Here is a 57,671-nt window from a genome sequence, read left to right as displayed (position 1 = left end):
GCAGCCGCATGCCAGACGATGACCCTGCATGACGACGCGTAACCCGTTCATGATGTTTTTTGAATCGCCTTCGATGAAAGCAAAGACACCCCCGTGCAGCGGGCATGTGGCCTTGTCCCCTACTACCGCAAAGGTCTGCCCTTCAACGACGGAAGGGCCGCTCAATTGACACTCGATCACTTTGCCGCCGCTGCTGGTGGCGTCTCCCAGGCATATAGGGTGATTCATGAGGCACCTCCAGGAGCGCCAAATTTGAAAGGGTCGGCCCAGCGGGTTTTGGCGTTTTCCGCTTTGGTTACCTCGCTGGGTGGGCGGATCATCTGGATCGAGACGCTGCCATCGGTGCCGGAATAAACCACGGCACTGACGCCGCCCTCGAAGTAGCTGGCGATGGTCGCGAGGTTGATTTCCACCAGCGCGCTGCTGACGCCGGTGTTGCCCAGACGGCGGCCGATGTCGTAGCCCTCGTCGACATTGCCCACCTCAATACCGGTGCCGTCGACATTCAGGGCGTGCAGTGCCTGGGTCAGGGTGATTTCGCCTTCGACGTTGTCGGTGCTGTCATAGAACACGCGGACCGGTTTCTCACCATTTGGCAGCGTGTTCAGCGCCGCTTGCCAGCCCGTTTGCAGGGCCTTGGCGCGTAGAGCGGGTTTGAGCGGCGTGCCGTTTTCGTCGGCCATCGAGACTTTGACAGGCCGGTGCAGATAGCCGAGCGTCGGCGTCTCGTCGTACTCGTCGATCTGGTGCTGCGCCCAGCGTATCGGCAACCATTTGCTCGGGCGGAAATGGCCCGGGCCATGGTTGGTGATGGTTTTCCAGAATTCGGGGAGTTGGGCATGCCAGTAGGTGCTGGACATGGTGCCGGGACTGATTGGATGAGGTACGCCTTCGGCTTTTTTCGCCTGAACGTAGACTTCATCAAATTTACGATCACGGTCCCAATAGAAGAACCACAGCTTGCTCAGGTCAGTGGACCTGTTTTGGTTGTCTTCCTGCTGATGAACAGCGTAAGGGCGCAAGTACCGATCCACTCGGTCAGTTCGCGCCACGAGTAACCCAGTCATGCTCTCGAAGACGGTGGGTACGTAATAGCCGTTGGGCAGCCCGCGTGTGCCTGGGACCCGGTAACCAGTACGTGTTTGATCGCCATCGCGGCTGAGCATTAGGGCTTCGGGGACTTCGGAGTTGTCGTCAAAAAACTGAAAGAGCTTTTCGATCATGTGCTGGCTATGGGTCGTATTCTCTGAGTCTTGCCAGAGAAAAAGCGTGACGCCAAGGGTCGCCGCATTTCGCGCCGAAAGAATGTCTCCTCCCGCACCTTCGTCCTTGTCATCCGGTTGCCTCGGGGGCGCTATTGCGAAGGTAGGCAGAGGCCAGTAAGCGACAGCGTCACGGGCAGAATGCCGAGCCGCGGCACGTACATTAATCCTAGCTCCGTTATATCTGCTATCAGCGGTGGCCGGATAGTCTTGGGGATTATTTGAGTGAATGGACTCAAAGTTATTATTTTTCTTTCTGATCATTTTCCAGATCGTTGATTGTTGATTCTCGTCGATCGCCAGTCCTGCGGCTTTGATTTCCAATGAGAAGGCTTGATGAGCCTTATTTTGCTGCGCTGCTAGCAAGCCATTTGTGTACTCCTGCTCTGCCTGCTTTTCAGCGCGATCTTGAGCGATGGCTTTTCCTGCCCAATGGACGATGAAAGCCAGCACTATGAAGGCGACGATCCCTGTTACCCCTTGGCGTATTCCCTGTGCCATATCCGTTATCTCCATGCCATCGGCGATTGATTGTCCATAGACGTGCCACACAAACCCCAGCCAGAGCGCGATAAGCAGGAGCAGGCACAAGAGGTAGGCTTTGATATTAGGAAGCGAACTTTTGAGCGTTCTCATCAGCGCTTGTCCTCCTGTCGCTGGCAATGGACCAGCGCCGGAGGTTTCATGGGGATCAGTTCCTCACATGGAAACTGACCTTTGTCGTAATAGATGTACGTAGCCTCTGCCAGCGTCCGGGCAGCCGGACTAAGCTTTTGCCAGCCAGGCATCTTTAACAGTGTTTCTGTGTAGAATTCTTTTTCGATCCGCCAATCCGCAATCGCAATCAGCACCTCGCGCATGTCCCGATCATCCAGACACCTAGCCTGCCCGATCGCCACATCCATGGCCGTGACCCAGCGATGGTTCTCCGGGCTGCGCAGGATCGCCGAGTGGTAACTGTTGTTATCCCATTCCGGATTGGCTTCGCCATCCTCCCACCGGGACATTCGCGCCCGAATTTCGTTGGGCGTTTCTTCGCGCTTGATCATGTAATACGCCACACGCCTGTCGTGAATGTTCATCACCGCCCTTTGGCGCAACGCGCGGGTCTGATCGTCCGGTTCCTTGCCTCTGTTCCAGCCATCGCGGGCGGCGAGCAGATCGATCTGCGCGCTGCGTTTGTCGACGTATCGCCACTCGAAGCGGGCGCGGGATTTACCGAGCGCAGTGTTCTGCGCCACGGCGTCGGGTTTGTCTTTGCCGGGCGTGTCGGGTGTACCGGTGACCGCTTCGCCGCCGAACATGTCGGGTGCGTGGCGCGGTGTCAGCGCTTCGGCGTTGATCAAGCGCAGCTCACCTTGGTCCATGCCCGCTTCGGTGGCGAGCGAAATGGCGGCGTTGTGACCGGCACTGCGGCGTTCCTGGGCGGTGCGCAGCTCAACGTTGCCAGGCTCATCGCCGACCCAGACCGGCTGGTCGTCACGCAGCCGTTTGCTCCACAGGCGCTGATGGAAGCGCAGGGTTTTGAGGCGGTCCATGGCAGGCGTGCCGTCGGGCAAGGTGTCGGGCACACCGAAGGTGCCGATGCCGCTGACATCGCGCAGCGCGACGGTGGTGTCATCGTGACTGAAATACAGGTAGACCTTGCCGCGGTTGTCACGCTCGGGGAATACCACGGTGGACTGGTCTGGCCCCAGCCGCTGGCCTTGCTCCGCCGTCCATTTCGAACCCGTGCGACCGCCGTAACCGGGAGCCGTGGCCTGTATGTCGCCGAGCGGCGGCTGGGCATGGGGTTGGGCTGTGACGGCGGTGACGATGTTGATCAGCGTGTCGAGGGTCTTCGAGTGTTTGGGTGTTTTGTCCGGCAGCAGCGAATACGGCGACGCGACCATGATTGCGCAGTCGGCACAGCGCTCGCCGCGATCCACCAGCAGTGCCTGAGCCAGAAGCGTAATCAACGTGCCTTGACTGTGGCCCATGACGGTGACGGTTTCATCCGGCGAAACGCGGCGAATTTCACTGATGAGCATCGCCAGACGATGGGCCGCCAGCACGAAGTAACGACGGTGCGGGCTTTTGCCCATGTACAGCGTATTCGGCAACGCCAGGTTCGCAGCATGCCGTACGCCCTTGTCAAAGCCTGGGCCGTACATCTCGGGCAGGCTGTTGGTGGCGTTGTCGAAGAAGCCGCCACCCTTGCCGAAATGCCGGTCCAGCCGATTGCCGAAAACGTCCTGATACTGGGTGCGCAGTTTGGTGGGCTCGCCATTCTTATCGCGCCGGATCTCTTCTGGCGCCGCCCTGTAGCCCCAGTAGAAAGGGATGAATACGCTTCGTGGTTTTTCTCCTCCGGTGCTGCGCTTGTAGAGGTAGGTATCAGGATCGTCGCAATAGTCTCTCTGCTGTTCGCTGCGATCTTTGGCTAGCGTCTCATTGGCCTTGGCATAATCAACGCCATACGCCTCCGCCGCCATATCGGGTCGGCTCAATCGCTCGTTCAGGCCCTGACACAACCCCTTCTCCACCGACTCATAGGCCGCGCCGGGATCGTTGACGCCGTGCAGGAAAATCACCACACCCGGCATGTCGCGGGGAATTTCGACCGGAGTGTTGCCCGGACGGTTGGGGATCAGGCGGGTCTGGTGAGTGGCGATCACACCCGGTTCCATGTTGTTCATGATTTCACTTCCATTTGAATCGTGTGTGTCGGCTGTTGCCAGCGCGCTGATGTCGCGTCACTCGGTGACATCGCGATGGGCCGACACTTCAACTTTTTGCATGGTCTGTTTTTCGACAACCTGGGTAAGGCCCTCGGCGTCGGTCAGACCGCCGAGCAACGACCCGTCCTCCAGTTTCAGGCGGTAGGCGTTGCCTGCGGCAAGCGCCGGCTCCTGCGCGGAATGGCCCGGGTAATGGAGCTGCAGGCGCTGGCTTGCGGGGTCCCGCCCGAACGCAGGAACGTTCGTGCTGTCGCTGCTGGCAGGCGCCCAGACTCTCTTGCTGCTGTACATGCTCATCGTGCCGGGTGTACCGAGCTCGACGCCGTTGCCGATTTTGATGTAGCTGCCGTCGCTGGCGATCAGGCGAATCGTCGGGGCAGTAAGTACGATTTCGCCCTCGGTGGCTGAAGCGTGGAGATTGTGCTGGGCGTTGAGGGCAATGTCGTCTTCCTGCGCCTGCACCAGCACCTTGCCCCGGTTGGCGATGGCGGTGATGCCGTCATCCTGGGCAAACGCGGAAATGCCTTTGCCAGCGTGCAGGTGCATGCCCGCGCCGCTGGTGAGGTGCAGATGATCCTGAGCCGTCGTGTCGTGATTCGCTCCTGCGTAATGCGCCTGTGACCCCGGTGTGGCGCTGACCAGTCCCGCCTCGCCGGTCAGGGCAATCATCGGCTCACCCTTTGCGTTGCTGGCAGGGGCGGGCCATTGCTCAAGCGCCTGTCGCAAGCCGTCTATCCCGCTTTGATCAAGGGGCTGGGCGCCCCGCGCGCTCGCGGTTTGCCCCAGCGAAGCAAAAAGCCCGGCGCACTCGCTGAGCAATTTGAGCAGGTCGTCGCGCTCGAGCTGGTTGTCTTTGGCGCGATGTTTTGCGTTGGCCGTTAGCAACAGACCCTGCGCAGCACGCACGGCAATCGCGGCATCGGTGCGCAGTTCCGCGCCATTGCCCAACGGCTGTGCCTTGCCGTTTTCACGTGGCGTGACAAGTCGTCCCAGGTTCAACGCACTGGCCTGATGCGAGGTGGCAAGCCGGGCGCGGGGCGAGCCGCTGGTGTCATCGAGCAGCAGCTCGTTGTGACCGACGCCTTTGTGTTCGCGGGTCTTGATACCGGACAGCGCCTTGTTGCCCGGCAACCCGTGCACCGCGCTGAAGCTTGGCGTCGGCTGAACAGCGTTATACGAAACACCGGTCACCACCGGGCGGTCAACGTCGCCACCCAGGTGCTGAACCATGACTTCCTGACCGATGCGCGGCAGGAACTGATGCCCAAAGCCCTCGCCCGCGCTGGGCATCGCCACACGCAACCAGGTGGTGTCCTGCGCATCCGTCCGGGGACTGTCCGAACGGCCATCATCGCGGCGCTGCCAGTGAAAGCGCACCTGGATGCGGCCCATTTCATCGGTGAAGACTTCTTCGCCTTCGGGGCCCACCACGATGGCGGTCAATGGACCTGCAATGGTCGGTCGGGCAATCGTTCGCTCAGGCGTGAACACCACTTTGCTGCGAACGCAGGTGAAGGTATTGGCGTAATCGGAGGGTTTGTCGGAGCGGTAGTTATTGCAGCCCTGATGCTCGACCCTCAGCAGCAGAAACTGGCGATCCTCCCGCGACCCATTGTCATGGTCAAAGTGTTGCGTGAGCTCGAAGGTGTAACCCGGCAGCATGCTCCGGCAATGACTGGCGCCGGTGAACACCTTGCCTTGCAGCTCGATGTTTTCCACGCGGCGACGCAGCAGCGCCTCGCCTTGGTCGTAGTCACCATGCGAGTACGCATCGGTGTGCACGTAAACCTCATAGGCAGGCGCGTCGCCCTGCTCGTTCAGGTTATTCATGCTGACGATCAGCGGGTTGGCGGGTTGCTTGTAATCAAAGGTCTGAATGGCAACGGCGCCAGGCTGAAAGTGGCGATGCGCGCTCCATTGGGTGATTGCGTCGGTCGTTTCGGTGACAGCGGCGCTGTGATAACGAATGCGCGGTTGGCCAGGCAGCGGCAGCAGACCGGGCGAGTAATCGCTCACGACCATGCAGTGACCTTGCGCACTGTGCTCGAAGAAGAAAAACAAGCCGTCACCTTCCAGCAGGCGCAGGACGAAATCCAGGTCGGTCTCGAAATACTGGGTGATGTAGCTGTGCGTTTTGAGAGACTTGAACAGCCGGAACTCGAAGTGCGGCACGGCGCCATATCCGGACAGAACCGCCCGAACGATGTCTTCGACCGTCTGCTCCTGGAAAATGCGCGAATCCTGACGTCGACTCAGGTGCCATAACCACGGGACAAGCGTGGCCGAATAGCGAGCCAGACCGCCATCAGTGGACTCGAAGCTGAAGCGGCTGATACAGCCATCAATGAAACGGGTGCTGCCATCAGCCAGCTCAATCTGGAGCTGTGCAGACTGGCCGATCAGGGACTTCAGGGCGATATCCGCGCTCTGGGAAAGCAAGCTGAGCTCGAAGCTGAAGAGTTCCGAAAGCGCTTCACCACCCGTGAAGGCATCGAGCAACAGCGCTTGCTCGTTGCGCAGTGGCGTGACGATTTTGATCAATCGGCGATGTTGCGAGGTACACAATGCAGCCAGGTCCATGGGCATGCTTCTCCTGTGGCCTGATGAATGTCAGGCCAGACGAAGGTGAATAACGTGCGTCCATGCGGTTTTTTCTGCGGCGGGAGCCAGGCGGGAAGTGAAACATTTCATCTTCGGGAAAGATGTCGGACCCTTCTCGATTCTGTGTCGGAAGCAGGCGGCCGTGAGTCGCCACTTTTCGCACACGGGGCGGTGGCTGTCCTTCGCACAGAACGGACAGTCATAGAACTGCAGACCCGCCAGCCCCGTTCAGCGGCAGCTGGCGCGCCTGATGTGTCTGCGTTTCAGATCAATCCACGGGCGCGCCAGGCGGCGCGCTGTTCGGCGTTGATACCCAGTTGTTCGAGGACTTCGTCAGTGTGCTGGCCCAATGTCGGTGCCGGACGCTGAACGCCGCCGGGCGTGGTGCCGAGCTTGGGCACGATGCCGGGCAAGGTCACGGGTGTGCCGTCATCGAGGTGGCTGTCGAGCAGCATGTCGCGGGCCCGGTAATGCGGGTCGCTGGCGATGTCGGCGGCGTCGTAGATCTTGCCTGCCGGGATCCGCGCAGCGGTGAGCCTGGCAAGCACGTCATCGAGGTCAAGGCTGGCGGCCCAGGCGGAAATGGCCGCATCGATCAGCTCGACCTGCCTGACCCGCCCGTCGTTGTGGGCCAAGGCCGGGTCGTTCGCCAGGTCAGGCCGCTCGATCAGGGCCATCAGGCGCTGGTAAATGCTGTCGCCGTTGCCTGCGATCAGCGCGTACCGGCCGTCGCGGCAGCGATAGGCATTGGAGGGTGCGATGCCAGGCAGGCTGCTGCCGGCCGGTGCCCGGACGGCGCCAAAGACCGAGTACTCAGGGATCAGGCTCTCCATCATGTTGAACACCGACTCGTAGAGCGCGACGTCGATTTCCTGGCCTTCGCCACCGTTCTGGTCGCGATGACGCAACGCCAGTAATACGCCAATGACGCCGTGCAAGGCCGAGAGCGAGTCACCGATGGAAACCCCCACGCGCACTGGCGTGCGACCGGGCTCGCCCGACAGATGCCGCAGGCCGCCCATTGCCTCGCCGACCACGCCGAAACCCGGACGGTCGCGGTACGGGCCGGTCTGGCCGTACCCGGAGACCCGCAGCATCACCAGTCGTGGATTCAATGCATGCAGCTCTTTCCAGCCAAGTCCCCACCCTTCCAGCGTGCCCGGCCGGAAATTTTCCACCAGCACATCGGCGTCGGCGATCAATCTGCGCACCACCTCCTGAGCGTCCGGCTCGCGTAGGTCCAGCGTCACCGAGCGTTTGTTGCGCGAGGACACGGCCCACCACACCGACGTGCCTTCATGCAGCAGGCGCCATTTGCGCAACGGGTCTCCGGTGCCCGGCGGTTCGATCTTGACTACATCGGCACCGAACTCACCCAGCATCTTGGCCGCAAACGGCCCGGCAATCAGTTGCCCCAGCTCAATGACTCGAATCCCTTGCAGAGGCTTTTGCATGACGCGCCCTTTGTTGTTCGAAAAGTGAGGGCAATTGTCCGCCCTCAAGGCGAGGCTGAAAATCCAAAATTGCCCGACGGGGCATTGTTTTCATTCAGACGCCCGGGTTTCCCTGACGTGGTCGATGAAGCGAATGACCGCCGGGGCCTTCTCGTAGCGACGGTGGATCAGCGAAAGCGAGGACGTGGGCTGGCAGTCATCGATGCGCCGGTACACCACGTTCGGCAGGCGAATGTGATCGACGACCGACTCCGGCACCACCGCAACGCCCTGCCCGAGACTGACCAGCGCAATGACCGACACCAGCCCGCCCGGCTGCGGCCCCAGCGTCGGCGCAAAACCGCCCTGCGCTGCCACCTCCAGCGTCCCGGAAATCTGCTCCGGGAGAATGAACGTTTCGTTCTGCAGGTGCGCCGCGTGGATGGACTTGAGCTTGCACAGCCAGGCGCTGTCCGGCAGCGCCAGCGCGAACCTTTCGGTCAGCAGTTTGAGCGCACTGACCGAGTCGGGCAGGTTCATGGGCGAGCGGATGAACCCGACATCGAGGCGGCCCTCTTCGACCCAGCGCGGCAGGGTCGGCATCAGGTATTCATTGATGCTGAATTCAACGTCCGCATAGCGCTGGCGAAACTCACCGACCTGCTGCTGCAGCACGCCGGAAAACACCGCAGACGCCACGTAACCCAGTTCGATCTTGCCAGCCTCACCGCGCCCGGCGCGTTGTACGTTGTACTGCGCGGTCTCGAATTGCCGTACCGCAAGCTCAGCCTCCACCTGCAGCGCCTTGCCGGCATCGGTCAGCCTGACTTCGCGCTGTTCGCGCACGAACAGCCGTGTGCCGAGGGCGCTTTCGAGGTCCTGGATCTGTCGGGTCAGGGTCGGCGGCGCGATCCCCAGCTGCTCGGCTGCACGGGTGAAATGCCGATGCCGGGCCACCGCCAGGAAATAGCGAAAATGTCGGATTTCCATGAGTCATTACCTGATGGGTAATAAGAATGCTGAGCGCAGGTAACGAAGCATAAGCCATCCCGGAATATTCTGTATCCAGCCGACAGCCGGCACAGCGGCGCGATGCATCACCCCCGTCCACTGCGCACGCTGACGACGGATCTCGCGTCTGAACCTGTTCATTAGCTGCAACCTAACACCTGACCGGAGTCATCAAATGTCACAGCCCAGCCCGCGCATGACCCTGCTCACCGCCTCGGGCGTGTGTTCGTTGATCGTGCTCGACACCAACATCGTCGCGGTCACGCTGCCGAGCATCGCCAGGGATCTGGGAGCGGGTTTTGCCGACATCGAATGGGTGGTCAGCGCCTACATGCTGGCGTTTGCAGCGTTGTTGCTGCCCGCCGGCAGTCTCGCCGACCGTTTCGGACGCAAAAAGATGATGTTGACGGGCCTGGCGTTGTTCATCGCTGCCTCGTTGGGCTGTGGCGCCGCGCCGGACATCCTGACGCTCGACCTCGCGCGTGCGATCAAGGGCGTCGGCGCGGCGCTGTTGCTGACTTCGGCGCTGGCGACCATTGGCCACGTCTTCCACGACGAAGCCGAGCGCGCCAAGGCCTGGGCATTCTGGGGCGCGTGCATGGGGGTGGCGATGACAGCGGCGCCGACTGTGGGCGGGCTGATTGCCGAGGGCATCGGCTGGCGCTGGATCTTCTACCTCAACCTGCCCGTGGGGCTGCTGTTGTTGGCCATGGTGGTGCGCAACATCGGCGAATCACGTAACGAGCAATCGGCGCGCCTCGATCCCTGGGGCAGTCTGTTTTTCAGTGCCAGTCTGCTGAGCTTGATCTGGGGCCTGATCGAGGCCAACCGGATCGGCTGGGACAACCCGCTCACCTTTGCCCGCCTGGCGGGCGGCGGCCTGCTGCTGGCGCTGTTTTTTCTGGTGGAACGCGTGCAGCGCCGACCGATGGTCGATCTGCAATTGTTCCGGTCGCCACGTTTCATCGGCGCCTTGCTGGGCATGTTTGCCTATGCCGGCTGCGCACAGGTGATGATGACGTTGTTGCCGTTTTATCTGCAGAACGGGCTGGGATTCAGCGCCATCGACTCGGGATTGAGCATGTTGCCGTTCGCGATCACCATGCTGCTGTGCCCGCGTCTGGGCACGACGCTGTCACGCAATCTGTCGCCGGCGGCGATGATGGCGCTGGGTCTGAGCCTGGTCGGTATCGGCAACCTGCTGTGCGCCTGGGCGACCGGGGTCGGCGGTTATCCGGCCTTCGCGCTGGCCATGGCGGTCACCGGCGCGGGTGCCGGGCTGCTCAACGGCGACACGCAGAAAAACATCATGGCGTGTGTGCCCCGCGAGCGAACCGGCATGGCATCGGGCATGAGCACCACGATGCGCTTCAGCGCAATCATGCTGGCCGTTGGCACCTACGGGGCCTTGCTCGCCAGCCACACCTTGAGCGCGCTGCAGGCGAGTCTCCATATCGCCGCTCCTTTCTGGCTCGATCAGGCACAGTCCATCGCCTCGCGGGTAGTCGCCGGCGACATGAGCGCCGCGCTGCACCTGCTCGACAGCGACGCCCGGCAAGTGGCGCAGCCACTGGCACAGCAAGCCTTCGTCAGTGGCTTCGCGACCGTGTTGTGGACCGCCGGATGCACGGCACTGTTCGCGGCAGGCCTGGTGGGCACGCTGATGCGCAAACCGATTCCGGTCATGCAGGTGAAAGTCGCCTGAAGTGCCCTGGCTCGATACCCGTCAGCCACGCATTACCCTTGTAGGAGCGCGCTTGCCCGCGAACTGGCCGGTGTGTCCGCCGAAGATGCTTCGGCTGGAAACCAGTCTTCGCGGGCAAGCGCGCTCCAACGGGAGTTGGGTGTGGCCGAAGAGTTCGGGAATACCCGGAGATCTCTGTGGGAGTGAGCCAACTGTCGTTGAACGCCTCCTTCGATCAGCGGCGTAACACTCGACGCCTTCCCGGCTAAAGCCGGTCCTACAAAACGCTCGCGCAATCTCTAGGACTGGCTTCAGTCGGGCCTACAAAACGCTTGCGGCATCTGTAGGACCGGCTTCAGCCGGGAAGAGCCCGGTACGGCCATGCCACGGCATGTTCCAGGCGCTCGTGGATTTAATTTCGTTCCGGCGGGAATAACCCTGGTCGGGCTTCGTCATACGGGCTCAAGAAAGTCATTCCCCGATATGAAGGAAGCCATTATGAAAACCACACTGATCGCCCTGACCCTGACCGCCCTGAGCAGCTTTGCCCTGACCGCCAACGCCGACATGAAAAACATGCCGCAGGTGCAGGACTACACCTACGGCACCAAGCTGGACATCGCTCAGGTCACCAAGACGCCTAGCCTGAATTTCTGCGGCGTTCGGCCAGTAGACCTCAGCTACGTCGATCACATGGGCAAGGCCCACACCCTGCGCTACGAAACCAACGGTAACAACTGCCTGGGCGACAATTGATCCGTAAACCTCGCCCGTGAGAGACAGGCCGCCTGAACCCGCCCGCGCGGGCCAGAACAATAATGGCGGCCTCTCCCCTTCTCTGCGACACCTCGTTGAACTGACAGGTCAATTACGACCTGCTGCCGGTCTTCCCTGATTGCTCAGACCCCGGTTGCGTCTGCACGCCTGCTCACGAAGACGCCGGTAATCCGCAATACCAGCAGCGGTTGGAATCGCTGGCAAGCTCACGCCTACACGGTTTCAGCGCCCGCTTGTCGGCGGAGCGAATGACCCGCGCGTGAATCACTGGCTCGCAGCGGCCTGTTCGATCAGGTGTGCAACGGGCGCCGGATTGGAGACCATCACCACGTGAGAAGCCCCCTTCACCACCTCCACCGCTTTGGCGTGCGCGCGTTGCGCCATGAACGCCATGGCCTGGGCTGGAATGTTCTTGTCCTTGTCGCCATAGATGTACCACGACGGGATGTGCTTCCAGGCCGGAACGCCCGATGCCTCGTTCAGTGCCGCCTCGGTCACCGGACGTTGCGTGGCGGCCATCAAGGCCGCCTCGGCGACCGGAACGTCGGCCGCGAACTGGTCGCGGAATTTATCCTGACGGATGTACAGATCCTTTCCGCCATCGGCCAACGGCACTGGCGCTGCCAGCGTCGGGCCGAGCGTGCTGCCGGGGAATTTGCCGGCGAGCCCCGCGACGGTCTCACCGGTATCCGGGGCGAAGGCGCTCACATAGACCAGCGCCTTGACGTTGGCGTGGCCGTTGGCGGCGGCGCTGATCACGTTGCCACCGTAGGAATGACCCACCAGCACGACCGGCGACTGCACGCTGGAGAGGATCGCGGCGACCGAATCGGCGTCGCTTTTGACCCCGCGCAGCGGGTTGGCGGCTGCGATGACACGGTAGCCGTCCTTTTCCAGGATGCCGACCACGCCGTTCCAGCTGGAGGCGTCGGCGAAGGCGCCATGGACCAGCACGACCGTGGGTTTTTCAGTCTGGGCGAAGGCAGTGCCGCCCGCCAGAAGACTGGTCGCGAAGGCAATGGAAGCAATGATTTTTTTCATGGAAAATTCCGTTATCAATCGGGTTATGGGGCGTAGCGGGTAAAGACGAAATCGTGGTTCTGGACGCGCGCCTGGTGGCAGGCAAAACAGGTCTCGTGCTGCGCCTGATCAACCGGCTTGCCGTTAACGAAACGGCCGAAGCCCCAGCCGCCGGTCGCTGCGTATTTCTGCGAATCCTTGACCATGACCTGCACGGTGGTGGCGGCACCCGGGATTGACGCCGACTCGAATTCGGGCGATTGCACGTGTTTCCAGGCGCGCTTCACCAGCACCGTGCCGTCAGGGAACGGCAACGTGCCGTCCTGGTAGGCCTTGACCGCGATGTCATTGCCGACCACCGCACGCAGCTCATTCAGTGGCGCCGCTTCAACGGCCGGTGCGATCAGCTCCCATTTGCGATAACCCTCAGGAAGGTGCACGCCATAGATCGGTGAAACTTCGTCGGCACTCGCACCGGCGTCGGCCGCTGCGACGCCGCCGAGGGTGAGCGCAAGCGATGCCAGCGCGCCGGACCACAACGCCAGATGTCTGGGTTTCATGGAGTTTCTCCTGGTCAGCCGCTCAGAGATGATCGGCATCGATCACTGCCTGGGCGAAGGCCTGTGGCGCCTCTTGTGGCAGGTTGTGGCCGATTCCGCCGGTGATCAGACGGTATTGGTATTTACCGGTGAAACGCTTGGCATAGGCCTCCGCCGGAGGGTGCGGCGCACCGTTTGCGTCGCCTTCGAGGGTGATGGTCGGCACACCGATGGAAGGAAACGCCGCGAGTTTCTTCTCGATCGCGTCATATTGAGGCTCACCCTTGATCAGGTTCAGGCGCCAGCGATAGTTGAAGACCGAAACGGCCACGTGATCCGGGTTCTGCAGCGAAGCAGCGCTGCGGTCGAAGGTTGCGTCGTCGAATGCCCATTGGGGCGAGGCGAGCTTCCAGATCAGTTTGGCGAAATCATGGGTGTTCTTTTCATACCCCACACGGCCCCGCTCGGTGGCGAAATAGAACTGATACCACCACTGCAACTCTGCAGCGGGGGGCAGCGGCGCTTTGCCCGCCTCCTGGCTGCCGATCAGATAGCCGCTCACCGCCACCAGCGCTTTCACCCGTTCCGGCCACAGCGCTGCGACGATGTCCGCAGTACGCGCGCCCCAGTCATACCCGCCCAACACCGCCTTTTGAACGTGCAGCGCGTCCATGAACGCGATCAGATCGGACGCCAGCGCGGCGGGCTGGCCGTTGCGCAGGGTCTTGGACGAGAGAAAATGTGTGTCGCCATAACCGCGGGCGGACGGGATCAGCACGCGGTAACCCTTCTGTGCCAGTGCCGGCGCAACATCGGTGTAGCTGTGAATATCGTAGGGCCAGCCGTGCAGCAGGATGACAACGGGTCCATCGGCCGGGCCGAGTTCGGCATAGGAAACATCCAGCACACCGGCCTTGACGTGCTTGAGTTCACCGAAGGAAGTCGTGGTGCCTGGCGTAATGGCGTCGATCGTGGCAGCGGGGACTTCGGCAGCGCTGGCCTGGGCAGCGCCGCCCGCCAGTGCGCCCAGTTGCAGCAATGCGGCCGCGATCAGTGACGGAACCAGCATCCGACGACGGCGGACTGAGGCATTCGGGTTCATCGAGGTCAAGCTCATGATAGTTCTCCTTAACGAGCCGCCAGCGGCGGCGACGGGCTGAAATCAGATAAAGATGCGGTTACTCGTGCGTTCCGGACGCGTCGAGGCGGGTACGAAGCGGACGGAACGCCTCGCGCAGTTCTTCACTGAACAGTTGCGGCTGCTCCCAGGAAGCGAAGTGGCCGCCCTTGCTCACCTGGCTGTAATAGGAGAGCGACGGATAAGCGCGCTGTGCCCAGCTTTTCGGCGCCTGATAGATCTCGTGAGGGAACACCGTGATGGCCACCGGGACCTTGATATCCGAGGTTTTCTGGGCGGCGGCACTGAAATTATTGTTGTTGTTCTCCCAATAGAACCGGGAGGACGAAGCGCCGGTGTTGGTCAGCCAGTACAAGCTGATGTCATCGAGCATCTCATCGCGGCTGAGCACCTTCTCAGGCTGACCGTCGCTGTCGGTCCAGGCGGCGAACTTCTCGTACATCCATGCGGCGGTGCCGGTCGGCGAATCGGCCAGCAGATAACCGATGGTCTGCGGTCGGGTCACCATCATTGCGCCATACGCAGCGTTGCGACCGAAGAAGCCGCTGAGCGAATCGAACGCCTTGCGTTCCGCGCCTTCGAGACCGGCCGGCGCGGCGTCGCCGGCGTTGATCGGCCTCACCAGCTCAGGCGGCACGGTGGCGGGCATGTTCAGGTGTATGCCCAACAGACCGGGCGGATTCAAACGGCCGAGCGCGTCGGAAATGACCGAACCATGATCGCCGCCCTGAGAAACGTAATGGCTGTAGCCAAGGCGTTTCATCAGCACATCCCAGGCCTTGGCGACACGGTCGGGGCCCCAGCCGGTTTCGGTCGGTTTGCCGGAAAAGCCATGGCCGGGTATCGAAGGAATGACCACGTCGAACGAGTCCTCCACCTTGCCGCCGTAGGCCACCGGATCGGTCAGCGGGCCGATGGTCTTGAGGAACTCGAACTGCGAGCCCGGCCAGCCGTGGGTCAGAATCAGCGGCATGGCGTTGGGGTTGTGCGAACGCACGTGAATGAACTGGATGTCCACGCCGTCGATAGTGGTGATGAACTCAGGCAAGGCATTGAGTTTCGCCTCGGCCTTGCGCCAGTCGTAGCCATTGCCCCAGTACTTGACCAGCGCCTGGACCTGGGCCAGTTGCACGCCTTGCGACACGTCGCTGACGGTTTCTTTGTCCGGCCAGCGGGTGGCCGCGATCCGCGTACGCAGATCGGTCAGCCGGGCCTCGTCGACGTGAATCCGATAAGGCCGGATCGCCTCGGACGCGTCGGTGGCTGCGGCGGTTGGCGAAGCGTCAGGCGCCGAAGAAGCGGCCCAGGCGGCGTTGCCACCTGCCAGCATGGCGAGCCCGAGGACGCCGGCTTTTACGGAAGTGGCCAGGCAACGCGGCCAGACGAACGTGGGCGGAACTGTACTCATGATGAATGTCCTGTCAGTCGATGAGCGACGGGCGCAAATGGCCCGGGCGGGTGCCGGTGTGCAGCGTGGCTGCCGGACCGGCGAGCTTCACAATCAGTTGTCCTGTCCGCAGTCCTGATTGATGCTGCGGTAGTCCACGGCGTGAGCCGCACCGGCGGAATCGAGGTAGGTCAGGCGGGATTTGACGATGCCGCAGACGGACGGCGACGCTTCGTTGACCGACAGCACTTTGGCGATGTCCAGGTGCTCGCCGTACATGTAGGTGTGCGCCTTGACGACGTCCTGCGCCTGAGCGCCAGCAGTGCCAAGGGTCAAGAGTGCGAACAGCGAAGCGAGGCTGAGGTTTTTCCAGTTCATGGTGCGATCTCCGGGCGTTCAATGAGTGAGGTGGTTCGAGTGGGACTGGCCCGTCTCGATGGAGCTCATTAAGCGCTGGCGAGGTATCGCGCATGTGTCGTGGACCCGGCAGAAAAGCAACGTTGTGTATCCCCCCATGGCCCAGATACAAAACGATACATAAATGCGAAATGACTTCCGGATCTGATTGACGGCAGGCCCTGCGAGTCTCTAAAACGTCGACTGATAACAACAGTCAGAGGTAAGCCCGGTGGAGCACGTAGATCACATTCTCATCGTCGACGATGACCGTGAAATCAGGGAACTGGTCGGCAACTACCTGCAGAAAAACGGTCTGCGCACCACGGTGGTGGCCGATGGGCGACAGATGCGTGCGTTTCTGGAGTCGACCCCGGTGGACCTGATCGTGATGGACATCATGATGCCCGGCGACGATGGGCTGGTGCTCTGCCGCGAGCTGCGCGCAGGCAAACACAAAGCGACGCCGATTCTGATGCTCACCGCGCGCAACGATGACACCGACCGCATCATTGGCCTGGAAATGGGCGCCGACGACTACCTTGTCAAACCGTTCGTGGCGCGGGAACTGCTGGCGCGGATCAACGCAGTATTGCGGCGCACGCGCATGCTGCCGCCCAACCTGATCGTCAGCGAAGCAGGCCGTCTGCTGGCTTTCGGCAAATGGCGCCTGGATACCACGGCTCGCCACCTGCTCGACAGCGAAGGCACCATCGTCGCGGTGAGCGGCGGAGAATACCGCCTGTTGCGGGTATTCCTCGATCATCCACAGCGCGTACTCAGTCGCGACCAACTGCTGAACCTCACCCAGGGTCGCGACGCCGACCTCTTCGACCGGTCCATCGACCTGCTGGTCAGTCGATTGCGACAGCGACTGCTGGACGATGCCCGCGACCCGGCTTACATCAAAACCGTGCGCAGCGAGGGGTATGTGTTCACCTATCCGGTCGAAATCCTCGGGGACGCGTCATGAAGACGCCCCGCTGGCCGCGCACGCTGGCCGCGCGACTGACGCTCATTTTTCTGGTGAGCCTGGTCGTCGCTCACGGGCTGTCGTTCGGGTTGCAGTTCTACGAGCGCTACCAGAGCGCGATGACGTTGATGCTGGGCAATCTGGAGCAGGACCTCACCACGTCGGTCGCGGTGCTCGAACGCCTGCCTGCCGATGAGCGAGCCGCCTGGCTGCCACGATTCGAACACCCGAACTATCGCTATCAGCTCGACGAGGGGCAGCCAGGCTCGGCGATGGACATGAGCACTGCGCCGGTGTCGGTGCGCTCGATGCTGGCGACCCTGGGCCGCGACTATGCGCTGACCTTCACCACCATCAAAGACGTTCGTCCGCACTATCAGGCGCATTTGCGTCTGAAGGACGGCAGCCCGCTGACGATCGACGTGCGCCCTTCCATCTCGCCGCTGTCGCCCTGGCTTCCGGCCGTGCTGGTGGCGCAATTGCTGCTGTTGCTGGGATGCACGTGGCTGGCGGTGCGCACGGTGATTCGCCCGCTCACGCGGCTGTCCAGCGCGGTGGACGGCCTCGATCCAAACGGTCAGGGAGAACCGCTTGCCGAAGAAGGCCCTGTCGAAGTGGTGTACGCGGCAGTGGCCGTCAACACCTTGCAGGAGCGCATCGCTACCCACGTCAAAGAACGCATGCAGTTGCTGGCCGCGATCTCCCACGATCTGCAGACCCCCATCACGCGCATGAAGCTGCGGGTCGAGTTCATGGATGACTCGGCGGAAAAGGACAAGCTGTGCAATGACCTGACTGAAATGCAGCATCTGGTTCAGGAAGGCGTGGCCTACGCGCGGAGCATGGCCGGGTCCAGCGAGCCGGGTCGGCGCGTCGATATGGACGCGTTCGTGCAAAGCCTGGTCTTCGATTACCTCGACACCGGCAAGCAGGTGCTGTTTGCCCCAGGCAGCGGCGCCGCCATCGAAACCCGCCCTCACGCGCTGCGCCGAGTGCTGGTGAACCTTACGGACAACGCGCTGAAATTCGGCTCGCAGGTGGAAATCCGCGTCGACACCCGACCCGACGGCGGCATGCTCATCCAGGTGCTGGACCGTGGCCCGGGGATCGCAGAGCATCAACTGGCTGAAGTCGTGAAGCCGTTCTATCGCGTGGAAAGCTCGCGAAACCGTGAAACCGGCGGCACAGGACTGGGCCTTGCGATCGCGCAACAACTGGCGCTGACCCTGCAAGGCACATTGACGCTGTACAACCGGGAAGGCGGCGGCCTGTGCGCCGAGCTGACGCTGCCGGCCAGAATCACCGGCCCGGTCAGAAAGGTCGTCGGCGACAGTGCTGTCGATCTTCCCGCCCGATAGCTGCCAGGCACTCCACTCGGCCCAGGCCGCGCACGATCCGGACCAGTGATCGCCGCGCGGCCTTTTTGTATCGCACTGTATCTAGAGCCCCGACAGACACTTGGCGATTTAATCGGGCCATTTCGCGACACATCCGCGATACCTCCACGTCGTTCAATAGGCTCCATCGAGTGACGCACAAGACCACTCGAAACCTATCCTTGAACGCACTGGAGAACGCCATGAACTGGAAAAACCTTTCGATCGCCACCCTGTTTGCCGCCCTGAGCCTCGGTGCCTTTACGGCTCAGGCGCAGGACTTGATCACGCCGCAGACGTACACCTACGGCACTCATCTGGACATCAAGAAAGTCATCGCCTCCAAGGAAACCACCAGCCCGGCCTGCGCCGTGGTCACGTCCCAGCTCACCTACCTGGACTCGATGGATCAGACCCAGGTGCTCAATTACCAGAGCCTCTCCGGCGGCTGTCACGACAATTGATCACGCCCGACACGGGGTCCTTCCGGGCAGTGCTTAAACGCCTGCCCTCACTTGATACAGGTAGCTCCACATGTTGCTGATCGCATTCCTGGGCGGCGTGGTGACGGTGCTCAGCCCGTGCATCCTCCCCGTCGTACCCTTTCTGTTCGCCCGCGCCGACCGCTCTGCGTCGTCGATCTTCCTGACGCTGCTCGGCTTGAGCATCACCTTTGCCTTGGTCTCAAGCCTGGCGGTGGTCAGCAGCGACTGGGTGGTGACGGCCAACGGCATCGGCCGTCACCTCGCGCTGGCGGTGCTGGTGCTGTTCGCCCTGTCACTGCTTTCGGCCAGGATCGGTCATTGGCTGACGCGCCCGCTGGTCGCGCTCGGCAATCGTCTCGATCCGGCCACCCGACGCATGTCCGGACCTGCCGCGTCGCTGATGATCGGGGTCGCCACCGGGCTGCTCTGGGCGCCGTGTGCCGGGCCGGTGCTGGGGATCATCCTGACCGGTGCGATGCTGCAAGGGCCCAGCGCCCAGACCAGCCTGTTATTGCTGGCCTACGGAGTGGGCAGTGCGGTTTCCCTGGGGACACTGATCTTCGCCGGGCGCGGGCTGGTGTCCAGACTGAAACTGTCGCTGCCGGTCACCGCCTGGCTGCGGCGCGGCACCGGCGTTGTCGCGCTGCTGGTGGCGGGCGTCATTGCCACCGGCTCCGAAAGCCAGCTGCTCGCCGGGACCTCGTCGCAACGTGCCGCCAGCGTGGAGCAGACATTGCTCAGCGGGGTGCCGAAGCTTGTCGATTACGTGGTCGACAACGTGAAGGCGGCCACCGTCCCTGACCTCAGCAGCAAGGGTCAGATGCCGTCGCTGTCCGGCGCGGTGCAATGGCTCAACTCACCACCGCTCACTGATGAGTCGCTGCGCGGCAAGGTGGTGCTGGTGGACTTCTGGACCTTCGACTGCATCAATTGCCAGCACAGCATTCCTCACGTCAACGAGTGGGCGAAAAAGTATGGGAAGGACGGTCTGGTGGTGATCGGTGTGCACACGCCGGAATACCCCTTCGAGCGGGTCGTGGACAACGTGCGAAAAAACGTGACGAAGCTGGGCCTCAACTACCCGATCGCCATCGACAACGACTATGCGATCTGGAGAGCCTTCGACAATCAGTACTGGCCAGCGCATTACCTCATCGATGCCAAAGGCCAGATCCGGTACACCCATTTCGGCGAAGGCAGCTATGACACTCAGGAACAGGTGATCCGGCAACTTCTCGACGAGGCCAGACACGACACGTCGGCCTCTCGCTGACCCATGCCTGCGGGCAGACCGACAGCGTGGCTGCGCGGATTCACCGTGCGGCCAGCGCCCAGACCCGCGCCAGATCCCGCGCACGATCGTGAAGCAGGACGGCGGCGTCACGGCAGGCCTGATCCAGGGTCATCGGGCCGCTGGTCAGGGCAAACGCGGCGCTGATGCCGTGCTCGTAAAGGTCGGCGTAGCCATCACCCAGGGTTCCGGCCAGCACGATCACTGGCACATTGCGCCGCCGGGCGATCTTCGCCACGCCAAACGGCGTCTTGCCTCGCAAGGTCTGCGCATCGAAACGCCCTTCTCCGGTGATGACCAGATCGGCATCTTCGAGGGCCGCTTCCAGCCCGGTCAGGTCCGCCACGACTTCAACGCCCGGACGGAACGACGCGTTCAGGTAGGCCCTGGCCGCGAAGCCCATGCCACCGGCGGCGCCGCTGCCGGGGTATTCGCTCTCGTCCTTGCCCAGCACCTCCTTTGAGCACTCGGCGAAATGCGCCAGCGCAGCGTCCAGCGCCAGCACTTGCTCGGTGGACGCGCCCTTCTGCGGGCCAAAGATATGCGATGCGCCGTGGGGCCCGCACAGCGGGTTGTTGACGTCGGCGGCCACCTCGAACTGCACGCCTTTAACCCGTGAGTCCAGGCCCTGCAGATCGATGTGTGCAACTTGCGCCAGCGCCAGACCACCCGCTGGCAGGGCTTGGTGGTCGCGGTCCAGGAAACGTGCGCCCAGCGCTGCAAGCATGCCGGTGCCTGCGTCGTTGGTGGCCGAACCGCCGATCGCCAGAATAATGCGCTGCGCGCCTTCGTCCAGCGCCGCGCTGATCAGCTCGCCGGTGCCGTAGGTGCTGGTCACGGTGGCATCGCGTTCCTCGAGCGCCAACAGCTGCAGTCCGCTGGCCATGGCCATTTCGATGATCGCGGTGCGTGTCTGCGCCAGCCATCCCCACTGCGCCTGCACCGGCTGGCCAAGCGGTCCGCTGACCTGACGCGTCATCCACTGGCCATCGCAGGCGGCCAGTACGGCCTCGATGGTGCCTTCGCCGCCGTCCGCCATGGGGCATTCGATAAGACTGGCCTGCGGCCACACTTCTCGCAGTCCGCTGGCGATGGCCTGCGCCACGCCTTGGGCGCTCAGGCTGTCCTTGAAGGAATCCGGGGCGATGACGATTTTCATATTGTTCTCCTTATCCGATGATCGCGATCTTCTCATTATCTCCAGGACATTCCGCCTGACCTTCGCACAACCGCCGCCTCGGTGCGTTGTTCATCCGAACAAAAAAACCTGCGGTTTGCGCGCAGGTGGATAAAGCGCGTGCGCGCAAGGGTCGAAGTCGAGGCGATGGACCGGTAATCGCTCCTCGACGCGGCACGTCTGGCTCAGCGGGGCACCATCTGCATGCCCAGATACAAGCGCAGCAGGTCGCCGGTGCGATAAGGGTCGCAACCGCTGACCTCGGCGATCTTCTCCAGGCGATAACGCAAGCTGTTGCGATGGATGCCCAGCGCATCGGCGCAGGCCTGACTTTCGCCGCTGTAGTCGAACCATGCGCGCAACGTATCGAGCAATTGCACGTTGCCTTGCAGGCGCGCGATCGGTTCGGCGACGCCTTCGGCCAGCCAGTCATGGCGGTTGCGCCAGAACAGCACGGCCAGGCGATGACTGGCCAGACGCAGCAATTTCAGGTGCGGCTGAATGTGCCGGGCGTAGTCGAGGAGGTCCCGGGCGGCGGAGCAGGCGTTGCGCAATGTGGTCAGATCCGTCGAGGGCTCGACCGTCAGCATGCGTTGCATCGGCCAGCCCTGTTCGTCGAACTGCGCCAGCAGCAACGCATCATCACGGTCCTTGCCGGCAGCGCGGCACCAGTAGATCAGGCCCGGCTCGCAGGAGACGCACCAACTGTTGGCATACCGTCCGTTGAGCCACGCGGCCACCTGACCGGCATGACTGGACTCCGGCGGCAGCTCAAGCAGGACGGCCTGGCGCGGCAGCTGTGGCTGCAGACCCAGTTGCTCGGCTTCGACAATCAGGTGCGCGGCGCTGTCGCCCAGCAACAGGCGCGACAGCAGGTCCTCGCTGCGCTGATGGCGCCATTGCTGATCGGCCTGCTGGCGCCGATGCTCCATGAGCATTTCCGCAGTCATTTTCACCAGCTCCGCGTACACACGCACCTGGTCCGGTTCGCCGGTGATGCCCAACACGCCCACCAGTTGATGATCGAGCATCAATGGCAGGTTCACCCCCGGTCGCACGCCGTTGAGTTGTCTGGCGGTATGCGAATCGATTTCCACCACGCGGCGGTTGGCCAACACCAGCTGCGCCCCTTCATGACGCGTATACAGACGCTCCGCCTCACCGCTGCCGATGATGATGCCCAGGTAGTCCATCACGTTGACGTTGCACGGCAGGATCGCCATCGCCCGATCGACGATGTCCTGCGCCAGGGCATGATCAAGGGCGAACATGGCATGCTTCCATTGAAAACAGTGGTTGAGCGTTCATACACATCACGATAGGGTTTTTATAATTCAGCGGAGTCTGCCTGATTTTTGCGTGAAGTTCCTGCCCCGATGGCGAGCCTGCAGATACCCGGCGCACGCCAGCCATGGCACAGTGCCAAATCTCCTTCTGACATGTCGAGCCAGCCGTTCCCCTATGCCAAAGCCCATCGTGCGCGCCCTTCTCTGCCGTCCAGCACTGCTTTTATGCGCCCTGACCTTGCAGGCCTGCGCCTCCGGCGAGGTGCCTCTGGGCCAGGCAAGCTTCGCCGACTACCGCCAGCAGACCATCGCGTGGATGCAGCAGAATCGCACCTTCCAGACCGACGATCATGCTGCCGAAATCGAGTGGAATGCGCCCCGCGAATGGCGTCCCGACGCAGCGCCCACGCGCGGCATCTTGCTGGTACATGGCCTGGGCGACTCGCCGTGGTCGTTCAACGATGTCGGCCAGAAACTCGCCCAACAGGGTTTTCTGGTGCGCACGGTGCTGTTGCCGGGGCACGGCAGCAAGCCGGCCGACATGCTCGACGTCACGCTGGGGCAATGGCAGCAAGTGGTGCGCGAACAGACGCAGATTCTGCAGCGCGAGGTCCCGACGGTGTACTTGGGCGGGTTCTCCACCGGCGCGAATCTGGTGCTCGACTACGCCTATGAACACCCGGAAATCGCCGGGCTGGTGCTGTTTTCTCCTGCGTTCAAACCCGAAAACACCTACGCCTGGCTCACGCAATACATCGGCTGGTTCCGCCCCTGGCTGGCCAAGCCCGACGACGGCATACGACCCATGCAAACGCCGGTGCGCTACTTGAACGTGCCCACCAATGGCTTCGCGCAGTTCTATCGCAGCGCGCTGCTGGCGCAGAAGCATCTGAAACAGGTGCCTTACGACAAGCCGGTGTTTGTCGCCATCACCCAGCACGATTCGGTGCTCGACACCGCTTTCGTGCTGGACACCTTCAACACACGCTTCAACCATCCCGACAGCCGCCTCATCTGGTACGGCGACAACCCTGCCACGGCGGCGAAAACGCCTCGGGTGTTGGTGCGCAATGACTTTATGCCGGCGTACCGCATCGCCCAGTTCTCGCACATGGGCCTGATGTTCTCCCCGGACGACCCTCTCTATGGCAAGGACGGCAATCAGAGGATCTGCTGGAACGGACAGGAAACCGAAGCCATGCGCAAATGCCTGGACGGCGAGCCCGTGTGGTACTCCGACTGGGGCCACCGCGAACCGGGCAAAGTGTTCGCCCGCCTGACCTACAACCCATATTTCGAATGGCAGACGGGCGTCATGGCTGGGGTTCTGGGGACAGGTCCTGGATAGCCGGCGGTATCACCGACGCCTTCGTGAGCAAGCTCACTCCCACAAGGATCTCGGGCATTCCCGAGCTCTCTGACCAGACACACATTTCGTGGGAGCGAGCTTGCTCGCGAAGGCTGATTCGCAGCCACTGCATAGCCGTCGGATGCACCGGCCTCTTCCCGGCTGAAGCCGGTCCTACAGACGCAGCAACCTTTCCGTAGGACTGGCTTTAGCCGGGAAGGCTGGTTTCCCTTATTCCACAGGTGCCAGCCGTTCGCGGCTGTTGCTCAGGTGTGTCCACATGGCGGCGCGTGCGGCGTCGGGGTCCTGGCGGCGGATGGCGGCCAGGATCGCCTCGTGTTCAAGGTTCGCCAGGTAAGCATGGTGCGTGAGGCTCGACCCTGCGCGCTCGCTCGAGGCGATGCGGCTGCGCGGGATAACGGCGTTGCCGAGGTTCTGCAGAATTTCGACGAAATAAGGATTGCCCGTCGCCTCGGCGATTAACAGATGAAAGCGCCGGTCTGCTTCCACGCAGCTGTCCTCTTTGGCGAGCAGATCCTGATAGTCATCCAGCGCCGCGCGCATCGCCACCAGTTGCTCCTGAGTACGACGCTGTGCCGCCAGGGCGACGGCCTGGGTTTCAAGCCCCATGCGCAGTTCGATGATGTGCCGCACGCTGAACACGGTCTCCATCTTAAGGTGCAAGCCGCTCTGCTCCGAACGCGGCAACACGAAGGTGCCCTTGCCCTGATGGGTTTCCACCAGCCCTGAAGCCTGCAACTTGGAAATGGCTTCGCGCACGACTGTCCGGCTGACGCCATGCTCGCGGACGATTTCGCTCTCGGACGGCAGCTTGGCACCTGGTGCGATGCGGCCCATCAGGATGCGCTGACTCAGATCGGTGACCAGATCGGTGGCGAGACTGTGCTGGCGTCTCTTCGGGGCGGTGGTAGATGGCATCGGCATGGAGGTTGTCCGATCAGTGGCAGATTTTACGTCGGAATCGCATCCGGCGCACTTGTACTTTCTCGGGCTCGACCGGTCGATTCCACCGCCGCTTGCGAACAGCAGCAAGCGCTATACGAATAGCCGAACACCCGCAAAACAGGGCTTCTCAAGGCTGGCAGCCACTTATTCAACTTGTCAGACAAGCAAGATTATTCCGGCAAAAAAATTCCTGCAAGCCCCGCAAAACCGGTTGCGCAAGCCGCCCTAACTTGTATGATGACTAACAACAAGGCGCACACACCTTGTCACACACAGACGCTCCAACCCGCATAAAAATAATCAGTGGGAGTTAATCAGAGTGAACACATCCTCATCTCGGGTGCATGACGCGGACGATTCCGTCTTGCTGTCGGCGGTCTCGAAAGTCAAACGCCACATCCTGCCGCTGTTCGTCATCATGTTCATCGTCAACTACATCGACCGGGTCAATATCGGCTTCGTACGTAGTCACATGGAACATGACCTGGGCATCGGCGCTGCTGCCTACGGCTTCGGCGCCGGCTTGTTCTTCATCGCGTACGCGCTGTTCGAAGTCCCCTCCAACATCCTTCTGCAGAAGGTCGGCGCACGCATCTGGCTGACCCGCATCATGCTGACCTGGGGTCTGGTGGCCGCCGGCATGGCGTTCATCCAGACCGAAACCCATTTCTACATCCTGCGTTTTCTGCTGGGTGTGGCCGAGGCAGGGTTCTTCCCCGGGGTGATCTATTACTTCACCCGCTGGCTGCCAAGCGTCGAACGGGGCAAGGCGATTGCGATCTTCCTCAGCGGCTCGGCATTCGCCTCGCTGATTTCCGGACCGCTCTCCGGCCTGCTGCTGCAGATCGAAGGCCTGGGCATGCACGGCTGGCAGTGGATGTACTTCATCGAGGGGATGTTCTCGGTCGGCCTGTGCTTCTTCGTCTGGTTCTGGCTGGACTCCAAACCCCACGATGCCAAGTGGCTGAGCGCCGCCGAAAAGGACGCGCTGGTCGAGGCCATCGACGCCGAACAGCGTGCCCGTGAGGCCGCGAGCCCGGTCAAGCTGACCATTGGCAAGCTGCTCAAGGATCCGCAGATCATCCTGTTCTGCCTGATGTATTTCTTCATCCAACTGACCATTTATGCCGCGACGTTCTGGCTGCCCAGCATCATCAAGAAAATGGGCGATCTGACCGACTTCCAGGTCGGCTTATTCAACTCGATTCCCTGGTTCATCGCCATCGTCTGCATGTACGGCTTCGCCTCATTGTCGGCCAAGTGGAAGCATCAGCAGGCATGGGTCGCGACGGCATTGCTGATTGCAGCCGCAGGGATGTTCATGTCCACCACCGGCGGCCCGGTTTTCGCGTTCATCGCCATCTGCTTCGCGGCCATGGGCTTCAAATCGGCTTCGTCGCTGTTCTGGCCAATCCCGCAGGGCTACCTGGATGCACGCATCGCCGCAGGCGTCATCGCGTTGATCAACTCGGTGGGCAACCTTGGCGGCTTCGTTGCGCCGACCACCTTCGGCATCCTCGAACAGCAGACCGGCTCCATCCAGGGCGGCCTCTACGGCTTGACCGCGACCTCAATCATCGCCGCGATTCTGGTATTCACCGTGCGCACGACGCCAAAGCCCGGTGCCGTGCCAGTCGAAAAAGTCAGCGCAACCGCCAGCCATTCCTGATCCCTGAAACCTCGTTGCTACGGCTTCACGTACCACTAAGGATTTAGCCATGACCACACAGAACTCCGGCAGCACTCCCGTCATCACCGAGATGCAGGTCATTCCGGTTGCCGGCCATGACGACATGCTGCTCAACCTGAGCGGCGCCCACGGGCCTTATTTCACCCGCAACATTGTCATCCTCAAGGACAACGCCGGGCATACCGGTGTCGGCGAGATTCCTGGCGGTGAGAAAATTCGTCAGACCCTGGAAGACGCCCGCTCGCTGGTCGTCGGCAGCACCGTTGGCGACTATCAGAAAATTCTCAATGACGTGCGCCGCACTTTTGCCGAACGCGACGCCGGCGGTCGCGGCCTGCAGACGTTCGACCTGCGCATCACGATTCACGCAGTGACGGGCATCGAAGCGGCCGTGCTCGACCTGCTTGGCCAGCACCTGGAAGTGCCGGTGGCGGCCCTGCTCGGCGAAGGCCAGCAACGCGACCAGGTGAAAATGCTCGGTTACCTGTTCTACGTCGGCGACCAGAAGAAAACCAACCTGCCCTATCGCACGGAAAACGACGCCGAGAACGACTGGTTTCGCGTGCGTCACGAGGAGGCCCTGACCCCGGAAGCCGTGGTGCGTCTGGCCGAGGCAGCGTACGCGCAATACGGTTTCGAGGACTTCAAGCTCAAGGGCGGCGTGCTCAGCGGCGATGCGGAAATCGAAGCGGTGACCGCGCTGGCCGAGCGTTTTCCGAAAGCGCGCATCACCCTTGACCCGAACGGCGCCTGGTCGTTGAAAGAAGCCATTCGTCTGTGCCGCGATCAACATAAGGTGCTGGCGTACGCCGAAGACCCGTGCGGTGCGGAAAACGGTTACTCGGGACGCGAGGTGATGGCCGAATTCCGCCGCGCCACCGGCCTTCGCACGGCCACGAACATGATCGCCACCGACTGGCGCGAGATGGGCCACGCGATCCAGTTGCAGTCGGTGGACATCCCACTGGCGGACCCGCATTTCTGGACCATGCAAGGCTCGGTGCGCGTGGCGCAGATGTGCAACGAATGGGGCCTGACCTGGGGCTCGCATTCCAACAACCACTTCGACATCTCTCTGGCGATGTTCACCCACGCGGCCGCCGCTGCGCCGGGCAACATTACCGCGATCGACACGCACTGGATCTGGCAGGACGGTCAGCGTCTGACCAAAGCGCCGTTGCAGATCATCGGCGGCAACGTGCAAGTGCCGAAGAAGCCGGGGCTGGGCGTGGAAATCGACATGGACCAGGTGGCCAAGGCGCATGAGCTGTACAAAGGCATGGGCCTGGGCGCGCGCGATGACAGCGTGGCCATGCAGTTCCTCGTTCCAGACTGGAAATTCAACAACAAGCAGCCGTGCCTGGTCCGCTGAAACAGGCCTGCCCGGCTTGAACCGATCCACGTAAATTGCCGACTGGCGACCGGCGCGTAACCCCTTGCGCGCCGTTTTTCTTCATCCGCCGGTACCATCACCGCATGCTATGGTTTGCCCATTCCACTGCTGCGATGTCGTCCATGTCCCATCTCACCCAGACTCACCCTCGCCTGACCATCGCCACTGGACTCGGAGTTGCCGCCGGGATCGCCGCTTCATTCATTGCACCTGACATCACACTGACCAGCAAATGCCTGATCGCCTGGAACGTCGCCGGGTGGATTTACATGATCCTGATCATGCAGCGCACGTTCAAATCCAATGCCGAAGACGTCAGACGCATCGCCGAAGTTGAAGACGAAAACGCCGGTCTGGTGCTGATGGTGGTGAGCGTTGCGGCGCTCGCGAGCCTGGCCGCCATCGTTCTGGAACTGGCGGGCATCAAGGGCATGACAGCCAGCGACAAGGCGCTGCATTACGCGTTTACCGGCTTCACGATTATCGGTTCGTGGCTGCTGACCGGCGTGGTGTTCAGCCTGCACTACGCGCGGATGTTCTACACCTGGAACGGTGAAAAGGCCGCCCTGCGCTTCGCCGACGGCGAGCAGAACCCTGATTACTGGGATTTCCTCTACTTCTCCTTCACCATCAGCGTTGCCGTGCAGACCTCGGACGTCGGCGTCGCCACCCGAGGCCTGCGCAAAGTGGTGCTGGTGCAATCGCTGATCGGCTTCCTGTTCAACACCTCGATACTCGGGTTCTCGATCAACATTGCCGCCGGCCTGTTCAACTGAGCCACTTCGCAAGACGCCGGGACACTCGCATCCCTCTGTTGCCTGCACCCTCGCATCGCGAAAAAATTCGCTCCTACACTTGCTCAGGCGTACTGTGAGCGCCACAAATCCAATGTGCTCCTTGAACGAGGCCCAGATAGATGACTCAGGATTCCGCGCTGAGAATTGCCGTACTCGATGACTGGCAATCCGTTGCACAAGACGTGGTGGACTGGACAGCCCTCAAGCCGATCGGCAACGTCACGTTCCTCCACGACTATCCCGCCGATACCGCGGCGATGGTCGCCCGCCTGAAAGATTTCGACGTGATCTGCGTGATGCGCGAGCGCACGATCTTCGACGACGCCCTGCTCAGCCAGCTGCCCAATCTGAAGCTGCTGGTCACCGGCGGCATGCGTAATGCCGCACTGGACCTCAAGGCCGCAGCGCGTCTGGGCATCACGGTCGTGGGCACTGACAGCTACAAATACGCAGCGCCCGAACTGACCTGGGCGCTGATCATGGCGGCGACGCGCAACATCGTCGACGAGGCCAATTCGCTGCGCGCCGGGAACTGGCAGATCGGCATCGGCAGCGACCTGTACGGCAAGACGCTGGGCATCGTGGGTCTGGGCAGCATTGGCCAGAAGATCGCCCGTTACGCCCAGGCGTTCGACATGAACGTGATCGCCTGGAGTGAAAACCTCACCGCCGAGCGCGCTGCCGAGCACGGCGTGACTTATGTCAGCAAGCAGGCACTGTTCGAGCAGTCGGACGTGATTTCGGTCAATCTGGTGCTCAGCGACCGCAGCCGCGGTGTGGTGGACGCGCAATCCTTGAATCGCATGAAGCCGACGGCCTACCTGGTCAATACCGCGCGCGGCCCGATTGTCGACGAAGAAGCCCTGATCGAAGTTCTCCAGCAGAAGAAGATCGCCGGCGCGGCGCTGGACGTCTTCGGTATCGAGCCGCTGCCCGAGGACCATCCGTTCCGCAGCCTGCCGAATCTGCTGGCAACGCCGCACGTTGGCTACGTCACTCAGAACAACTACCAGATGTTCTTCAGCCAGATGATCGAGGATATCCAGGCCTGGCATGCCGGCAAGCCGATCCGCGTCTTCGCCTGACGAACCGGCCGCCACTGACGTGAATACCGGCCCGCGCGGGCCTGTGCGTCAATGGCGGTATTTCCAGACACTTCTCAAGGACTCAGAGGATGACCACTTCCCTCGACCTGTTGCCCGGCGACCCGCGTGCTGCGCTGCTGGTCATCGACATGCAATACGACTTCATGCCCGGCGGCGCACTGGCGGTGGCCGAGGGCGACGCGCTGGTGCCGTTGGTCAACCGCCTCGGCGCGCAGTTTCGTAACGTGGTGATCACCCAGGACTGGCACCCTGCCGGGCATATTTCCTTCGCATCGAGTCATGCCGGGCGCAGCCCGTTCGACAGCATCACCCTGCCTTACGGTGCGCAGACGCTGTGGCCGGACCATTGCGTGCAGGGCACGCAGGGCGCCCGGCTGCACGCCGACCTCGTTATCGATCATGCCCAGCTGATCCTGCGCAAGGGCTGCAATGCCGGCATCGACAGCTATTCGGCCTTCGTCGAAGCAGACCGCAGCACCCAGACCGGCCTGGCTGGCTACCTGAAGGAGCGCGGCATCGACAGCGTGTTCGTGGTCGGTCTGGCGCTGGATTTCTGTGTGGCGTGGTCGGCGCTGGATGCGCGAGCGGCCGGGTTCAATACGTGGGTGATCGAGGACGCCTGCAAGGCGATCGATCTGAACGGCTCGCTGGACAAGGCGTGGCAGGACCTGACGGCAGCGGGTGTGGTGCGGATTGATAGTGCTGATGTGACTCGCTGAACCCGCTTTTGAACATCAACGCGCTTGCTTTGTAGGAGCGTGGTTTGTCCCGCGAACTGGCGCGAAGTGGCAGTAAAACCAGACTGCTCGGTGTATCAGACACACCGTGGAAACAGGTTTTACGACCGCTGCGCAGCCGTTCGCGGGACAAGCCACGCTCCTACAGGATCTGATTTAAACGATAACTCTTCGTCAATCCTGCCCCAACGCAAACCGCTTCAGTCCTTGCCCTTCCATCCGATACCGCACCCACTCGTCCTGCGGCTCGGCGCCAATCGATTTATAGAAATCGATCGCGGGCTGGTTCCAGTCCAGCACGCTCCATTCGAAACGACCGCATCCGGTGTCATGGGCGATCTTCGCCAGATGCCGCAGCAGTTGCTTGCCCGCGCCAATCCCGCGCTGGCTGGCAGATACGAACAGGTCTTCCAGGTACAGCCCCTTGCGGCCCTGCCACGTCGAGTAGCTGAGGAAATACACCTCAAAACCGATGGGCTGGTCGTCCAGCAGGCAAATCAGCGCCTTGGCTGGTGACGGCTCGTCAAACAGGCTGCGCTCGATGTCGGCGACGCTGGCCTTGACCTCGTGCTCGGCTTTTTCGTAGATCGCAAGCTCGGTGATGAAGCCCAGAATCACGGCGGCATCGGCGCGGGTAGCGTCTCGAATATGAAGGGTCACGGTGGGGGCTCCCGAATCAATGAAAAGGCCGCCGCGCAGGGGCGAACGACGGGGAGCGGATTGTGTCTCAACCAGCAGCACGGCGCAGCAGGTTCACCGAAAAAAACTGACCGTCTCCCTCAGCAAACCGCCAGACTACCCAAGAGAAGCAGCATGGACACTGAACAAGACGGCAAGACCCCGGGCCTGACGCCCGAAGAAGAACGCGATATCGATGAAAACCAGCCGCCCCGTGCGGCCGTTCTGCACGAGACGATCCGCATGCAGGGCGACCAGGAACTTGAGCGCAACGTCGCGGCGCTGTTCTGGTCGGCACTGGCAGCAGGCCTGACCATGGGCCTTTCGCTGATGGCCATGGGGCTGCTCAATTCCAGGCTTCCCGACGGCGAAGGCTTCAAGGCCATCGCCAGCTTCGGTTACAGCGCAGGTTTTCTGGCGGTGATCCTGGCACGCCAGCAACTGTTCACGGAAAACACCATCACGGCGGTTCTGCCGGTGATGACCAAGTTCACCCTGAGCAATGTCGGTCGCCTGTTCCGGCTGTGGAGCGTGGTGCTGGTGGGCAACCTGTGCGGCACCCTGCTGGTGGCCTACGTCATGCTCCATCTGCCGATTTTCGATCCAAAGACTGACGCGGCTTTCCTCGAGATCGGCCGCAAGGTCATGGAAAACGATGTGAACACGATGTTCGCCAAAGGCATCATTTCAGGCTGGATGATCGCGACGATGGTCTGGATGATTGCGTCGATGGAGAACGCCAAGATCGTGATCATCGTGATGATCACGTACCTAATGGCACTGGGCGATTTCACTCACATCGTCGTGGGTTCGGCGGAAGTGTCGTATCTGGTCTTCGCCGGTGAGCTGAGCTGGAGGGAGTTCTGGATGGTGTTCGCAGGCCCGACCCTGGCCGGCAATATCATTGGTGGCAGCTTCATCTTCGCGTTGATCAGCCATGCGCAGATTCGCAGCGAGAGCGGCGCGCCGAAGAAACAAGGATCACAGCGCAAGCAATCCGCGGCTCAGGATCGTGAAGACGCCGAAGGCAAGGGCGCATGATGCAGTCGCAGGGCCCAGTGTTCGGCCAAAAACAATGCACTGGGCTCTTCTTAAATTATTTTTAAGAAATTCCGGCGACGTTTAAAGGCAAAATATGGCCTTCAGTCACTACGTGGTTCAGACATCCAATGACCCGAATCCTGACAATCGAAGACGATGCCGTCACCGCCAAGGAAATCGTGGCTGAGTTGAGCAGCCACGGACTCCAGGTGGATTGGGTGGACAATGGCCGCGAAGGCCTGGTGCGCGCGGTGAGCGGAGATTACGACCTGATCACCCTTGATCGCATGCTGCCTGAGGTGGACGGCCTGGCGATTGTCACGACCATGCGCGCACTGGGCATCGCCACGCCGATCCTGATGATCAGCGCCCTGTCCGATGTCGACGAACGGGTCCGCGGCCTGCGCGCCGGGGGGGATGACTACCTGTCCAAACCGTTTGCCTCGGACGAGATGGCTGCTCGTGTCGAGGTCCTGCTGCGCCGCAGCAACCCCGTTACTCAGGCAGAAACCATGCTCAGGGTTGCCGATCTGGAGCTCAACCTGATCACCCGCGAAGCCAGCCGCGCGGGCCAGCCGCTGAACCTGCTGCCCACCGAATACAAGCTGCTGGAATTCCTGATGCGCAACAGCGGCCAGATCATCACCCGCATGATGATTTTCGAGGAAGTCTGGGGTTATCACTTCGACCCCGGCACCAACCTCATCGATGTGCACATCGGTCGCTTGCGCAAGAAAATCGATCCTCCTACCCTGACGCCGCTGATACGTACCGTTCGAGGCTCAGGTTATGTCATTGCCGAACCCGTCTAAGGGCTGGCGCTCCTCCAGCAGCCGACTGCTGGCGCTGTACAGTTTCCTGTTCGTGGCCTGGAGCAGCATCCTCATGGGGGTGCTGTACTGGGAAGTCACCAGTTACCTGAACACCCTCGCCCGCCATTCGCTGATGCAGCGCCAGCAACTGTTTTCCCGGTTCGAGGGCGCGCAACTCGATGACGCACTGGCCACCAGCGACAAGTTCGACATGCGCTCGGTCGACGCCTACGGCCTTTTCGACAAAGACCTGAAACCCATCAGCGGGCCGGTCCGCGAGATTCCCGAGGGCCTGAAGCTCACCGGCGAGATTCAGGAACTGGACACCTGCATCGACTCTGACGACCCCGATCTGCCCCGTGCCAGCTGCGATGCGGTGGCCATTCACACGCTCGATGAACGCTGGCTGGTGCTGGTGCGCGACAACGGCTCGCTGTTCGCCGTGACCACGCTGATCCTGCGGGCCCTGCTGTGGGGCATCTCACTGACGATCATCCCGGGCGCTGCGGGCTGGCATTTGCTGCGACGTCGGCCGCTGCGGCGCATCGGTGCGATTCAGGCGAGCGCGGAAGCCATCGTCACCGGCGACCTGACCCGACGCCTGCCGGTGTCCGATCGACGTGACGAGCTGGACATGCTCGCCGACATCGTCAATGCCATGCTCGACCGCATCGAGCGGTTGATGAACGAGGTCAAAGGCGTCTGCGACAACATCGCCCATGACCTGCGCACGCCCCTGACCCGCCTGCGCGCGCAGCTTTACCGGATTCAGCAGCAATCGCCGGAAGACTCCGCCCAAGGCGAGCAAATGGCTCAGGTCATCGCCGACGCCGATACATTGATGGCGCGCTTTCGCGGCCTGTTGCGGATTTCCGAGCTGGAAGATCATCAGCGTCGCTCGGCTTTCGGCCAGCTGGATCCGCTGCCGTTACTGCAGGAACTGTATGATTTCTACTTGCCGCTGGCGGAGGAAGGCCGCGTCTCGCTGCAACTGAAAGTCGCCGAATACCTGCCGCCGGTGGTGGGCGACCGCGCGCTGCTGTTCGAAGCCCTGTCGAACCTGCTCAGCAACTCGATCAAATTCACCCCGCCGGGCGGCCAGGTGCTGGTCATCGCCCGGGCCGAAGGCGACACCACGTTCATCGAAGTACAGGACACCGGTCCCGGCATCCCCGACGCCGAACGCGAAGCGGTTTTCAAGCGTTTCTACCGCAGCGAGACAGGCAATCAGCAAAGCGGCTTCGGCCTGGGGCTGTCCATCGTCGCGGCGATCGTCAACCTGCACGGCTTCAAACTGCGCATCGGCAACAGCCCCTCCGGCGGCGCAAGCCTGGTGCTGGAATGTCGGCAGGTGCTGGCGTTGGGGTGATACAACAAAGCCGCCTCAGGGGCGGCTTTGTCATTGGGGGGCGTTACATTTTCCGGGCTTGTTCGATGATCTTTTCCTGCCGCGCCCAGGCTTTCTCCATGACCTTCAGGTAAACGCGCTCCTTCTCCTCGAGAGTGGCGTTGCGGACGAAGTCGGAAAACGGCGTCGACTTCACTGTTTTGAGTTTTTGTGGAGCAGCCATTATCCAAACCTCCTGGAGTTGAGCGTGCACTCAAGCGATGCCCGATCATAGGTTTCGGGTACATGCGAGTCAATTTGCTGAATGTTCTGGCGGTAGGACTTGGTAGAACCATCATGGTTCTTGATAAAAATATCGACGGTCACTGCATGGCCAAACTCGTATTTCAAACGATTCACCACCTCCCGGGCGGCGAAGTATTGATCCACGAATCCACGTATGGGAATGTTCCGCCCCCGCGCAGTATTGGCGAGGGTTTGGACTGCGCCTATTCGACGTCACAAAATGAAACAGGATGCGCGGGGAAGCATTCACATATCCGGAATCCTGCCGAGATATCGCACAGGAAAATGCGAAAAACCCAACGGCTTCCCGGCTAAAGCCGGTCCTACGAAAAACTCGCGGCGTCTGTAGGACCGGCTTTAGCCGGGAAGAGGCCGGTGCATCCGGCAGGCGTGCGGCGGTGGGAATTCAGTCTTCGCGAGCAGGCTCCTCCCGCCTGGATCGCGCACCTGCCCGCGCAGCGACATTAGCCCGAATCACAAACCAGCTTTCCCATCACCCCGGCATGCAGGTGAAATCCTTGCTGCGCCCAATCTGGTGCCCCTGCGAGTCTTCAAGCTTCACCCGGTACTCTTCGCCCAGGCTCGACTCCACCAGCGTGTAATGCTCGCCCGCTTTGAACTGGTCGAAGCGGATGCCTGTCTCGCAATTCATTTGCCCGTCGTCCCCGCCCCGCTCCACGATCAGGTCCAGGTCAAGGGTGTGGGCGCCGGGTCTGACTTCGAAAAAGCGGCCGTCATTCAGGCGTTTGCCGTCCAGATCCTCGGCCATCAATACCCCGGACGGCTCTTCGCGCAGGCCGATCCATGCCTGGTTCGGATCGGCTTTGGGCATGGGCCCGGCACACGCCGACAGCACGCTGACGAGTCCTAACATGGGGATGAGCGACAACGATCTGGCTTTCATGAACACGTACCTCGGCAGTTGGAAAAAGTCCCTGTGGCGCAGGGTGGATTTCGATGGGCCAAGGCTGCGGGGTGCGCGCATGAACAACAAATGAATCCCCCATGAAAGCTCCTTGTGCAACGGACTAACTATTTGTTCATTCGCTCGAAAGCCGCCTGTTAGGTCGACGCAACAAGACTGCGCTGATTCGAAATGGGAGGTTTCCGGCATGCTCGGGCTGGTCAAGACTGCATTGCTCAAGCCATACACGTTCATCGTGTTGGCGATTTTCATCTGTATCGTCGGGCCGATGGCGGCCGTGAAGACGCCGACCGATGTGTTTCCCGACATCGGCATTCCGGTGGTCGCGGTGGTCTGGCAATACACCGGCCTGTCGCCCGACGCCATGGCCGGTCGGGTGATCTACACCTACGAGCGCTCGCTCAGCACCACGGTCAACGACATCGAGCACATCGAGTCGCAATCGTTGCCGGGCATGGGCATCGTCAAGATTTTCTTCCAGCCGGGTGTCGATATCCGGACGGCCAACGCTCAAGTGACGGCGGTGTCGCAGACCGTGCTCAAGCAGATGCCGGCTGGCATCACGCCGCCGCTGATCCTCAATTACAGCGCCTCGACGGTGCCGATCCTGCAGATGGCGTTCTCCAGCCCGACGCTCTCGGAAGCGCGAATCCGCGATCTGGTGCAGAACAGCATCCGTCTTCCGCTCAGCGCCGTTCCGGGCCTGGCGATGCCGACGCCGATGGGCGGCAGACAGCGTCAGATCACCCTGGACCTCGACCCGCAGGCGCTGGCGGCCAAAGGCCTGTCGGCGCAAGACGTGGGCAATGCCCTGGCTGCGGGCAATCAGATCATTCCGGTGGGCACGGCGAAAATGGGCAGCGACGAATACACCGTGCTGCTGAACAACAGCCCCAAGGCCATCGACGAACTCAACGACCTGCCGATCAAGACCGTGGATGGCGCGCTGATCACCATCGGCCAGGTTGCTCACGTGCGTGACGGCTCCCCGCCGCAGACCAACGTCGTGCGCGTCGACGGCCGTCGCGCGGTGCTGATGCCTGCGCTCAAGAACGGCAATACCTCGACCCTGTCGATTGTCGACGACATCCGCAACATGCTGCCGCTGATCAACGAAACCCTGCCGCCGGCGCTCAAGACATCCCTGCTCGGCGATGCCTCGGTATTCGTCAAGGAATCGGTCGGCAGCGTTGCCCGAGAAGGCATCATTGCCGCACTGCTGACCAGCGTGATGATCCTGCTGTTTCTCGGCAGTTGGCGCTCGACGCTGATCATCGCGGCATCGATCCCGCTGGCGGTCCTGTCGGCCATCGCACTGCTGTCGCTCAGCGGTCAGACACTCAACGTCATGACCCTTGGCGGCCTGGCGCTGGCGGTGGGGATTCTGGTGGATGACGCGACGGTGACGATCGAGAACATCAACTGGCACCTGGAACAGGGCAAGGCGGTGAAGGACGCGATCATGGACGGCGCGCGGCAGATCGTCGGTCCGGCGTTCGTCTCGCTGCTGTGCATCTGCATCGTCTTCGTGCCAATGTTCCTGTTGCAGGGCATCGCCGGTTACCTGTTCCGGCCGATGGCGCTGGCAGTGATCTTCGCCATGGCCAGCTCTTTTCTGCTGTCGCGCACCCTGGTGCCGACGCTGGCGATGTTTCTGCTCAAGCCCCATGTGCTGGAAGGCGGCCCCGGCCACCATCCGGAAGATGCGTTCATCAACCATCATGAAGGCGATCAGCACGGCCGTCAGCACAACCTTTTCCTGCGTAGCGCGCTGCGATTTCAGCAAGGGTTCGAGCATCGCTTCTCGGCGATTCGTGACGTGTACCACAGCCTGCTCGGGCTGGCGCTGAAGCGTCGCAGGGTCTTCCTCCTCGGTTTTCTCGCCTGTGTGCTCGCCAGTTTTGCGCTGTTGCCAAGCCTGGGCGAGGACTTCTTCCCGGCCACCGACGCGGGCGCGCTGTCGATGCATGTGCGTCTGCCTCTGGGCACACGCATCGAGGAAAGTGCAGCGGCGTTTGACCGGATCGAACAGCGCATCCGCGAGATCATTCCCGCTGACCAACTGGAAACGGTGATCGACAACATCGGCATTCCCCTCAGCGGCATCGACATGGCCTACAGCAGCAGCGGCACCATCGGCCCGCAGGATGGCGACATTCAAGTCACCCTCAAAGAAGGCCACGCGCCGACCGCCGACTACGTCAAACGCCTGCGCGAAGCGCTGCCGCAGAGTTTCCCCGGCAGCCAGTTCGCGTTCATGCCTGCAGATATCAGCAGCCAGATCCTCAACTTTGGTGCCCCGGCGCCGCTGGACCTGAAAATCTCCGGCCCCGACGACGACGCGAACCGTGCTTACGCCGTTGAACTGCAACGTCGGCTTGAGCATGTTCCCGGGGTCGCCGACCTGCGCATTCAGCAGTCCACGGGTTATCCGTCATTGCAGGTCAACGTCGACCGCCTGCGTGCCAAGCAACTGGGCATCACCGAGAAAGACGTGACCACCAGCCTGGGCGCCTCCCTGGCCGGAACTGCGCAGGTGGCGCCGACGTACTGGCTCAACCCGAAAAACGGCGTGTCGTACTCGGTGGTAGCCGCCACGCCGCAATACCGGCTGGACAGCCTGCCGGCCCTCGAAGCCTTGCCGATCACCGGCAGTGACGGCCAGTCGCAGATTCTCGGCGGGCTGGCGACGATCAAGCGAGTGGACAGTCCGGCGGTGGTCACCCACTACAACATCGAACCGACGCTGGACCTGTTTGCCAACGTTCAGGGACGTGATCTGGGTGGCGTTGCGACAGACGTGCAGAAGGTCATCGATGGCATGGCGCACCTTCGGCCCAAAGGCGCCGTGGTGAGCCTGCACGGTCAGATCGATGCGCTGCACGAAGCCTTCAGCGGTTTGAGCCTCGGCCTGCTCGGCGCCGTGGTGCTGATCTATCTGCTGATCGTGGTCAACTTTCAGTCGTGGGTCGACCCGTTCGTGATCATCACAGCCCTGCCTGCAGCGCTGGCTGGAATCGTGTGGATGCTGTTCCTCAGCGGTACCTCGCTGTCGGTGCCTGCGCTGACCGGCGCCATTTTGTGCATGGGCGTGGCCACGGCCAACTCGATTCTGGTGGTCAGCTTCTGCCGGGAACGTCTGGCCGAACATGGCGACGCCCTGCTCGCTGCACTGGAAGCGGGTTATACGCGCTTTCGCCCGGTGTGCATGACCGCGCTGGCCATGATCATCGGGATGCTGCCGCTGGCGCTTTCTCAGGAACAGAACGCCCCCCTGGGACGCGCGGTCATCGGCGGTCTGATTCTGGCGACCACGGCCACGCTGCTGTTCGTGCCCGTGGTGTTCAGCCTCGTGCACCGCCACTCGAAACCTCAATCCGCCGACACCCCGACAAGCGCCATCGATGGAGAAACACCCCATGTCTTCTGAACACGTCCCTTCGCGCAAACGCCTCATGCTGACCGGGATCGGCGGCCTGACGCTGGCCGCGCTGCTGGTCGCCAACGGCCTGGCCGCGCGCACTCGCCACGAACACGCCGTCGCGGACTGGACCGAGCGCCAGTCGGTGCCGGTGGTCACCGTGGTCTCACCGTCGCAGAATGCCCAGCAAGATACCCTGCGCTTGCCTGCGCGACTTGAAGCCTGGAGCAGTGCGGCGATCAACGCCCGCGTGAGTGGTTACCTCAAGGACTGGAGCGCCGACATCGGTGCGCAGGTTCAGGCCGGTCAGGTACTCGCCCACATCGACAGCCCCGAGCTGGATCAGCAACTGGCGCTGACCCGCGCGCACCTGGCCCAACAACAGGCCAACGCACGCATCGCCCAGACCACCGCCGAGCGCTGGCAGCATCTGCTTGCAACCCATTCGGTGTCACAACAGGAAGTCGACGAGAAGGTGTCCGCGGCCACGGCGGCAAAGGCCGATGTTCAGGCCGCCGAAGCCGACTGTCAGCGCCTGTCGGACCTCGCGGCTTACAAAACCATTCGCGCGCCTTTCAGCGGCACGATCACCGCGCGCAACACCGACATCGGCCAGTTGATCAAGGCTGACGATGGCGGCGGCCGTCCGCTGTTCAGCATGGCCGACACGCGCCGCCTGCGCCTGTACGTGCCGATCCCGCAGAATTACGCCAGCGTCATCCATCCCGCGATGCAGGTGCAACTGAGCGTTCCTGAGCATCCGGGCGTGACGTACCACGCCACGCTGCTCGGCGATTCCACTGCGGTCGATCCGCGCTCAGGCACCCTGCTCGCGCAGTTCGTGGCCGACAATCCGGACGGTTCGCTGCTGCCCGGCGATTATGCCGACGCGACCCTGCCCGTGGCGGCCGGCGGTCGGGGCGTCAGCATTCCCGCCAGCGCATTGATCTTCCGCGCCAAAGGCACACAGGTCGCCACCCTCGATGCAGCAGACCATGTGCACCTGCGCGACATCCATATCGCCATGGACCTGGGCGACCGGCTGGTGATCGATCAAGGCCTGCACGCCACCGACAAAGTGATCGACAACCCGCCCGACGCCTTGCGCGAGAACGACCCCGTGCATATGGCCGATGCAGGAGGTGAGCATGCGCCCAAGGCTTGAAGGTCTGGCCCTGATCATCGCCATGACCCTGCAGGGCTGTTCGCTGGCGCCCGCCTATCAGACGCCAACGGTGTCGCTGCCGGCGCATTACAAGGAGGACACAGGCCCGTGGCACCCTGCACAGCCCGCCGACCAGCTCCAGCGCCAGTGGTGGCAGGTGTTCGAGGACCGGCAGCTCGACGACCTGCAACAGCGGTTGCTCGCGGCGAACCCTGATCTGGCAGCGGCGCTGGCGCATTACGATGCTTCACAGGCCTACGCCAGTCAGTTGCAGGCCGGGCTGTTCCCGCAGGTCGGGGCCAGTGTCGCGCCACTGCGTCAGCGCCAGTCGGATCGACGACCGCTGCGCGGCGCCACGCAGCCTTCGATCTACGACAGCGACACGGCCGGTCTTAGCCTGAGCTTCGACATGGACCTGTGGGGCCGGATCCGCAATCAGGTCGCCGCAGGCGATGCACAGGCTCAGGCGTCTGCCGATGATCTGGCGGTCGCGCGGCTGAGCCTGCAACGCCAGCTCGCGACGCTTTACGTTCAGGCGCGCGGGCTGGATGCACAGGCGAAGATTCTCAGGGCGTCACTGGACGATTATCGCCAGGCGCTGCAACTGACCCGCGATCGCTATGAAGGCAAGATTGCCTCGCAACTTGACCTGACCCGCGCGCAAAGCCAGCTGGCGCAAGCGCAGGCGCAGCTGGACGACGTCAACGCCCAGAACGACCTCAGCGAACACGCGATTGCCGAACTGGTGGGCGTGCTGCCCAGTGAATTCACGCGGGTGCATGACGCACAGCCGATGAAACTGCCTGACATCCCTCAAGCGCTGCCCGGCGATCTGCTGCAACAACGTCCGGACATCGCCGCGGCAGAGCGTCGGGTGTTCGCCGCCAACGCCACTATCGGCGTAGCGAAGGCGGCGTGGTATCCGGATTTCAGCCTGAGCGCTCTGCTCGGCGGGCAGACCCAAGGCAGCGGCAACCTGCTCGCTGCGGCCAATCGGTACTGGGCGTTGGGACCGCTGCTCAATCTGCCGCTGTTCGATGGCGGACGGCGCAATGCCAACGAACGCCAGGCCAGGGCCGAGTTTGAAGAAGCCGCCGCGCAGTACCACAGCCAGGTGCTCAAGGCGGTGCGTGAAGTGGAAGACAATCTGGGTCAACTGAAGGACTTGCAGCAGGAATCGCAGGACCAACAGGCGGCGGTGGATGCCGCGAACAGCGCCGAACGCATGGCGACCAGCAGCTATCAGGCAGGCGCTGTGAATTACCTGGATGTGGTGACCGCCCAGACCGCCGCCCTGGACGCACAACGACGCATGCAGGCGGTGAACACCAGCCGGTTGCAGGCCAGTGTCGGTCTGGCTGTCGCTTTAGGCGGTGGCTGGCGTACGCAAGACGCTCCGACGGAGTCGACGCGCTACGCCTCGGCGGCGCATAGCCAGAATGTTGCACGCCGATAGCGTAAATCTGAGGGGAGATTGCAGCGCGGCGCTTGATTAATCCAGCCGGTGAGCCTAACTGCTAAGTGCGACGTCGTGAAACGACGCGCGTCTTAATCACCATGCAAACGCTGAGGAGATTTTGACATGGCCACCACTGTTGAACTGGCGCCGCTGTTCCGCCAATCCGTGGGGTTCGATCGCTTCAATGATTTTTTTGAATCTGCCCTGCACAGCGAAACACCCCTTTGCTATCCGCCGCATAACGTCGAACGCTACGGCAGCGATCATTACCGGATCGTGATTGCCGCGGCCGGGCTGAGCGCCAGTGATCTGGAATTGAAGCTTGAAAAGGATGTGCTGACGGTCTGCGGAAGCAACCCCCGCGGCGATGAAGGTGCGACTTACCTGCATCAAGGCATCGCCCACGGGGCGTTTCGGCTGGTGTTCCATCTTGCCGACCACATTGAAGTTCAGGGCGCGACATTCGAGAACGGCCTGCTGATCGTGTTCCTGCAGCGCAACGTACCGGAAGGCGCCAGCGCCAGACGGATCAGAATCCAGTGCCCCGGAGACGGTCATGACCGGCTTATGCGCCCTTGATCCGCCAGCGCCGGCCCGAACGGTTGACCTCCGGCGACGACGTGCCGCCAACCGTCCCGACGCCTGCCCCGCACATTGCCGTCTGATCAAACCTCGACCGGGGCGAAATCAAACAGCACCTGCGGTGCCTCGATGAGCAGCGAACGCATCATCTGAGGCGAGCATTCCAGTGCTTGCAGCTGCTCCGTCACCGTCCGGTAACTCACCGTGCTTTCATGCTGAGTGTGCGGCCAGTCACTGCCCCACACCAGGCGCTGCGGACCGAAGCTCTGCACCAGCAGCGGCAGGGCCTCGCGTACGAAATCCAGGTTCTGCCGGTCGTTGCCTTCGAGGCGATAAATGGCCGATACCTTCATCCACAGCTGACCGCCAAGGGCCAGCTCGAGCAGGTCCCGGAAGCCGGGCTGGTCCAGGCCCAGACGAGCGTCCGGACGGCCGAAATGGTCGACCACGATCTTCACTCCGAACGGCATCAGCGCGCGGATCAACCTTGGCAGATCCGCCACATGGCGATGCAGCTCGACATGCCAGTCCAGCTCGGCGATGTGGCTGAACAGGGTTTTCCACTGCGGATCGGAAAAGTCCGGCAGCGCTTTGCCCATCAGGTTCAAACGAATGCCGACCACGCCCAGCTGGTCCATCTCCTGCAGCGAGGCGCGGTCTGCATCGCGGTCGACCACCACCACGCCGCGCAACTGTTCAGGCGCCTGACGCAACGCGTCGAGCAAGTAGCGGTTGTCAGTGCCGAGAAAACTGGGCTGGACCAGCACGCCGTGGCTCAGGCCATGGGTGCGCAGGTTGTCTTGATACATCGCCAGCGTGGCGTCGTAGTCGGGTGAGTAGCGTCTTGCCGATGTCAGATCCAGCTCCCTGCTGAATACGTGTGCGTGGCCGTCGATGCCAAGTATCGACGAGGGAAAAGTCTCGGACATGGGTCTCATCTATCGAAAATCGCGCGGCGTCCTGAAGCCAGCCTCAGGCTGCCGCGCAGGAGGGAACATCAGGCGCTGGCGGCCTCTTTGCGACCGGTCGAATCCTGTGCGGCAGCGGCGCTGTCTTCCAGGCTGCGGCCACGGGTTTCCGGCAGGCACACGGCGGCGATCACGGCCACGCCGTAGGCGATGCCTGCGTCGATGCCAATGGCGGAACCCAGCGACATCGACTCACTCATGTGGCCGACCAGGAACGGGAATACCGAGGACAGCACGCGACCGAAGTTGTAGCAGAAGCCCACTCCGGCACCGCGCACATCGGCCGGGTACAGTTCGTTGAACAGCGCGCCGAGGCTGGCCGGAATGCCGGCGGCAAAGAAGCCCAGCGGGAAGCCCAGGAACAGCATCTGGGTGTTGGTCAACGGCAGGAACACGTAGCACTGCACGGTGATCACGCAGCACAGGGCAAACAGCACGATGTTCATGCGGCGGCCGATGCGGTCGATCAAAAAGCCGCTGGCCACGCAACCGCACCAGAACGCGAAAATGATGACGGCCAGGTACCCGCCGGAGTTGAGCACCGACAGGTTGCGTTCGGTCTTGAGGAACGTGGGCAGCCAGGTCATCACCGCGTGATAACCGCCGTGTGCGCCCAGTCCCAACAGGCCGCCGAGCAGCGTGACGCGAAGCAGTTCAGGGCGGAAAATGCCTGCCAGCGATTTGAAGAAGTTCTGCGGGATGGCGTTGGTTTTCTGCAGGCGCTGGAAGCTGTCCGGCTCCTCGACATTGCGACGCACCCAGATGATCAGCAGCGACGGCAGCAGGCCGACCAGAAACATCACTCGCCACGCCATGTCTTGCGGCACGAACGAGTAGATCAGGGTGAACACGCCCACCGCCAGGCCCCAACCTACGGCCCAGGCGCTCTGCACGGTGCCCATGACCTTGCCGCGGTATTTGGGGTTGATGGTTTCGGCCATCAGCACCGCGCCCGCCGCCCATTCGCCGCCGATGCCGAAGCCCTGCAGCGCCTTGACGATCAACAGCGAGTGGAAGCCGGTGACGAACGCCGAGAGAAAGGTGAAGAACGAGAACCAGAGGATCGTCCACTGCAGGGTGCGCACGCGACCGTAACGGTCCGACAGCGTGCCGCCGACCCAGCCGCCCAGCGCCGAGGTGATCAGCGTCACGCCGCTGATCAGTCCCGCATCACCTTTGCTCAGGGCGAACGCAGCGATCAGCGCGGGGATGGCGAGGCCGAACATTTGAACTTCAAGGGCGTCCAGCGACCATCCGCCGAAACAGGCCCAGAACGTCTTGCGCTCCCGAGGAGTGACTTGGCGATACCAGTTGAACATGGTTCTTGTCCTTATACGTTGTGATGCGGCAGTTGTTGTGGAGCCTGCTCTGGGTGGCAGGTTGGCTTGAAAGCATGAGCCGCTCGCTGCCCTGCGGGATTGAGCTGGCTCACTCCCGCAGGGCAGCGGTCGACGGTAAAGGGTGTGTCGGGTTATCTGATATCGACGCTGTAACGAAAATGGCTGGCGTGCCCGCGAGAGCGGCGCCATTCCAGAGGCTCACCGGCGTAGTTGCGGGCCAGACGCTCGATCACCACCACCGGGCTGCCGGCCGGCACCTGCAACAGGCGCCCGTGCACATCATTGACGGCCTCGGCGGTGAGGCTCTCTTCGGCGTACGCCACGACCTGACCGCAGAGTTCTTCGTAAATGGGATACAGCAGCGGGCCATGCTGACTCAGATCGGTTTCCAGCAACGTCTGGAACTGCACCTGCGGCAACCAGATCTCTTCGGCCAATACCGGTTGCGCATCGAGCAGACGCAGGCGGATCATGCGAATCACCGGGGCGTCCAGCGACAGGCCAAGGGCCTGAGAAACCGCGGACGGCGCGCTCATCGGCTCGATGGACAGAATGCGGCTCTCCGGCACCTGACGCTCACCGGCCAGCCCCTGAAAGCGGAAGAAGCGAAACAGTGAAGATTGAAACTGCGGCCGACGAATGAACGTGCCTCGGCCCTGTTGGCGTTCCAGGATATGCTCGTTGACCAGCATGTCGATGGCTTTGCGCACAGTGCCGGTGGACAGGCAATATTCGCTGGACAAGGCAGCTTCGGTGGGGATGGCTTCACCCGGGCGCCAGCGGTTGTTGGCGATCTGCTCAGCCAGTTGATCGCGCAGGCGTTGGTAAAGCGGCAGGCGGACATCACTCGAAAGACGGTTCATGGAGGCGCTTCGCTCTTGTATTTATCTAGTCATCTATATGAATCTGCGCGAAGTATTGTCCCGTTACAAATGATCGTCAAGGGTGAAACCGGGCATTGGCAGATGAGCGGCGGTTCGCGCACTCAGGGCGGCCCATCCTTGACAGCTGATAGCTCGGCGACATTCAGGAATGGCAGACGGCGCCCTGCCGATAACAGGACGCCCCGCGTCCATGCCGCCGACAGCACTCAGCGATTGGCGACCTTACGCTCTTCAACCGCGCCGACGATGTGCTCGACCACGTACTCCGCATCCCGCGCCACGCCTGAGAAACGCCCCGATCCCCAGGTGTACAGCCACGGCAGCCCGAGGAAATACAGACCCGGCTGCGTGGTCACGCCGCGCACATGGCCCGGATGACCACGGCCATTGAACACCGGCGCCTCGACCCAGGTGAAATCCGGCGTGAAGCCGATGCACCAGATGATGCTGGTGATGCCCTGCTCGGCCAGATTCAAGGTGTGGCGTTCCTGCTCAGGTGTCCACACCGGCTCATAGCGTCCGCCTTCCGGCGCGTCGATGCCTTGCTCGGCGATGTATTTGTCGATGGAGCCGTTGATCCGGTTATAGACGGCATCGGCGCTGTCCAGGCTCTCGCGCAGGTTGCCCGAGAATTGCAATGTCTCGCCGTGCAGATCATTCAGTCGGCCGAACAACTCCATGCCTTCCAGGGCGAACTTGCGCAGATCGATGTCGCGGCCACCATCACGCCCGGTGACGTAATGGTTGGTGTTGTCGCGCACGCCTTCGCGCAACGGATGGGTGTCGACGCCGATCTGGTAGTAGCCCATCTGCGCCAGCCAGTCGACCACATCCTTGCCACGGTAGAAGCGCGCGCAGCGCGGGGCGTCGCCCACGGCCAGGTACACCTTGCGTCCGGCCAGGTGCAGATCCTCGGCGATCTGCGCCCCCGACTGCCCCGACCCCACCACCAGAACGTTGCCCTCTGGCAGGGCCTGCGGATTGCGGTACTGCTCGGAATGAATCTGCGTGATGCCGGCGGGGAGCCGCTCGGCCAGACGCGGAATGATCGGCGTGTGATAGCCGCCGGAAGCACAGATCACCTGATCGGCCGTGAATTCGCCTTGAGATGTATGCACCTCAAAACCACCCGCCGCCCGCGGCACCACCCGCTTGACGGCAACGCCTTCTCGCACCGGCGCGTTGACGGCGTTGACGAAGCCGGCGAGGTAATCATTGATTTCGTCCTTCTTCATGAACCCGTGAGGGTCCTTGCCACCATGCTCTTCGCTGTAGCGATACCCCGGCAGCGCACACTGCCAGTTGGGCGTCACCAGACTGAATGCATCCCAGCGCTGATTGCGCCAGGTGTGGGTCAGGCTGTGTTTTTCCAGCACCAGATGGTCCACGCCCTGCTGCTGCAGGTAGTAGCTGGCGGACAACCCGGCCTGCCCGCCACCAACGATGATCACACTGTGGTGAGGAATTTTGAGGGGAGTGATTGAGCTGGGCATGGTCGGGGTCTCCGGGAGATGCACTGTGTAGGGCAAACATCGATGGAATGGCGAGGGCTTCATACGCAGGCTGAGCAAAGCGCCCGTACGTACAAGGCCCGGTTCAGATCAAAAATGCCGAGTGAAAGGCAGACTAAAAAGAACTCCAGCCCGCACCGGTTAACCGGCCGCCGCCTTCGGTACGCATGCTCAGGATCTGCACTGGCCCGTCTTCCTGATAATGAGCCTGCCCTTTGAGCATGCTGAGGGTGTCCATTGCCGAACTGCAGTAGAACCCCTTGACCTGCTTCACCCGCTCGGAAGCGTTGTTCAGGCCGCCTTCGATCCGGGCGAGAAAGTCGGCCAGCGGATAACTGGCGCCTTCCTGCAAGTGTTCGTAGATCACAGTCGATGGCGAATAGCCGGCGGCTTCTTTGCCGTTAGGCCAGCGAATCTTGAAATTGACGGCGGGCATGTCAGTGCTCCTGGGTAGCGGACAAGGGTGAGAGGTCGAGATCGGCATAGCCGAATCCGGTGAACGGCTGTTGCTTGAGGTCCCAGAACGTACGGCGCTGCAGGCCATGCTGAACGCTGAGCTCGGCCGTGTCGGTGACATGACCGATGCGCTCGCAGCGCAGCCCTTCAAAGGCGAACGCGGCCTGCACGTTCGGCCAGTCGACCTCATCCAGCGTCATGAGAAAGCCGTAGCTGGGAAACACCTGCAGCCAGCGCGCCCAGTCGAAAGCCAAGCCGGCATCCGACGGGCATGGCAACTGCAGCAGGTCGATATCGCCGCCGCAGCCGGTGGTTTCCAGCAGCATCAGCAGGCTGCCGAGCACGCCGGCATTGCTGATGTCCTTGGCCGCATGCAGCAGCTGTGCTTCTGCCAGGCGCGGCAGCACTTCGAGCTTGCTGCGCAGGCGCTCGGCGGGAACGCCTTCGAAGGCTTTCCAGTACGTGCTGTCGGCGTGCCAATAGCCTTCGAGGTCCACCGCCATGGCGATGACCTGACCGGGCCTGACATGAAAGGTCGAGAGCAGCTTGCTGGCGACACCGGTGATCGCCACCGCCAGCGCCGACGGATTGCCGTGCGCAAGGCTGGTGTGGCCGCCGGCAAGCATCAGGCCGTAGGCTTGGCACGCCGCGCGGATACCGGCGAGGATCTCCTGCGCTCCGGTGTCGTCGTGGTGCCAGTACGCGTTCACCACCGCTGTCGCGCGACCGCCCATGGCAGTGATGTCGCTGACATTGGCCATCACCGCCGACCAGCCGGCGAACCAGGGTGCCGCCTTGACGAAGTCCGGCAACATGCCCTCGATCGCCAGCAACTGGAAGTGGTCGCCGCAGGCAATCGCTGCAGTGTCGTCACCCGGCAGCGCATAGAGCTCGGCCCGTGAAAGGGTTTTCGGCGTCGCTCCCAGAACAGCGGCCGGCTGCTGGATTGCCTGTTTGGACAGCATCGCCGGGGTGCTGCGCAGCGTCTGCAACAGCGCAGTCAAATCCAATGAGTCAGCCATGGCGAGTCACCCTCAAGGCGCGCAGCGAAACCTGACGCGGCATCAGCGGATAGCTCGCCAGATCCGCCTGCATCAGGCAGTGGGGCTGGCCGAGCAACTGCAGATGGTCGAGTGTCTGCCATTGCAGCGCCTGGAAATACCCTTCGTTGGGCGCCTGTACGGTGGCGCGGAATACCTGGCAACCGAGCTCTTTGGCCCGCGACACGGCTTCATTGACCAGCGCCTTGCCGATCATGCTGTGCCGGCGATAAGGCTGGGCCACGCACAGCCGCCCGCCGAACCAGAGGCCGGGTTCGGGCTGGTAGATGCGAACCGCGCCCACCACTTGATCGGCCATGCCGCAACTGCCGGCCAGCGCGACAATGGCAATGGCCTGGAAGTCGTGGCTGTCCTTGTCCTGCGGCAGCAGTTGTTGCTCATCGGAAAACACCGAGCGACGCAGGGCGAAGTACGCCTGCTTTTCCCAGTTTTCGGTCGCAGGCTTGACGACCAGTTCGCCAGCCCGAAAAGGCTCGAACGTGCTGTCGACGAGGGCAAAGGCCAGGTTTTGCATGATCCGTCTCCCAGATTCAAATGTCTCAAGTACGGGCCCGTTCCTGTGCACGCGAGCGTGCTGGCGAAAGCTTCAGAGCCTTCAATAGGAGGCCCACTGGACAAACCCGTTCGCGAGCAGGCTCACCTGTTATCAGGCGTGGCGACGTTCTATTCGTGATTCTTCAGCGCCGAGCACGCACCGCATTTGGCACAGCCCGCGTTGATATTTTCCGAGTGCAGACCGTGCCGACGCAGGCTCTCGCCGATCTGCGGGTACAGGCGCGCCATCATCGCGCTGTCGGGTTTCGGGTGATGGGCCAGCGGCGTCCCGTCGATGGGCACGAATGGCACCACGAACGGGTAAACGCCCAACGCGCTGAGGCGCTCGCTCATCTCGGTGATCGCCGCTTCACTGTCGCCCAGCCCGGCCAGAATGTAGGTGCTGACCTGGCCGCGCCCAAACACGTTGACGGCGGCTTCGAACGCTTCGAAATAGCGGCTCAGCGGCACCTCCGCCTTGCCCGGCATGATGCGCTGGCGCACTTCATCGGTGACCGCTTCCAGGTGCATGCCCAGCGACACCACGCCGCTGTCCTGCAAGCGCTGGAACCAGATGTCATCGTCCGGCGGCTCACACTGCGCCTGGATCGGCAGGTCGACCGCGGCGGTCACGGCGGCGGCTGATTCACACAGGATCGCCGCGCCGCGATCGGGCGTCTGCGGTGTGCCCGTGGTCATGACCATGTGTTTGACGCCGTCGAGCTGCACGGCCGCCTTCGCCACTTCGGCCAGTTGCTGCGGGCGCTTGCGGGCGATGGTCTTGCCCGCCGCCAGTGACTGGCCGATGGCGCAGAACTGACACGAGGTGCTGCGATCGTTGAAGCGGATGCAGTGTTGCAGCACGGTGGTCGCCAGCACATCGGCGCTGTGCAAGGTGGCGATCTTCCAGTAGGGAATGCCGTCGGCGGTGCTCAGCCCATAGAAGTTCGGCACGCCGGGCATCTTCACCTGACCGACCTGCAACCCTTCGCGGAAGATCAGCGCCAGGCTGCCGTCCTCGCTCGGTTGAGCCTGATACGGCGAGCTCTGCGAGGCCTGATTGAGGATCGGCACCATCATGGTCCGATCGCCGAAGGTCAGCGCCTTGTGGTCCGAGGGGCCAGCGCCGCCCTGCCGGGAAAGGCCGTTCTGCGCTGCTGGCCAGCGCACGCCATGGCATTGCAGTTCGGCGAGCAATTCATTGGTCTGCATGGTCGAGCTCCTCGCGTGCAGGGATCATCGGGTGGGCCGCGCGTTCATGGAGCCTGGCGGTGGGTGTGCGGTCGATGAGCAGGCTGAGCAGTTCGGGGCGGCTGTAATGACCGACCGAGTCCATCATGCGTTTGCGTTTGTCGATCAACTTCAGGTCCAGGTCGGCGATCACCCAGCCCTCGCCCGTTCTCAAGGGCTCGCCGAGCAATCTGCCTTCCGGCGAGACGATGGCGGTAAAGCAGCCGCCGGAAATCGGCCCCGGCGCACAGCCCGTGTCCTGCATGATCTGGCCCTGTTGATCGGCATCCAGCCACGCCGTGGCGTTGACCACGAAACAGCCGGATTCGAGTGCGTGATGGCGGATGGTGACTTCGATCTGCTCGGCAAAAATGTCGCCGACCAGAGAGCCGGGAAACATCGCCACGTGAATCTGCTCGCCGTCGGCCATCAGGGCATAACGCGCCAGCGGGTTGTAATGCTCCCAGCAGGCCAGCGAGCCGATGCGACCCACCGCGCTGTCGACGGCGCGCAGTCCGGAGCCGTCGCCTTGCCCCCAGACCATCCGCTCGTGATAGGTCGGGGTGATCTTGCGGCGGTGTTGAATCAGCGTGCCGTCGGCGTCGAACAGCAATTGCGCGTTGTAAATCGTCCCGCCGTCGCGCTCGTTCACACCGATCGACGCGACGATGCCCGCTTCCCGGCACGCTTCGCCGATCTGGCGGGTGACATCGGAAGGCACGGTGACCGATTGTTCCAGCAGTTGCAGGTGTTCCTTGCCCATCGCGAATGGCGGCTGAACGAAGGAGAAATAGGGGTAGTACGGCACCACGGTTTCCGGGAATACCGCGAACTGCACACCCTCGCGCCCCAGCGCCAGCAACGTGCTGCACAGTTTGTCGACAGTGGCTTGGCGAGAGTAAAGCACGGGGCTGAACTGAACGGCGGCGGCGCGGATGATGGTCATGGGGTTGTCCTGTTGTTTCGTTAAAAGTGCTGGAGGCCACTTCGTTCAGCGCGGTGGCGGACCTCTTCGCGAGCACGCTCGCTTCCACCGGGATTTGCAGCGATTCGGGAATCAATTCCTTGATCGTTCCCACGGTCCCCGTGGGAACGCCGTTGCAGGCGCTCCGCGCCAACTCAGAGGACGCAGAGCGTCCAGAGACCCGTTCCCACGCAGAGCATGGGAACGATCACCGGGAAGTCAGGCCGTCCAGGTATCGATGATCATTGCGCCCTCGCGGCGCATCAGCAGACGCAGGTCCATGACGTCCAGCGGGTTGATCGGACGAATGCCTTCGATCAGGGCTTTTTCGGTCTGGCCGTACAGTGCCTGCAAGGCGAAGCGGCAGGCGTAGACTTCGCCACCTTCGGCCATGAACGCCTTGATCTGGTTGTTCACGGCCAGATGGCCTGGGAACGCTTCGGCACCCAGCGTCGGGAAGCCACGTTGCACACCCAGTTGCACGCCAGGTCCGTAGAGCAGCACTTTGGTTTCGAAACCCTTACGCAGCAGGCGCTTGGCCTGAAGCATGTTGACCAGGCCAATCGACCCTTCGAACGCGATGGTATGGAAGGTCAGCAGGGCTTTTTCGCCCGGCTCGGCTTTGACATCCTCGAAGACCTTCTCTTCGTAATTGACCAGAAAGTCGCCATCTTGATAGTGGTTGATGTCTACGCTTGGCATGTCGTCGCTCCGTTGGTTCAGGTGTTTTCGGTGTCGGGTCGATCACCGGGTGACACAAGGACCAGAGCGAACGCCGTGCCAGAAAATAAATGGATGTGCAGCGTAGGCGTAACTGCCTGATATTCCTCAAAATCGCCATCTGATCCGGTATTCCGGGGCGTTTCTGATGCTTTCAGGAAATTACGCATTCCCGTAGAAATACGATTATTCGTAATCGCAAATCACGAGATTTCGTAATGAACGAGCCCGATTCGCTGATCGGCTGGGCCGACCTCGCTTATTCGTCGCGGCACATGGTCTTCGAGCACTGTGCCGAGGCCATCGCCCTCCTCGACCCGTTCTCCGACCATTTCGGCGATCTCAACATCGCCGCCTGCAAGCTGCTGGGCTATCCCCGCCAGGAATTGCTGGCGCTGCCGGTGAGCAAGCTGTTCGGTCACCAGTTGGCGGATCTCATCGTCTTCACCCAGGCCGTGATGGACAAAGGCCGGGGCTGGACCGACGATTTGAGTTGCAACATCAAGACCGGCGAGCGCATCGAACTGGAAATGTCGGCCACCACCCTGCAGATCAAAGGCAGCCCGCAACTGATCCTGGTCATGCGCGAGGCCAGTCGGCAGAAGTATCAGCAGGATCAGGCGCACACCGAACGCACCATGCGCGGCGGGCTGATCGAATGGCGCAACATTCTCAATCTGTTTCAGGAATCGGAGCGCGATAACCAGTTGCTGCTCAGCTCGGTGGGCGATGGCATCTATGCGATCGACAGCGATGGCCTGGCCACCTTCGTCAACCCGGCCGGCGCGCGCATGCTTGGCTGGGCGCCCAAAGACATGCTTGGCAAGAACATCCACCGCATCCATCATCACAGCCATGAGGACGGCAGCCATTACCCGGTCGAGGAATGCCCGATCTACAAGGCGGTGCATGACGGCGTGGTGCATGAAGGCCGTCAGGAAGTGTTCTGGCGGCGCGACGGCAGCTGCTTTCCGGTGGAATTCACCAGCACGCCGGTGATCTCCGACGGGCGCATCGCCGGGGCCGTCGTGGTGTTTCGAGACATCACTGAACGGCGCACCACCGAGAGCCAGTTGCAGACCGCGCTGGAAGAGCTGAAGGTGCTCAAGCACCGGCTCGAAGAGCAGAACGCCTACCTGCAGGAAGAAATCCACATCGAGCACAATTTCCGCGAAATCGTCGGTCAGAGTGCGCCAATCCTGAAGATCATCAAACAGATCGATGTGGTCGCGCCCACCGATGCCAGCGTGCTGATCAACGGTGAGTCCGGGACCGGCAAGGAGCTGATCGCCCGCGCGATACACCAGGCCAGTCGGCGCAGCGCGCATCCGCTGATCCGGGTGAACTGCGCGGCGATTCCGACCGAGTTGTTCGAGAGCGAATTCTTCGGGCATATCCGCGGAGCCTTTACCGGCGCGGTGCGCGACCGGGTCGGCCGTTTCGAACTCGCCGACGGCGGCACGCTGTTTCTCGATGAGATCGGCGAAATTCCGCTGGAGCTGCAAAGCAAACTGCTGCGGGTCCTGCAGGAGGGTCAGTTCGAACGGGTCGGCGAGGAGCGCACGCGCAAAGTGGATGTGCGGATCATCGCCGCCACTAACCGCGATCTGCGCCAGGAAGTCGCGGCGAAACATTTTCGCGAGGATCTGTACTTTCGCCTCAACGTGTTTCCGATCCAGTCACCCGCCCTGCGTGACCGCCCGATGGACATAGCGCCGCTGGCCGCGCACTTCCTCAAGCAGGTCGGCAAACGTCTGAACATGCCAGGGCGGCGCCTGCGCAACAGCGATATCGAACGGCTGCAGAACTACTCCTGGCCCGGCAATATTCGTGAGTTGCAGAACGTGATCGAGCGCGCGCTGATCACCTCAACCGGCGCGGACTTGAACCTGGACCTGCCGGACGAGCCGAAAACCCTGGATAACCGCTCCAACGGGACACTGCCCCAACAGGGCTTTCTCACCGAAAGCAAGATGCGCGAGCTGGAGCGCAACAACATGCACGCAGCGCTCAAGGCAGCGCAGGGCAAGCTGTTCGGAAAGGGCGGCGCGGCAGAACTGCTGGGGGTCAAACCCACGACCTTGGCGTCCCGGCTGAAGCGGCTGGACATTGAGATGGAGTGATGCTCATGAGCGGCCTGGCAGCGCATTCATTCGCGAGAAGCCGAGCTGCGTTCCTCTGGCCTAACCAGCTCTCTGCTTTTCCATCGCGAATCCGATGGATGTGAGCGTGCCCGGGAACCGGCCGGAAGGCTCCGCTTAGCCTTCGCTTTCGCGAACATGCTCGGTCGAGCCGATCAAGTCGGGGAGATGGTCGCCAGCACACCGATCATCAGGGTCAACGCCAGAAAACCAACCAGAAAAATTGCGAGCTTGGCCATGGGGCCTCCTACACGAAGTTTGCGGTACAGAAGAATTCGAGCCGGGTGCAGCGTTCCGGTCAGGCTCGAAGAGATGGCCGGGATTGAGCTCATTGTCGGGCGCGCATCTGTTTCAGTACAGATTCAGCTATCAGTAAAAAATACGGATCAGATGAGCGCCGGGCAGCTGTCGGCGTGTTTGAATCAGCGTTGAAACGCGCTTGCACGTAGCCATTGCGCCCTCGCCGCCCACGGCGACTCAGCGGATTGACGGCCACCCGCGGCCCAGAGCATTGGCGCCCGTATCCGCGGCCTGGCATGAAGGAAATACTTCAACAAAAAAGCTGAAACGGTTGGAATTTCCGTCAGCGGTGACGCTCGAATAGAAGACCATGGCCTTTTGCCGTTACGCCGGCCGCAGTGGGTACAACGTTCCAGCACATCATTCACTTCTCTGACGCATTCGGTCAGTGCACAAGGACCAGGTTATGCAAAACAGCGAAATCACCCCGACATTGCTTCACGCCATGTTGAAGAATCAAAGCGCCCTCACCGATGCCCTGCAGGGCATCGCCAACTGGATCGAAGATCAGAACGGTTCGGTGGTTGCCTTTTCAGTCAGAGAGTCACTGCGTTCGATCGAAGAGAACCGCAAAATCATCGGCACATGTATCAGCCAGCTGATGAACCCGAACTGACACTTCACCTCGGAAAGCCCGACCTTTTCGACAGAACCTGATCGACTCGTGACCCATGAAAAAGCCCGGTCAGCGGCGCGCCGATGCAATGGCGGCCGATGACCAGGCTTGAGTCCTCCTAGCCGTGTCAGTGGAGATCGAAGCGGTCCAGATTCATCACTTTCGTCCACACCGAAACGAAGTCTTTGACGAATTTGTCTTGCGCGTCTGCACTGGCGTATACCTCGGCGATGGCGCGCAGTTGAGCGTGAGAGCCAAACACCAGATCCACTCGGGTGCCGGTCCACTTGACCTCGCCGGTCTTGCGGTCCCGAGCCTCGAACGTGTCATGGGCGTCTGAGGTCGCTTTCCACTCAACGGCCATGTCCAGCAGGTTTTTGAAGAAGTCGTTGGTCAAGGCCCCGGTACGGTCGGTCAACACCCCTTGCCTGCTCTGCCCAACATTGATGTCGAGCACCCGCAACCCACCCAGCAGCACGGTCATTTCGGGCGCGGTCAGCGTCAGCAACTGCGCCTTGTCGACAAGCAGTTTTTCCGCCGACACGGTGTATTGCCCTTTCAGGTAGTTGCGGAAGCCGTCAGCGATCGGTTCCAGAAAACCGAACGACTCCACGTCGGTCTGCTCCTGCGACGCGTCCATGCGCCCTGGCGTGAAGGGCACCGTGACAGCGTGACCGGCATTTTTAGCCGCCTGCTCGACCCCCGCACTCCCCGCCAGCACGATCAGGTCCGCCAGAGAGACTTTCTTGCCGCCCGACGCACTGTTGAACTCACGCTGAATGCCCTCGAGCACGCCCAGCACTTTAGCCAGTTGCTCGGGCTGGTTGGCCGGCCAGTCTTTCTGCGGCGCCAGGCGCAGCCGCCCGCCATTGGCGCCACCGCGCTTGTCGGAGCCGCGGAAGGTCGAAGCGGCCGCCCACGCCGTGGACACCAGTTGTGAGACCGAAAGCCCGGCGGCGAGGATTTTGCTTTTCAGCGCGGCGACATCGTTGTCGTCCACCACGGCATGATCACGCTCAGGAATCGGGTCCTGCCAGAGCAATTCTTCGGCCGGCATTTCCGGGCCGAGGTAGCGCGCCAGCGGCCCCATGTCGCGGTGCGTCAGCTTGAACCAGGCGCGAGCAAAGGCGTCGGTGAGCTGCTCCGGATTGTCGCGAAAGCGACGGGCAATCGGCTCGTAGACCGGATCGAAGCGCAGCGCCAGATCGGACGTCAGCATGCGTGGTTCCTGCCGTTTGGCAGGATCATGGGCATGAGGAATCTGCCCGGCACCGGCGCCGTCCTTCGGCTTCCACTGATGCGCCCCGGCCGGACTTTTGGTCAGCTCCCAGTCGAAGGCGAACAGGTTTTCCAGGTACTCGTTGCTCCACTGGGTGGGTGTTGACGTCCAGGTCACTTCCAGGCCGCTGGTGATGGTGTCGGCCCCCTTGCCGGTGCCAAACGAATTGCGCCAGCCAAGCCCCTGTTCTTCGAGCCCGGCCGCTTCCGGCTCCGGACCGACGTTGTCGGCAGGGCCTGCGCCGTGGGTCTTGCCGAAGGCGTGACCACCGGCGATCAATGCGACGGTCTCCTCGTCATTCATTGCCATGCGGCCAAAGGTCTCGCGGATGTCTTTGGCGGACTCGACCGGATCAGGAACGCCTTCCGGGCCTTCGGGGTTGACGTAGATCAGCCCCATCTGCACGGCGGCAAGCGGATTTTCCAGGTTTCGCGGTCCGGACAGGGTGCGGCTTGCTTCTTCGCCATGCTTCTGCGGCTCGGCAACCAGATCGCCATGTCCGGGCTGTTCCATGTCCTTGTGCGCGCCGTACCGGTCCTCGCCGCCGAGCCAGGTGGTTTCCGCGCCCCAGTAAACGTCTTCGTCCGGTTCCCACACATCGGGGCGTCCGCCGGAATATCCGAATGTTTTGAAGCCCATGGATTCCAGCGCGACATTGCCCGTGAGGACGATCAGATCGGCCCAGGAGATCTTGCGCCCGTATTTCTGCTTGACCGGCCAGATCAGCCGCCGCGCCTTGTCCAGGCTCACGTTGTCGGGCCAGCTGTTGAGGGGGGCGAACCGCTGCTGCCCCGCTCCCGCGCCGCCGCGCCCGTCCCCTGTGCGGTAGGTGCCTGCACTGTGCCAGGCCATGCGCACGAACAGCGGGCCATAGTGCCCGAAGTCCGCCGGCCACCAGTCCTGGGAACGGGTCATGACCTCGCGCAGATCCTGTTTCACTGCCTCGAAGTCCAGACTCTTGAACTCTTTGGCGTAGTCAAATGCCTCGTCCATGGGGTCGGACAAGGACGAATGCTGATGAAGAATTTTAAGGTTCAACTGATTCGGCCACCAGTCACGGTTCGTGGTGCCACCGCCGGCCGCGTGATTGAAAGGGCATTTCGATTCTGTTGCCATGATGGGTCTACCTTTGGTCGTGTTCACCTGGCGCCCGCCGCTGTGCAGCCAGGACGACCATGGGTGAACTCAGTAGCAGAGAGTGCGGGCCAGCCGGCACATCATCCGGGCAGGCCGGTCATGAAGCACAGCGGATCAACGAAATAAATCGTTGAAACCCGGTTTCACGACGGCAGCAAGCTTGAGCTCATTCTTATCTCCTTATCAGGTTCCAACCGGTCGGACTTCGGCCGACGCAGCAT

General features: G+C 62.1%; 50 protein-coding genes (1 of these 50 only partly in view). 21 read left to right on the top strand and 29 right to left on the bottom strand.

Annotated elements, in window-relative coordinates; translation table 11 throughout:
* The 6 genes from BMZ10_RS22740 to BMZ10_RS22715 form a co-directional block, all read right to left on the bottom strand.
* Positions 1-228: the 5' portion of a PAAR domain-containing protein gene (locus BMZ10_RS22740; protein ID WP_093467519.1), read on the bottom strand. It extends 42 nt beyond the left edge of the window; 228 of the gene's 270 nt are visible here — the first part of the coding sequence; the start codon lies at positions 226-228; its stop codon lies beyond the left edge, outside the window.
* The gene (locus BMZ10_RS22735; protein WP_093467516.1) at positions 225-1,898 is read right to left on the bottom strand and encodes a type VI lipase adapter Tla3 domain-containing protein; all 1,674 of its coding nucleotides are present in this window, start codon (positions 1,896-1,898) and stop codon (positions 225-227) included. The genes BMZ10_RS22740 and BMZ10_RS22735 overlap by 4 nt, the downstream gene beginning before the upstream one ends.
* The gene (locus BMZ10_RS22730; RefSeq protein WP_093467513.1) at positions 1,898-3,940 is read right to left on the bottom strand and encodes a T6SS effector phospholipase Tle3 domain-containing protein; all 2,043 of its coding nucleotides are present in this window, start codon (positions 3,938-3,940) and stop codon (positions 1,898-1,900) included. The genes BMZ10_RS22735 and BMZ10_RS22730 overlap by 1 nt, the downstream gene beginning before the upstream one ends.
* 57 nt (positions 3,941-3,997) lie before the next feature.
* Positions 3,998-6,568, bottom strand: coding sequence for a type VI secretion system Vgr family protein (locus BMZ10_RS22725; RefSeq protein WP_093467510.1), 2,571 nt, complete (start codon positions 6,566-6,568; stop codon positions 3,998-4,000).
* 278 nt (positions 6,569-6,846) lie between these two features.
* A complete protein-coding gene (locus BMZ10_RS22720; protein WP_093467507.1) occupies positions 6,847-8,037 on the bottom strand; it encodes a CaiB/BaiF CoA transferase family protein in 1,191 nt (396 codons plus the stop codon).
* Between the two features lie 90 nt (positions 8,038-8,127).
* Positions 8,128-9,006 (bottom strand): LysR family transcriptional regulator, encoded by an 879-nt coding sequence (locus tag BMZ10_RS22715; RefSeq protein ID WP_093467504.1) that lies wholly within the window; start codon positions 9,004-9,006, stop codon positions 8,128-8,130.
* 196 nt (positions 9,007-9,202) lie between these two features.
* On the opposite strand from BMZ10_RS22715, the gene BMZ10_RS22710 reads away from it, so the two are divergent.
* Together BMZ10_RS22710 and BMZ10_RS22705 are read left to right on the top strand one after the other, a co-directional pair.
* Complete coding sequence (locus BMZ10_RS22710) at positions 9,203-10,732, top strand: MFS transporter (protein WP_093467501.1); 1,530 nt, start codon at positions 9,203-9,205, stop codon at positions 10,730-10,732.
* Between the two features lie 477 nt (positions 10,733-11,209).
* Entirely contained in the window at positions 11,210-11,467 is a 258-nt protein-coding gene (locus tag BMZ10_RS22705; RefSeq protein WP_093467498.1) for a DUF2790 domain-containing protein, read from the top strand.
* Between the two features lie 285 nt (positions 11,468-11,752).
* Here the strand turns inward: BMZ10_RS22705 and BMZ10_RS22700 are convergent, their stop codons facing one another.
* The 5 genes from BMZ10_RS22700 to BMZ10_RS22680 form a co-directional block, all read right to left on the bottom strand.
* Positions 11,753-12,529: an alpha/beta fold hydrolase gene (locus BMZ10_RS22700; RefSeq protein ID WP_093467495.1), complete on the bottom strand. Its 777-nt coding sequence runs from the start codon at positions 12,527-12,529 to the stop codon at positions 11,753-11,755.
* 23 nt (positions 12,530-12,552) lie between these two features.
* Positions 12,553-13,068 (bottom strand): cytochrome P460 family protein, encoded by a 516-nt coding sequence (locus BMZ10_RS22695; protein WP_093467492.1) that lies wholly within the window; start codon positions 13,066-13,068, stop codon positions 12,553-12,555.
* 22 nt (positions 13,069-13,090) lie between these two features.
* On the bottom strand, positions 13,091-14,149 hold the full coding sequence (locus BMZ10_RS22690) for an alpha/beta fold hydrolase (protein WP_371266147.1): 1,059 nt from the start codon (positions 14,147-14,149) through the stop codon (positions 13,091-13,093).
* A gap of 76 nt (positions 14,150-14,225) precedes the next feature.
* A complete protein-coding gene (locus tag BMZ10_RS22685; protein WP_093467486.1) occupies positions 14,226-15,593 on the bottom strand; it encodes an epoxide hydrolase family protein in 1,368 nt (455 codons plus the stop codon).
* A gap of 93 nt (positions 15,594-15,686) precedes the next feature.
* Complete coding sequence (locus BMZ10_RS22680; protein WP_093467483.1) at positions 15,687-15,950, bottom strand: DUF2790 domain-containing protein; 264 nt, start codon at positions 15,948-15,950, stop codon at positions 15,687-15,689.
* A 250-nt stretch (positions 15,951-16,200) separates the two neighbouring features.
* On the opposite strand from BMZ10_RS22680, the gene BMZ10_RS22675 reads away from it, so the two are divergent.
* The 4 genes from BMZ10_RS22675 (at position 16,201) to BMZ10_RS22660 (ending at position 20,075) form a co-directional block, all read left to right on the top strand.
* A complete protein-coding gene (locus tag BMZ10_RS22675; RefSeq protein WP_093467480.1) occupies positions 16,201-16,941 on the top strand; it encodes a response regulator in 741 nt (246 codons plus the stop codon).
* Positions 16,938-18,299, top strand: a complete 1,362-nt coding sequence (locus tag BMZ10_RS22670; protein ID WP_093467477.1) for a sensor histidine kinase — start codon at positions 16,938-16,940, stop codon at positions 18,297-18,299. Before BMZ10_RS22675 ends, BMZ10_RS22670 begins: the two co-directional genes overlap by 4 nt.
* 221 nt (positions 18,300-18,520) lie before the next feature.
* Entirely contained in the window at positions 18,521-18,781 is a 261-nt protein-coding gene (locus tag BMZ10_RS22665) for a DUF2790 domain-containing protein (RefSeq protein WP_093467474.1), read from the top strand.
* A 70-nt stretch (positions 18,782-18,851) separates the two neighbouring features.
* A complete protein-coding gene (locus BMZ10_RS22660; RefSeq protein WP_093467471.1) occupies positions 18,852-20,075 on the top strand; it encodes a cytochrome c biogenesis protein DipZ in 1,224 nt (407 codons plus the stop codon).
* Between the two features lie 40 nt (positions 20,076-20,115).
* Here the strand turns inward: BMZ10_RS22660 and BMZ10_RS22655 are convergent, their stop codons facing one another.
* Together BMZ10_RS22655 and BMZ10_RS22650 are read right to left on the bottom strand one after the other, a co-directional pair.
* The gene (locus BMZ10_RS22655; RefSeq protein WP_093467468.1) at positions 20,116-21,252 is read right to left on the bottom strand and encodes a glycerate kinase; all 1,137 of its coding nucleotides are present in this window, start codon (positions 21,250-21,252) and stop codon (positions 20,116-20,118) included.
* A gap of 203 nt (positions 21,253-21,455) precedes the next feature.
* Entirely contained in the window at positions 21,456-22,541 is a 1,086-nt protein-coding gene (locus tag BMZ10_RS22650; protein ID WP_093467465.1) for a sugar diacid recognition domain-containing protein, read from the bottom strand.
* Positions 22,542-22,731: 190 nt separating this feature from the next.
* On the opposite strand from BMZ10_RS22650, the gene BMZ10_RS22645 reads away from it, so the two are divergent.
* A complete protein-coding gene (locus tag BMZ10_RS22645) occupies positions 22,732-23,904 on the top strand; it encodes an alpha/beta fold hydrolase (protein WP_093467462.1) in 1,173 nt (390 codons plus the stop codon).
* A 231-nt stretch (positions 23,905-24,135) separates the two neighbouring features.
* On the opposite strand, the gene BMZ10_RS22640 is transcribed toward BMZ10_RS22645, so the two are convergent.
* Complete coding sequence (locus BMZ10_RS22640) at positions 24,136-24,849, bottom strand: FadR/GntR family transcriptional regulator (protein WP_093467459.1); 714 nt, start codon at positions 24,847-24,849, stop codon at positions 24,136-24,138.
* Between the two features lie 340 nt (positions 24,850-25,189).
* Here BMZ10_RS22640 and BMZ10_RS22635 point away from each other — a divergent pair, with 340 nt between their 5' ends.
* The 5 genes from BMZ10_RS22635 (at position 25,190) to pncA (ending at position 30,575) form a co-directional block, all read left to right on the top strand.
* Positions 25,190-26,539, top strand: a complete 1,350-nt coding sequence (locus tag BMZ10_RS22635; RefSeq protein WP_093467456.1) for an MFS transporter — start codon at positions 25,190-25,192, stop codon at positions 26,537-26,539.
* 49 nt (positions 26,540-26,588) lie between these two features.
* A complete protein-coding gene (gene gudD, locus BMZ10_RS22630; protein WP_093467453.1) occupies positions 26,589-27,932 on the top strand; it encodes a glucarate dehydratase in 1,344 nt (447 codons plus the stop codon).
* 143 nt (positions 27,933-28,075) lie between these two features.
* Positions 28,076-28,729 (top strand): DUF1345 domain-containing protein, encoded by a 654-nt coding sequence (locus BMZ10_RS22625; RefSeq protein WP_093467450.1) that lies wholly within the window; start codon positions 28,076-28,078, stop codon positions 28,727-28,729.
* Positions 28,730-28,869: 140 nt separating this feature from the next.
* On the top strand, positions 28,870-29,835 hold the full coding sequence (locus BMZ10_RS22620) for a D-2-hydroxyacid dehydrogenase family protein (RefSeq protein WP_093467447.1): 966 nt from the start codon (positions 28,870-28,872) through the stop codon (positions 29,833-29,835).
* A gap of 89 nt (positions 29,836-29,924) precedes the next feature.
* Complete coding sequence (pncA, locus tag BMZ10_RS22615; RefSeq protein WP_093467444.1) at positions 29,925-30,575, top strand: bifunctional nicotinamidase/pyrazinamidase; 651 nt, start codon at positions 29,925-29,927, stop codon at positions 30,573-30,575.
* A gap of 192 nt (positions 30,576-30,767) precedes the next feature.
* Here the strand turns inward: pncA and BMZ10_RS22610 are convergent, their stop codons facing one another.
* Positions 30,768-31,253: a GNAT family N-acetyltransferase gene (locus BMZ10_RS22610; RefSeq protein WP_093467920.1), complete on the bottom strand. Its 486-nt coding sequence runs from the start codon at positions 31,251-31,253 to the stop codon at positions 30,768-30,770.
* A gap of 153 nt (positions 31,254-31,406) precedes the next feature.
* Between BMZ10_RS22610 and BMZ10_RS22605 the strand changes: the two genes are divergently transcribed.
* From BMZ10_RS22605 to BMZ10_RS22595, 3 genes are all read left to right on the top strand, one after another.
* Entirely contained in the window at positions 31,407-32,312 is a 906-nt protein-coding gene (locus BMZ10_RS22605; protein WP_093467441.1) for a formate/nitrite transporter family protein, read from the top strand.
* Positions 32,313-32,440: 128 nt separating this feature from the next.
* Entirely contained in the window at positions 32,441-33,124 is a 684-nt protein-coding gene (locus BMZ10_RS22600) for a response regulator transcription factor (RefSeq protein ID WP_093467438.1), read from the top strand.
* Positions 33,102-34,493, top strand: a complete 1,392-nt coding sequence (locus tag BMZ10_RS22595) for a sensor histidine kinase (protein ID WP_093467435.1) — start codon at positions 33,102-33,104, stop codon at positions 34,491-34,493. The genes BMZ10_RS22600 and BMZ10_RS22595 overlap by 23 nt, the downstream gene beginning before the upstream one ends.
* 43 nt (positions 34,494-34,536) lie before the next feature.
* Here the strand turns inward: BMZ10_RS22595 and BMZ10_RS27785 are convergent, their stop codons facing one another.
* Both BMZ10_RS27785 and BMZ10_RS22590 read right to left on the bottom strand, forming a co-directional pair.
* Entirely contained in the window at positions 34,537-34,695 is a 159-nt protein-coding gene (locus BMZ10_RS27785) for a hypothetical protein (RefSeq protein ID WP_177182197.1), read from the bottom strand.
* A gap of 555 nt (positions 34,696-35,250) precedes the next feature.
* The gene (locus BMZ10_RS22590; RefSeq protein WP_093467917.1) at positions 35,251-35,661 is read right to left on the bottom strand and encodes a PA0061/PA0062 family lipoprotein; all 411 of its coding nucleotides are present in this window, start codon (positions 35,659-35,661) and stop codon (positions 35,251-35,253) included.
* A 208-nt stretch (positions 35,662-35,869) separates the two neighbouring features.
* On the opposite strand from BMZ10_RS22590, the gene BMZ10_RS22585 reads away from it, so the two are divergent.
* The 4 genes from BMZ10_RS22585 (at position 35,870) to BMZ10_RS22570 (ending at position 42,306) form a co-directional block, all read left to right on the top strand.
* Positions 35,870-39,112: an efflux RND transporter permease subunit gene (locus BMZ10_RS22585; RefSeq protein WP_093467432.1), complete on the top strand. Its 3,243-nt coding sequence runs from the start codon at positions 35,870-35,872 to the stop codon at positions 39,110-39,112.
* Positions 39,102-40,268 carry an efflux RND transporter periplasmic adaptor subunit gene (locus tag BMZ10_RS22580; RefSeq protein ID WP_093467429.1) on the top strand — a complete coding sequence of 389 codons (1,167 nt, stop codon included), beginning with the start codon at positions 39,102-39,104 and terminating at the stop codon, positions 40,266-40,268. Before BMZ10_RS22585 ends, BMZ10_RS22580 begins: the two co-directional genes overlap by 11 nt.
* Complete coding sequence (locus BMZ10_RS22575; RefSeq protein WP_093467426.1) at positions 40,252-41,724, top strand: efflux transporter outer membrane subunit; 1,473 nt, start codon at positions 40,252-40,254, stop codon at positions 41,722-41,724. Before BMZ10_RS22580 ends, BMZ10_RS22575 begins: the two co-directional genes overlap by 17 nt.
* Before the next feature lie 126 nt (positions 41,725-41,850).
* Positions 41,851-42,306: an Hsp20 family protein gene (locus BMZ10_RS22570; RefSeq protein ID WP_093467423.1), complete on the top strand. Its 456-nt coding sequence runs from the start codon at positions 41,851-41,853 to the stop codon at positions 42,304-42,306.
* 86 nt (positions 42,307-42,392) lie between these two features.
* On the opposite strand, the gene BMZ10_RS22565 is transcribed toward BMZ10_RS22570, so the two are convergent.
* The 10 genes from BMZ10_RS22565 to BMZ10_RS22520 form a co-directional block, all read right to left on the bottom strand.
* Positions 42,393-43,238 carry an amidohydrolase family protein gene (locus BMZ10_RS22565; protein ID WP_093467420.1) on the bottom strand — a complete coding sequence of 282 codons (846 nt, stop codon included), beginning with the start codon at positions 43,236-43,238 and terminating at the stop codon, positions 42,393-42,395.
* 68 nt (positions 43,239-43,306) lie between these two features.
* Positions 43,307-44,596, bottom strand: coding sequence for an MFS transporter (locus BMZ10_RS22560; RefSeq protein ID WP_093467417.1), 1,290 nt, complete (start codon positions 44,594-44,596; stop codon positions 43,307-43,309).
* Positions 44,597-44,748: 152 nt separating this feature from the next.
* The gene (locus tag BMZ10_RS22555) at positions 44,749-45,480 is read right to left on the bottom strand and encodes a GntR family transcriptional regulator (RefSeq protein ID WP_093467414.1); all 732 of its coding nucleotides are present in this window, start codon (positions 45,478-45,480) and stop codon (positions 44,749-44,751) included.
* 227 nt (positions 45,481-45,707) lie between these two features.
* A complete protein-coding gene (locus BMZ10_RS22550) occupies positions 45,708-46,994 on the bottom strand; it encodes an MSMEG_0569 family flavin-dependent oxidoreductase (RefSeq protein ID WP_093467411.1) in 1,287 nt (428 codons plus the stop codon).
* Between the two features lie 133 nt (positions 46,995-47,127).
* Positions 47,128-47,448 carry an MSMEG_0570 family nitrogen starvation response protein gene (locus tag BMZ10_RS22545; RefSeq protein WP_093467408.1) on the bottom strand — a complete coding sequence of 107 codons (321 nt, stop codon included), beginning with the start codon at positions 47,446-47,448 and terminating at the stop codon, positions 47,128-47,130.
* Position 47,449: 1 nt separating this feature from the next.
* Complete coding sequence (locus tag BMZ10_RS22540) at positions 47,450-48,490, bottom strand: sll0787 family AIR synthase-like protein (protein ID WP_093467405.1); 1,041 nt, start codon at positions 48,488-48,490, stop codon at positions 47,450-47,452.
* A complete protein-coding gene (locus tag BMZ10_RS22535) occupies positions 48,483-49,043 on the bottom strand; it encodes an MSMEG_0567/Sll0786 family nitrogen starvation N-acetyltransferase (RefSeq protein WP_093467402.1) in 561 nt (186 codons plus the stop codon). The genes BMZ10_RS22540 and BMZ10_RS22535 overlap by 8 nt, the downstream gene beginning before the upstream one ends.
* A gap of 149 nt (positions 49,044-49,192) precedes the next feature.
* Positions 49,193-50,275 (bottom strand): MSMEG_0568 family radical SAM protein, encoded by a 1,083-nt coding sequence (locus BMZ10_RS22530; RefSeq protein WP_093467399.1) that lies wholly within the window; start codon positions 50,273-50,275, stop codon positions 49,193-49,195.
* Entirely contained in the window at positions 50,262-51,239 is a 978-nt protein-coding gene (locus BMZ10_RS22525) for a Nit6803 family nitrilase (protein ID WP_093467396.1), read from the bottom strand. The genes BMZ10_RS22530 and BMZ10_RS22525 overlap by 14 nt, the downstream gene beginning before the upstream one ends.
* Before the next feature lie 237 nt (positions 51,240-51,476).
* Positions 51,477-51,959: an MSMEG_0572/Sll0783 family nitrogen starvation response protein gene (locus BMZ10_RS22520; protein ID WP_062387355.1), complete on the bottom strand. Its 483-nt coding sequence runs from the start codon at positions 51,957-51,959 to the stop codon at positions 51,477-51,479.
* Between the two features lie 236 nt (positions 51,960-52,195).
* On the opposite strand from BMZ10_RS22520, the gene BMZ10_RS22515 reads away from it, so the two are divergent.
* Positions 52,196-54,100: a sigma 54-interacting transcriptional regulator gene (locus BMZ10_RS22515; RefSeq protein ID WP_093467393.1), complete on the top strand. Its 1,905-nt coding sequence runs from the start codon at positions 52,196-52,198 to the stop codon at positions 54,098-54,100.
* A gap of 173 nt (positions 54,101-54,273) precedes the next feature.
* Here BMZ10_RS22515 and BMZ10_RS27780 read toward each other — a convergent pair whose 3' ends face one another.
* Positions 54,274-54,450, bottom strand: coding sequence for a hypothetical protein (locus tag BMZ10_RS27780; protein WP_177182183.1), 177 nt, complete (start codon positions 54,448-54,450; stop codon positions 54,274-54,276).
* 374 nt (positions 54,451-54,824) lie between these two features.
* Between BMZ10_RS27780 and BMZ10_RS22510 the strand changes: the two genes are divergently transcribed.
* Positions 54,825-55,034, top strand: a complete 210-nt coding sequence (locus BMZ10_RS22510; protein ID WP_093467390.1) for a hypothetical protein — start codon at positions 54,825-54,827, stop codon at positions 55,032-55,034.
* Positions 55,035-55,161: 127 nt separating this feature from the next.
* On the opposite strand, the gene katG is transcribed toward BMZ10_RS22510, so the two are convergent.
* Entirely contained in the window at positions 55,162-57,429 is a 2,268-nt protein-coding gene (gene katG / locus BMZ10_RS22505) for a catalase/peroxidase HPI (RefSeq protein ID WP_093467387.1), read from the bottom strand.
* Between the last annotated feature and the right edge of the window lie 242 nt (positions 57,430-57,671).

This window comes from Pseudomonas sp. NFR16, from assembly GCF_900108875.1.
Classification (GTDB): domain Bacteria; phylum Pseudomonadota; class Gammaproteobacteria; order Pseudomonadales; family Pseudomonadaceae; genus Aquipseudomonas.
This window is presented reverse-complemented; position numbering and strand designations above follow the sequence as displayed.

Bases quoted from the DNA above. Each gene is read 5' to 3' on its own strand.
- BMZ10_RS22650 (WP_093467465.1), bottom strand. From the start codon at position 22,541: ATGTTCGCCCTTGATCATGCCCTGGCGCAGGACATCGTCGATCGGGCG.
- BMZ10_RS22695 (WP_093467492.1), bottom strand. From the start codon at position 13,068: ATGAAACCCAGACATCTGGCGTTGTGGTCCGGCGCGCTGGCATCGCTT.
- BMZ10_RS22550 (WP_093467411.1), bottom strand. From the start codon at position 46,994: ATGCCCAGCTCAATCACTCCCCTCAAAATTCCTCACCACAGTGTGATC.
- BMZ10_RS22560 (WP_093467417.1), bottom strand. From the start codon at position 44,596: ATGTTCAACTGGTATCGCCAAGTCACTCCTCGGGAGCGCAAGACGTTC.
- BMZ10_RS22690 (WP_371266147.1), bottom strand. From the start codon at position 14,149: ATGAACCCGAATGCCTCAGTCCGCCGTCGTCGGATGCTGGTTCCGTCA.
- BMZ10_RS22710 (WP_093467501.1), top strand. From the start codon at position 9,203: ATGTCACAGCCCAGCCCGCGCATGACCCTGCTCACCGCCTCGGGCGTG.
- BMZ10_RS22585 (WP_093467432.1), top strand. From the start codon at position 35,870: ATGCTCGGGCTGGTCAAGACTGCATTGCTCAAGCCATACACGTTCATC.
- BMZ10_RS22545 (WP_093467408.1), bottom strand. From the start codon at position 47,448: ATGCCCGCCGTCAATTTCAAGATTCGCTGGCCTAACGGCAAAGAAGCC.
- BMZ10_RS22595 (WP_093467435.1), top strand. From the start codon at position 33,102: ATGTCATTGCCGAACCCGTCTAAGGGCTGGCGCTCCTCCAGCAGCCGA.
- BMZ10_RS22680 (WP_093467483.1), bottom strand. From the start codon at position 15,950: ATGAACTGGAAAAACCTCAGCCTCGCTTCGCTGTTCGCACTCTTGACC.
- BMZ10_RS22520 (WP_062387355.1), bottom strand. From the start codon at position 51,959: ATGCCAAGCGTAGACATCAACCACTATCAAGATGGCGACTTTCTGGTC.
- BMZ10_RS22525 (WP_093467396.1), bottom strand. From the start codon at position 51,239: ATGACCATCATCCGCGCCGCCGCCGTTCAGTTCAGCCCCGTGCTTTAC.
- BMZ10_RS22665 (WP_093467474.1), top strand. From the start codon at position 18,521: ATGAACTGGAAAAACCTTTCGATCGCCACCCTGTTTGCCGCCCTGAGC.
- BMZ10_RS22590 (WP_093467917.1), bottom strand. From the start codon at position 35,661: ATGAAAGCCAGATCGTTGTCGCTCATCCCCATGTTAGGACTCGTCAGC.
- BMZ10_RS22735 (WP_093467516.1), bottom strand. From the start codon at position 1,898: ATGAGAACGCTCAAAAGTTCGCTTCCTAATATCAAAGCCTACCTCTTG.
- BMZ10_RS22600 (WP_093467438.1), top strand. From the start codon at position 32,441: ATGACCCGAATCCTGACAATCGAAGACGATGCCGTCACCGCCAAGGAA.
- BMZ10_RS22535 (WP_093467402.1), bottom strand. From the start codon at position 49,043: ATGCAAAACCTGGCCTTTGCCCTCGTCGACAGCACGTTCGAGCCTTTT.
- BMZ10_RS22725 (WP_093467510.1), bottom strand. From the start codon at position 6,568: ATGCCCATGGACCTGGCTGCATTGTGTACCTCGCAACATCGCCGATTG.
- BMZ10_RS27785 (WP_177182197.1), bottom strand. From the start codon at position 34,695: ATGGCTGCTCCACAAAAACTCAAAACAGTGAAGTCGACGCCGTTTTCC.
- BMZ10_RS22640 (WP_093467459.1), bottom strand. From the start codon at position 24,849: ATGCCGATGCCATCTACCACCGCCCCGAAGAGACGCCAGCACAGTCTC.
- pncA (WP_093467444.1), top strand. From the start codon at position 29,925: ATGACCACTTCCCTCGACCTGTTGCCCGGCGACCCGCGTGCTGCGCTG.
- BMZ10_RS22620 (WP_093467447.1), top strand. From the start codon at position 28,870: ATGACTCAGGATTCCGCGCTGAGAATTGCCGTACTCGATGACTGGCAA.
- BMZ10_RS22515 (WP_093467393.1), top strand. From the start codon at position 52,196: ATGAACGAGCCCGATTCGCTGATCGGCTGGGCCGACCTCGCTTATTCG.
- BMZ10_RS22720 (WP_093467507.1), bottom strand. From the start codon at position 8,037: ATGCAAAAGCCTCTGCAAGGGATTCGAGTCATTGAGCTGGGGCAACTG.
- BMZ10_RS22565 (WP_093467420.1), bottom strand. From the start codon at position 43,238: ATGTCCGAGACTTTTCCCTCGTCGATACTTGGCATCGACGGCCACGCA.
- BMZ10_RS22645 (WP_093467462.1), top strand. From the start codon at position 22,732: ATGCCAAAGCCCATCGTGCGCGCCCTTCTCTGCCGTCCAGCACTGCTT.
- BMZ10_RS22700 (WP_093467495.1), bottom strand. From the start codon at position 12,529: ATGAAAAAAATCATTGCTTCCATTGCCTTCGCGACCAGTCTTCTGGCG.
- BMZ10_RS22655 (WP_093467468.1), bottom strand. From the start codon at position 21,252: ATGAAAATCGTCATCGCCCCGGATTCCTTCAAGGACAGCCTGAGCGCC.
- BMZ10_RS22730 (WP_093467513.1), bottom strand. From the start codon at position 3,940: ATGAACAACATGGAACCGGGTGTGATCGCCACTCACCAGACCCGCCTG.
- katG (WP_093467387.1), bottom strand. From the start codon at position 57,429: ATGGCAACAGAATCGAAATGCCCTTTCAATCACGCGGCCGGCGGTGGC.
- BMZ10_RS22660 (WP_093467471.1), top strand. From the start codon at position 18,852: ATGTTGCTGATCGCATTCCTGGGCGGCGTGGTGACGGTGCTCAGCCCG.
- BMZ10_RS22540 (WP_093467405.1), bottom strand. From the start codon at position 48,490: ATGGCTGACTCATTGGATTTGACTGCGCTGTTGCAGACGCTGCGCAGC.
- BMZ10_RS27780 (WP_177182183.1), bottom strand. From the start codon at position 54,450: ATGAGCTCAATCCCGGCCATCTCTTCGAGCCTGACCGGAACGCTGCAC.
- gudD (WP_093467453.1), top strand. From the start codon at position 26,589: ATGACCACACAGAACTCCGGCAGCACTCCCGTCATCACCGAGATGCAG.
- BMZ10_RS22555 (WP_093467414.1), bottom strand. From the start codon at position 45,480: ATGAACCGTCTTTCGAGTGATGTCCGCCTGCCGCTTTACCAACGCCTG.
- BMZ10_RS22685 (WP_093467486.1), bottom strand. From the start codon at position 15,593: ATGAGTACAGTTCCGCCCACGTTCGTCTGGCCGCGTTGCCTGGCCACT.
- BMZ10_RS22580 (WP_093467429.1), top strand. From the start codon at position 39,102: ATGTCTTCTGAACACGTCCCTTCGCGCAAACGCCTCATGCTGACCGGG.
- BMZ10_RS22530 (WP_093467399.1), bottom strand. From the start codon at position 50,275: ATGCAGACCAATGAATTGCTCGCCGAACTGCAATGCCATGGCGTGCGC.
- BMZ10_RS22715 (WP_093467504.1), bottom strand. From the start codon at position 9,006: ATGGAAATCCGACATTTTCGCTATTTCCTGGCGGTGGCCCGGCATCGG.
- BMZ10_RS22705 (WP_093467498.1), top strand. From the start codon at position 11,210: ATGAAAACCACACTGATCGCCCTGACCCTGACCGCCCTGAGCAGCTTT.
- BMZ10_RS22670 (WP_093467477.1), top strand. From the start codon at position 16,938: ATGAAGACGCCCCGCTGGCCGCGCACGCTGGCCGCGCGACTGACGCTC.
- BMZ10_RS22605 (WP_093467441.1), top strand. From the start codon at position 31,407: ATGGACACTGAACAAGACGGCAAGACCCCGGGCCTGACGCCCGAAGAA.
- BMZ10_RS22510 (WP_093467390.1), top strand. From the start codon at position 54,825: ATGCAAAACAGCGAAATCACCCCGACATTGCTTCACGCCATGTTGAAG.
- BMZ10_RS22575 (WP_093467426.1), top strand. From the start codon at position 40,252: ATGCGCCCAAGGCTTGAAGGTCTGGCCCTGATCATCGCCATGACCCTG.
- BMZ10_RS22625 (WP_093467450.1), top strand. From the start codon at position 28,076: ATGTCCCATCTCACCCAGACTCACCCTCGCCTGACCATCGCCACTGGA.
- BMZ10_RS22570 (WP_093467423.1), top strand. From the start codon at position 41,851: ATGGCCACCACTGTTGAACTGGCGCCGCTGTTCCGCCAATCCGTGGGG.